The sequence below is a fragment of the Variovorax sp. MHTC-1 genome, from assembly GCF_003984645.1.
In the GTDB taxonomy this organism is placed as follows: Bacteria; Pseudomonadota; Gammaproteobacteria; order Burkholderiales; family Burkholderiaceae_C; genus Variovorax.
In genome coordinates, this window is sequence record NZ_RWKI01000013.1 from 55,926 (window position 1) to 111,215 (window position 55,290).

At 68.3% G+C, this 55,290-nt stretch carries 57 protein-coding genes and 1 tRNA gene (2 of these 58 running past the window's edge); 21 read left to right on the forward strand and 37 right to left on the reverse strand.

Translation table 11 applies throughout. The features are described 5' to 3' along the window. The 6 genes from pepN to EJI01_RS20060 all read left to right on the forward strand — a co-directional run. On the forward strand, positions 1–825 hold the final stretch of the coding sequence (gene pepN / locus EJI01_RS20035) for an aminopeptidase N (RefSeq protein WP_126838885.1). The gene continues 1,884 nt to the left of window position 1, outside the view; 825 of the gene's 2,709 nt are visible here — the last part of the coding sequence; its start codon lies beyond the left edge, outside the window; its stop codon occupies positions 823–825. Between the two features lie 138 nt (positions 826–963). Further along, positions 964–1,971 carry a class 1 fructose-bisphosphatase gene (locus EJI01_RS20040; RefSeq protein WP_126838886.1) on the forward strand — a complete coding sequence of 336 codons (1,008 nt, stop codon included), beginning with the start codon at positions 964–966 and terminating at the stop codon, positions 1,969–1,971. An 11-nt stretch (positions 1,972–1,982) separates the two neighbouring features. Continuing rightward, positions 1,983–2,058, forward strand: a tRNA-Thr gene (locus EJI01_RS20045). A 138-nt stretch (positions 2,059–2,196) separates the two neighbouring features. After that, on the forward strand, positions 2,197–2,901 hold the full coding sequence (locus EJI01_RS20050) for an SGNH/GDSL hydrolase family protein (protein ID WP_126838887.1): 705 nt from the start codon (positions 2,197–2,199) through the stop codon (positions 2,899–2,901). A 136-nt stretch (positions 2,902–3,037) separates the two neighbouring features. After that, the gene (locus EJI01_RS20055; RefSeq protein ID WP_126838888.1) at positions 3,038–3,349 is read left to right on the forward strand and encodes a hypothetical protein; all 312 of its coding nucleotides are present in this window, start codon (positions 3,038–3,040) and stop codon (positions 3,347–3,349) included. Positions 3,350–3,420: 71 nt separating this feature from the next. After that, the gene (locus tag EJI01_RS20060; protein ID WP_126838889.1) at positions 3,421–4,101 is read left to right on the forward strand and encodes a protein-L-isoaspartate(D-aspartate) O-methyltransferase; all 681 of its coding nucleotides are present in this window, start codon (positions 3,421–3,423) and stop codon (positions 4,099–4,101) included. 156 nt (positions 4,102–4,257) lie between these two features. On the opposite strand, the gene EJI01_RS20070 is transcribed toward EJI01_RS20060, so the two are convergent. Next, positions 4,258–5,598, reverse strand: coding sequence for an adenylate/guanylate cyclase domain-containing protein (locus EJI01_RS20070; protein ID WP_126838890.1), 1,341 nt, complete (start codon positions 5,596–5,598; stop codon positions 4,258–4,260). 135 nt (positions 5,599–5,733) lie between these two features. On the opposite strand from EJI01_RS20070, the gene EJI01_RS20075 reads away from it, so the two are divergent. Continuing rightward, entirely contained in the window at positions 5,734–6,186 is a 453-nt protein-coding gene (locus EJI01_RS20075; protein ID WP_185878982.1) for a CDGSH iron-sulfur domain-containing protein, read from the forward strand. An 18-nt stretch (positions 6,187–6,204) separates the two neighbouring features. On the opposite strand, the gene EJI01_RS20080 is transcribed toward EJI01_RS20075, so the two are convergent. From EJI01_RS20080 to EJI01_RS20090, 3 genes are all read right to left on the reverse strand, one after another. Then, a complete protein-coding gene (locus EJI01_RS20080) occupies positions 6,205–6,636 on the reverse strand; it encodes an FHA domain-containing protein (protein WP_126838892.1) in 432 nt (143 codons plus the stop codon). 118 nt (positions 6,637–6,754) lie between these two features. Continuing rightward, positions 6,755–7,549 carry a S9 family peptidase gene (locus EJI01_RS20085; RefSeq protein WP_185878983.1) on the reverse strand — a complete coding sequence of 265 codons (795 nt, stop codon included), beginning with the start codon at positions 7,547–7,549 and terminating at the stop codon, positions 6,755–6,757. After that, positions 7,549–8,721: a DUF3182 family protein gene (locus EJI01_RS20090; RefSeq protein ID WP_260602535.1), complete on the reverse strand. Its 1,173-nt coding sequence runs from the start codon at positions 8,719–8,721 to the stop codon at positions 7,549–7,551. Before EJI01_RS20090 ends, EJI01_RS20085 begins: the two co-directional genes overlap by 1 nt. 151 nt (positions 8,722–8,872) lie before the next feature. On the opposite strand from EJI01_RS20090, the gene EJI01_RS20095 reads away from it, so the two are divergent. Beyond that, positions 8,873–9,052 (forward strand): hypothetical protein, encoded by a 180-nt coding sequence (locus EJI01_RS20095; protein WP_126838893.1) that lies wholly within the window; start codon positions 8,873–8,875, stop codon positions 9,050–9,052. 23 nt (positions 9,053–9,075) lie between these two features. Here the strand turns inward: EJI01_RS20095 and EJI01_RS20100 are convergent, their stop codons facing one another. The 24 genes from EJI01_RS20100 to fliE all read right to left on the reverse strand — a co-directional run bounded on the left by EJI01_RS20100 (position 9,076) and on the right by fliE (position 33,536). After that, positions 9,076–9,810: an RNA polymerase sigma factor FliA gene (locus EJI01_RS20100; protein ID WP_126838894.1), complete on the reverse strand. Its 735-nt coding sequence runs from the start codon at positions 9,808–9,810 to the stop codon at positions 9,076–9,078. A gap of 34 nt (positions 9,811–9,844) precedes the next feature. Further along, entirely contained in the window at positions 9,845–10,684 is an 840-nt protein-coding gene (locus tag EJI01_RS20105) for a flagellar biosynthesis protein FlhG (protein WP_260602537.1), read from the reverse strand. After that, positions 10,681–13,095 (reverse strand): flagellar biosynthesis protein FlhF, encoded by a 2,415-nt coding sequence (gene flhF, locus EJI01_RS20110; RefSeq protein WP_126838895.1) that lies wholly within the window; start codon positions 13,093–13,095, stop codon positions 10,681–10,683. The genes EJI01_RS20105 and flhF overlap by 4 nt, the downstream gene beginning before the upstream one ends. Then, on the reverse strand, positions 13,092–15,188 hold the full coding sequence (gene flhA / locus EJI01_RS20115; protein ID WP_126838896.1) for a flagellar biosynthesis protein FlhA: 2,097 nt from the start codon (positions 15,186–15,188) through the stop codon (positions 13,092–13,094). The genes flhF and flhA overlap by 4 nt, the downstream gene beginning before the upstream one ends. Next, a complete protein-coding gene (gene flhB, locus EJI01_RS20120; protein ID WP_126838897.1) occupies positions 15,185–16,327 on the reverse strand; it encodes a flagellar biosynthesis protein FlhB in 1,143 nt (380 codons plus the stop codon). Before flhB ends, flhA begins: the two co-directional genes overlap by 4 nt. A 111-nt stretch (positions 16,328–16,438) precedes the next feature. Further along, positions 16,439–17,089, reverse strand: coding sequence for a protein phosphatase CheZ (cheZ, locus tag EJI01_RS20125; protein ID WP_126838898.1), 651 nt, complete (start codon positions 17,087–17,089; stop codon positions 16,439–16,441). Between the two features lie 213 nt (positions 17,090–17,302). Further along, a complete protein-coding gene (gene cheY / locus EJI01_RS20135; protein WP_185878986.1) occupies positions 17,303–17,701 on the reverse strand; it encodes a chemotaxis response regulator CheY in 399 nt (132 codons plus the stop codon). A 30-nt stretch (positions 17,702–17,731) separates the two neighbouring features. Continuing rightward, positions 17,732–18,817 carry a chemotaxis response regulator protein-glutamate methylesterase gene (locus EJI01_RS20140; RefSeq protein WP_126838900.1) on the reverse strand — a complete coding sequence of 362 codons (1,086 nt, stop codon included), beginning with the start codon at positions 18,815–18,817 and terminating at the stop codon, positions 17,732–17,734. After that, positions 18,814–19,419: a chemoreceptor glutamine deamidase CheD gene (cheD, locus tag EJI01_RS20145; protein WP_126838901.1), complete on the reverse strand. Its 606-nt coding sequence runs from the start codon at positions 19,417–19,419 to the stop codon at positions 18,814–18,816. Before cheD ends, EJI01_RS20140 begins: the two co-directional genes overlap by 4 nt. A gap of 82 nt (positions 19,420–19,501) precedes the next feature. Beyond that, on the reverse strand, positions 19,502–20,323 hold the full coding sequence (locus EJI01_RS20150) for a CheR family methyltransferase (protein ID WP_126838902.1): 822 nt from the start codon (positions 20,321–20,323) through the stop codon (positions 19,502–19,504). A gap of 99 nt (positions 20,324–20,422) precedes the next feature. Beyond that, positions 20,423–21,751, reverse strand: coding sequence for an EAL and HDOD domain-containing protein (locus EJI01_RS20155; protein WP_126838903.1), 1,329 nt, complete (start codon positions 21,749–21,751; stop codon positions 20,423–20,425). 25 nt (positions 21,752–21,776) lie between these two features. Continuing rightward, entirely contained in the window at positions 21,777–23,819 is a 2,043-nt protein-coding gene (gene cheA, locus EJI01_RS20160) for a chemotaxis protein CheA (protein WP_126838904.1), read from the reverse strand. 27 nt (positions 23,820–23,846) lie between these two features. After that, the gene (motB, locus tag EJI01_RS20165) at positions 23,847–24,782 is read right to left on the reverse strand and encodes a flagellar motor protein MotB (protein WP_126838905.1); all 936 of its coding nucleotides are present in this window, start codon (positions 24,780–24,782) and stop codon (positions 23,847–23,849) included. 28 nt (positions 24,783–24,810) lie between these two features. Next, the gene (motA, locus tag EJI01_RS20170) at positions 24,811–25,671 is read right to left on the reverse strand and encodes a flagellar motor stator protein MotA (protein ID WP_126838906.1); all 861 of its coding nucleotides are present in this window, start codon (positions 25,669–25,671) and stop codon (positions 24,811–24,813) included. Positions 25,672–25,750: 79 nt separating this feature from the next. After that, positions 25,751–26,347, reverse strand: a complete 597-nt coding sequence (gene flhC / locus EJI01_RS20175) for a flagellar transcriptional regulator FlhC (protein WP_126838943.1) — start codon at positions 26,345–26,347, stop codon at positions 25,751–25,753. Positions 26,348–26,522: 175 nt separating this feature from the next. Beyond that, entirely contained in the window at positions 26,523–26,870 is a 348-nt protein-coding gene (gene flhD / locus EJI01_RS20180; protein ID WP_126838907.1) for a flagellar transcriptional regulator FlhD, read from the reverse strand. A gap of 258 nt (positions 26,871–27,128) precedes the next feature. Beyond that, positions 27,129–27,416 (reverse strand): EscU/YscU/HrcU family type III secretion system export apparatus switch protein, encoded by a 288-nt coding sequence (locus EJI01_RS20185; RefSeq protein WP_126838908.1) that lies wholly within the window; start codon positions 27,414–27,416, stop codon positions 27,129–27,131. A gap of 120 nt (positions 27,417–27,536) precedes the next feature. Next, positions 27,537–28,820: a flagellar hook-length control protein FliK gene (locus EJI01_RS20190; RefSeq protein ID WP_126838909.1), complete on the reverse strand. Its 1,284-nt coding sequence runs from the start codon at positions 28,818–28,820 to the stop codon at positions 27,537–27,539. Between the two features lie 22 nt (positions 28,821–28,842). Further along, on the reverse strand, positions 28,843–29,175 hold the full coding sequence (locus EJI01_RS20195) for a flagellar protein FliT (protein WP_126838910.1): 333 nt from the start codon (positions 29,173–29,175) through the stop codon (positions 28,843–28,845). Positions 29,176–29,200: 25 nt separating this feature from the next. After that, positions 29,201–29,623 carry a flagellar export chaperone FliS gene (fliS, locus tag EJI01_RS20200; RefSeq protein WP_126838911.1) on the reverse strand — a complete coding sequence of 141 codons (423 nt, stop codon included), beginning with the start codon at positions 29,621–29,623 and terminating at the stop codon, positions 29,201–29,203. Between the two features lie 11 nt (positions 29,624–29,634). Beyond that, positions 29,635–31,086: a flagellar filament capping protein FliD gene (gene fliD, locus EJI01_RS20205; protein ID WP_126838912.1), complete on the reverse strand. Its 1,452-nt coding sequence runs from the start codon at positions 31,084–31,086 to the stop codon at positions 29,635–29,637. 188 nt (positions 31,087–31,274) lie between these two features. Next, positions 31,275–31,634, reverse strand: coding sequence for a flagellar protein FlaG (locus EJI01_RS20210; RefSeq protein WP_126838913.1), 360 nt, complete (start codon positions 31,632–31,634; stop codon positions 31,275–31,277). Positions 31,635–31,756: 122 nt separating this feature from the next. After that, positions 31,757–33,046, reverse strand: a complete 1,290-nt coding sequence (locus EJI01_RS20215; RefSeq protein WP_126838914.1) for a FliC/FljB family flagellin — start codon at positions 33,044–33,046, stop codon at positions 31,757–31,759. 172 nt (positions 33,047–33,218) lie between these two features. Continuing rightward, entirely contained in the window at positions 33,219–33,536 is a 318-nt protein-coding gene (fliE, locus tag EJI01_RS20220; RefSeq protein WP_126838915.1) for a flagellar hook-basal body complex protein FliE, read from the reverse strand. A 293-nt stretch (positions 33,537–33,829) separates the two neighbouring features. On the opposite strand from fliE, the gene fliF reads away from it, so the two are divergent. The 13 genes from fliF (at position 33,830) to fliR (ending at position 45,591) form a co-directional block, all read left to right on the forward strand. Further along, positions 33,830–35,533: a flagellar basal-body MS-ring/collar protein FliF gene (fliF, locus tag EJI01_RS20225; RefSeq protein WP_126838916.1), complete on the forward strand. Its 1,704-nt coding sequence runs from the start codon at positions 33,830–33,832 to the stop codon at positions 35,531–35,533. A gap of 145 nt (positions 35,534–35,678) precedes the next feature. After that, positions 35,679–36,683, forward strand: a complete 1,005-nt coding sequence (gene fliG, locus EJI01_RS20230; RefSeq protein ID WP_185878984.1) for a flagellar motor switch protein FliG — start codon at positions 35,679–35,681, stop codon at positions 36,681–36,683. Between the two features lie 155 nt (positions 36,684–36,838). Further along, entirely contained in the window at positions 36,839–37,603 is a 765-nt protein-coding gene (gene fliH, locus EJI01_RS20235; protein WP_260602539.1) for a flagellar assembly protein FliH, read from the forward strand. A 216-nt stretch (positions 37,604–37,819) separates the two neighbouring features. Beyond that, positions 37,820–39,178, forward strand: coding sequence for a flagellar protein export ATPase FliI (gene fliI / locus EJI01_RS20240; protein ID WP_260602543.1), 1,359 nt, complete (start codon positions 37,820–37,822; stop codon positions 39,176–39,178). Positions 39,179–39,189: 11 nt separating this feature from the next. Then, positions 39,190–39,645 carry a flagellar export protein FliJ gene (gene fliJ / locus EJI01_RS20245; RefSeq protein WP_126838918.1) on the forward strand — a complete coding sequence of 152 codons (456 nt, stop codon included), beginning with the start codon at positions 39,190–39,192 and terminating at the stop codon, positions 39,643–39,645. Between the two features lie 21 nt (positions 39,646–39,666). Continuing rightward, positions 39,667–40,989 carry a flagellar hook-length control protein FliK gene (locus EJI01_RS20250; RefSeq protein WP_126838919.1) on the forward strand — a complete coding sequence of 441 codons (1,323 nt, stop codon included), beginning with the start codon at positions 39,667–39,669 and terminating at the stop codon, positions 40,987–40,989. A gap of 362 nt (positions 40,990–41,351) precedes the next feature. Continuing rightward, a complete protein-coding gene (fliL, locus tag EJI01_RS20255) occupies positions 41,352–41,834 on the forward strand; it encodes a flagellar basal body-associated protein FliL (protein ID WP_126838920.1) in 483 nt (160 codons plus the stop codon). A gap of 12 nt (positions 41,835–41,846) precedes the next feature. Further along, positions 41,847–42,848 (forward strand): flagellar motor switch protein FliM, encoded by a 1,002-nt coding sequence (gene fliM, locus EJI01_RS20260; protein ID WP_126838921.1) that lies wholly within the window; start codon positions 41,847–41,849, stop codon positions 42,846–42,848. Further along, a complete protein-coding gene (gene fliN, locus EJI01_RS20265) occupies positions 42,841–43,284 on the forward strand; it encodes a flagellar motor switch protein FliN (RefSeq protein ID WP_126838922.1) in 444 nt (147 codons plus the stop codon). Before fliM ends, fliN begins: the two co-directional genes overlap by 8 nt. Further along, positions 43,281–43,763 carry a flagellar biosynthetic protein FliO gene (gene fliO, locus EJI01_RS20270; protein WP_126838923.1) on the forward strand — a complete coding sequence of 161 codons (483 nt, stop codon included), beginning with the start codon at positions 43,281–43,283 and terminating at the stop codon, positions 43,761–43,763. Before fliN ends, fliO begins: the two co-directional genes overlap by 4 nt. Further along, on the forward strand, positions 43,763–44,527 hold the full coding sequence (gene fliP, locus EJI01_RS20275) for a flagellar type III secretion system pore protein FliP (protein WP_126838924.1): 765 nt from the start codon (positions 43,763–43,765) through the stop codon (positions 44,525–44,527). Before fliO ends, fliP begins: the two co-directional genes overlap by 1 nt. Then, the gene (gene fliQ / locus EJI01_RS20280; protein ID WP_126838925.1) at positions 44,524–44,793 is read left to right on the forward strand and encodes a flagellar biosynthesis protein FliQ; all 270 of its coding nucleotides are present in this window, start codon (positions 44,524–44,526) and stop codon (positions 44,791–44,793) included. The genes fliP and fliQ overlap by 4 nt, the downstream gene beginning before the upstream one ends. 3 nt (positions 44,794–44,796) lie before the next feature. Then, positions 44,797–45,591, forward strand: a complete 795-nt coding sequence (gene fliR, locus EJI01_RS20285) for a flagellar biosynthetic protein FliR (protein WP_126838926.1) — start codon at positions 44,797–44,799, stop codon at positions 45,589–45,591. Between the two features lie 9 nt (positions 45,592–45,600). Here fliR and deoA read toward each other — a convergent pair whose 3' ends face one another. The 9 genes from deoA to EJI01_RS20330 all read right to left on the reverse strand — a co-directional run. Further along, the gene (gene deoA, locus EJI01_RS20290; RefSeq protein ID WP_185878985.1) at positions 45,601–46,923 is read right to left on the reverse strand and encodes a thymidine phosphorylase; all 1,323 of its coding nucleotides are present in this window, start codon (positions 46,921–46,923) and stop codon (positions 45,601–45,603) included. After that, positions 46,923–47,681: a deoxyribose-phosphate aldolase gene (deoC, locus tag EJI01_RS20295; protein WP_260602540.1), complete on the reverse strand. Its 759-nt coding sequence runs from the start codon at positions 47,679–47,681 to the stop codon at positions 46,923–46,925. Before deoC ends, deoA begins: the two co-directional genes overlap by 1 nt. Before the next feature lie 106 nt (positions 47,682–47,787). After that, the gene (gene ushA, locus EJI01_RS20300; protein WP_126838927.1) at positions 47,788–49,395 is read right to left on the reverse strand and encodes a bifunctional UDP-sugar hydrolase/5'-nucleotidase UshA; all 1,608 of its coding nucleotides are present in this window, start codon (positions 49,393–49,395) and stop codon (positions 47,788–47,790) included. A 3-nt stretch (positions 49,396–49,398) separates the two neighbouring features. After that, on the reverse strand, positions 49,399–50,205 hold the full coding sequence (locus EJI01_RS20305) for a purine-nucleoside phosphorylase (RefSeq protein WP_260602541.1): 807 nt from the start codon (positions 50,203–50,205) through the stop codon (positions 49,399–49,401). Continuing rightward, a complete protein-coding gene (locus EJI01_RS20310; protein ID WP_221885695.1) occupies positions 50,202–50,621 on the reverse strand; it encodes a cytidine deaminase in 420 nt (139 codons plus the stop codon). Before EJI01_RS20310 ends, EJI01_RS20305 begins: the two co-directional genes overlap by 4 nt. Continuing rightward, entirely contained in the window at positions 50,621–51,589 is a 969-nt protein-coding gene (locus tag EJI01_RS20315) for an ABC transporter permease (RefSeq protein WP_126838928.1), read from the reverse strand. The genes EJI01_RS20310 and EJI01_RS20315 overlap by 1 nt, the downstream gene beginning before the upstream one ends. Further along, entirely contained in the window at positions 51,582–52,715 is a 1,134-nt protein-coding gene (locus EJI01_RS20320; protein WP_126838929.1) for an ABC transporter permease, read from the reverse strand. The genes EJI01_RS20315 and EJI01_RS20320 overlap by 8 nt, the downstream gene beginning before the upstream one ends. A gap of 82 nt (positions 52,716–52,797) precedes the next feature. Then, the gene (locus EJI01_RS20325; RefSeq protein WP_312846070.1) at positions 52,798–54,348 is read right to left on the reverse strand and encodes an ABC transporter ATP-binding protein; all 1,551 of its coding nucleotides are present in this window, start codon (positions 54,346–54,348) and stop codon (positions 52,798–52,800) included. 6 nt (positions 54,349–54,354) lie between these two features. Then, positions 54,355–55,290: the 3' portion of a BMP family protein gene (locus EJI01_RS20330; RefSeq protein ID WP_126838930.1), read on the reverse strand. It continues 36 nt past the right edge of the window; 936 of the gene's 972 nt are visible here — the last part of the coding sequence; its start codon lies off the right edge, out of view; its stop codon occupies positions 54,355–54,357.

A 55,290-nucleotide genomic window follows, 5' to 3' on the forward strand; every position in this document is an offset into this window, starting at 1 on the left:
GACCCGAAACTCGACGCCGCCTTCAAGGAACTGGTGCTCACCCTGCCCTCGGAAACCTACATCGCCGAGCAGCTGGAAGTGGTCGACCCGCAGCGCGTGCATGCCGTGCGCGAAGCCATGCGCGCGCAGCTCGCCGCCGGCCTCTTTGCCGACTGGGAGCAGGCCTACGAGCAGAACCGCGACACCGGCGCCTACCAGCCCGACCCCGTGTCCTCGGGCCGCCGCGCGCTGGCGGGCATCGCCCTCACCCACCTGTGCCTTGCTGCGAGGGCTTCGGGCGACACCGTCTGGCCCGGCAAGACGCTGCAGCGCTTCAAGGACGCTGGCAACATGACCGACCGCTTCAACGCGCTCAACGCCCTGGTCTCCTCGGGCCACGCGCTGGCGGCGCAGGCGCTGGCGCGCTTCCACGCGATCTTCCAGAAAGAGGCGCTGGTCATCGACAAGTGGTTTTCGCTGCAGGCCGGCGCGCCCGACCGCGGCGGCGACATCCTGCCGCTGGTCAAGCAGCTGATGAAGCACCCCGACTTCTCGCTCAAGAACCCGAACCGCGCGCGCAGCGTGATCTTCAGCTACTGCAGCGGCAACCCCGGCGCGCTGCACCGCCCCGATGCGGCCGGCTATGTGTTCTGGAGCGATCGCGTGATCGAGCTCGACGCCATCAACCCGCAGGTCGCGGCCCGCCTCGCGCGCGCGCTCGACCGCTGGAGCAAGCTGGTCGAGCCCTACCGCAGCGCAGCCCGCGAGGCCATCATGCGCGTGGCCGCCAAGCCCGATCTCAGCAAGGACACGCACGAGGTCGTGACCCGCGCGCTGGCGGGCTAAGCTCTCCCCCAGGCTTCGCGCACTTCGTGTCGCGCGCGCCTTCCCCTTCCGGGGGCAACACCAGCGGCCCGGCAAAGCCGGTTCCGCGGTGTTTCACGAACAGACAGGTTGAACCCACTCAGATCCTGGAGTCATTGCATGCCCAAGAACATTTCCCTCACCCGCTACCTGGTCGAACAACAGCGCGCCGACGGCCTGATCCCGGGCCAGCTGCGCCTCTTGCTCGAAGTGGTGGCGCGCGCCTGCAAGACCATCAGCCAGGCCGTCAACAAGGGCGCGCTCGGCGGCGTGCTCGGCACGGCCGAGAGCGAGAACGTGCAGGGCGAGATCCAGAAGAAGCTGGACATCATCGCCAACGAGGTGCTGATCGAGGCCAACGAATGGGGAGGCCATCTCGCCGCCATGGCCAGCGAGGAGATGGACAGCATCCACGTGGTGCCCAACCGCTACCCGCAAGGCGAATACCTGCTGTTGTTCGACCCGCTCGACGGCTCGAGCAACATCGACGTCAACGTCAGCATCGGCACCATCTTCAGCGTGCTGAAGAAGCCCGATGACACCCCCGGCGTGCAGGAGGCCGACTTCCTGCAGGCCGGCAGCAAACAGGTGGCGGCCGGCTACTGCATCTACGGCCCGCAGACGACGCTGGTGCTGACCGTGGGCAACGGCGTCGCGATGTTCACGCTCGACCGCGAGCAAGGTTCCTTCATGCTCACGCAGGAGGACATCCAGATCCCGGCCGACACCAAGGAATTCGCCGTCAACATGAGCAACATGCGCCACTGGGACGCTCCGGTGAAGCGCTATATCGATGAATGCCTGGCCGGCAAGGACGGCCCGCGCGGCAAGGACTTCAACATGCGCTGGATTGCAAGCATGGTGGCCGACGTGCACCGCATCCTGATGCGCGGCGGCGTCTTCATGTACCCCTGGGACAAGCGCGAGCCCGAAAAGGCCGGCAAGCTGCGGCTCATGTACGAGGCCAACCCGATGAGCTGGCTCGTCGAACAGGCCGGCGGCGCCGCCACCAACGGCAAGAAGCGCATCCTCGACCTGGAGCCCACCAAGCTGCACGAGCGCGTGGCTGTCGTGTTGGGATCAAAGAACGAGGTCGAGCGGCTGACGGGGTATCACGAACCGCTATAATCGCGGGCTTAGCCGGTGTAGCTCAGTCGGTAGAGCAGCTCATTCGTAATGAGAAGGTCGGGTGTTCGATTCATCTCTCCGGCACCAAATCCCACAAATAAAGTCTGCTATCGAACAGGTAGCAGACTTTATTTTTTCCAGCTCCTGAAGCACACACCAAGCTCGTTCGACGCGACTTGCGAGCCCCGCTCACCAGCTGGCCGCATCCATCATTTCGATCCAGGCGTGAAATTAGCGATCTCCGCACTACTCTTCATGTCGGTTGCGCTCAGCGCATGCGACGGCAACAAGACAGGATCAGCGGCCCAGGGATCCGTTGCGGGCGCTCTTGCCTTGCAAACCCCCTTCCCGCCGATATCCAAAGAAGCAGCCGACGACTGCTCCTTGGTCCTGTACGGCGATTCGATCCTGAATGGGACCTATGTCCTTGCCGAGCACGCGATGCGGCACCCGCGCAATCCCGTGGCCGAACTCAAGGCGCAGCGGCCCGCTTGGCAGATCGATGACCGCACGCAACCGGGACAGTCTCTCGCGAAGCTGGCCAAGAACTTTGCAAACGATCCGCGGTCGTCGCGCGTCGTCGTGATCGGGAGCGGCATCGCCGAGGGCTGGTCCGGCGGCTCGGTGATGTCCAATCTGCCCTGGATGCTCGAAGCGGTGCGCTACGAGGGCCGAACCCCGGTGCTGACCGGCTACGCGCGCCAGGTACCCAATTCCTTCATCACGCCAGACAAGATGGCCGGGCGCGACCGTGTGGATGCCGAAGCAAAGGCCCTGGCTCGCGAAAGCGATGTCGAATTCGCCGATTTTGGGGCTGCCGGGCCGGTCGGAATTGCCGATGACGTGCATCCGACACAGACATATAGCCTGCGACTCACCGGCCAGCTGATCGAGGCGCTGGATCGCGTGGCGCCGGAATGCAGTCATTGATGAGGCCAAGACGGTCATCGCGGCTTCAGCGCTGATCCCGCCGGTCTGCGCTGCCGTACCCACGGCCGCAGTAGGCAGACTGACAAGAGCCGTCGCCACGCCCATACTGGGGGCCTCCACAAACGGGAGGTCGCACATGGCCCAGCATGCAATTACCGCTGTTCACTACGGAGGCGGGAAGATCGATCTCGTCGCCGTTCACCCTGTTGTGGACAAGGAGTTCGGTTCGACCGAACTGGCGCTTGGCGCGGCGCGGCGCATCAGCGTCGACGAATGCGTCGAGCTCCTGGCCGCCGGCGAGGAGGTCTGCATCGTGCGGCGCACCGAAGACCACGCCTGGGAGATCGTTTGCGACGTCAAGGCCCTGCCGGGCGGCAACGGCATCACCGGCGTCGACGTCGTCGACCGGCCCAACGATGCTTTGCAGAGCCTTCCGAAGTGGGACTAGCGACGGCGCTTGCATTCCCCCTGAAAACGTAGGATTGTCGGAGTCCCAGTCCCCGCCTTCGAGCAGCCACCATGAGCGATCCGGACTTCACGGCCCTGCAGCAACACCTGCTCGCGGAAATCGCCGCGAAGACGATTTTCTCGACCTCCTACCTGGGCAAGGCGGCGCTGGACCCGCGGGTCATGGATGCCATGGCCAAGGTGCCGCGCCATGAGTTCGTGCCGCTCGAGCTGCGCCCTTTTGCGTACATCGACACGCCCTTGCCCATCGGCTACGGCAAGACGATCTCGCAGCCCTTCATCGTCGCCGTGATGACCGATCTGCTCGACGTGCAGCCGACCGACACGGTGCTGGAGATCGGTACCGGGCTCGGCTACCAGTCGGCGATCCTGGCGGAGCTCGCGCGGCAGGTCTACAGCATCGAGCTGATCGAAGAACTGGCCACGCGCGCGATGAACCGGCTGGCGCGGCAGGGCCATCTCAACGTCGACGTCAAGATCGGCAACGGCTGCCATGGCTGGCCCGAGCACGCGCCCTTCGACAAGGTGATCGTGACGGCAGCGCCCGAGCTGATTCCGCCGGCGCTCATTTACCAGTTGAAACCCGGCGGCAAGATGGTGATCCCCGCCGGCCTGCCCGAGGCGCAGCAGCTCATCCTGGCCGAGAAGGACCTCGGCGGTTCGCTCTCGACGAAGGACATCTTTCCGGTGCTGTTCTCTTCGCTCGAGGACGAGGACGCCGAATCCCGCTGAGCGCGCCGTGTCGGCCGCTCTATGGGCGCACGCCGGCGCCGGGAACGCAGAAGGGGTTCGGTGCGCTGATCAAGGCCTGGGCCGAGGCCGGGGCCTTCTGTCCGCGCTCCTGAGCTGTCGGGCGCCAGATTGCATGTAGCCGCGTCGACGCGCCGATCAATTCGCCGCGGCGACGGTGTAGAGATGCCACTCGCCAGGAACGCCTTTCAATACATGGGCGCCGCGATCGCGAAATAAGATTCCCGAACCAGCCACCAGATCCTTGACGGTGCCCGAGACGAGTACTTCCCCCGGCTCCGCCTGGCCCGCAACGCGCGCGCCGATATGCACCGCGATGCCACCGATCTTGGCGCCCATCACCTCGCACTCGCCGGTGTGCACGCCAGCGCGTACCTCCAGCCCCAGCAAGCGGACACTACTTCCGATGGCCGCGGCACAGCGGATCGCCCGCGCCGGTCCGTCGAAGGCGGCAAAGAAGCCGTCGCCTGCGGTATCGATCTCGCGCCCTCTGAAGCGCTCGAGTTGACGGCGCGCGATGCTGTAGAAGCTGTCGAGCAGCTCGTGCCACCGGGAATCGCCGAGCTGTGTGGCCCGTTCGGTGGAACCGGCGATGTCGGCGAACAGGACCGTGGCCAGCACGCGGTCCGACGCGCCTGCATGACGCTCGCCAGTCAGGAACTCCTCGATCTGATCGAGATAGGCGTCGGCGTCGCCGGTGAAGAAGAAGTGATCCGCTCCGGGGACCTCCACATACCTGGCTCCGGCGATATGCCGCGACAGATAGCGTGCGTGTTCGACTGGCACCATCCGGTCTTCGGTCCGGTGCAGGATCAGCGTCGGAACCCGTATCGCGGGCAAGATCGCGCGCGTGTCGATCTCGTAGATCATGCGCATCAAGGCCCCTGCCGCGCCCGGACTGGCGGCCTGCCGCTGAAAGCGCGCCCACCAGTCACGCGCGGCCACGTTCGTGGAGAGCGACTGCGCAAACGCGCTCAGAAGCACCCCCTGTCCCCATCCCTGTTCCATTCGTTCCAGCAGGGCGCGCCACACGTCGGGTTTCGTTCCGAACGCGAAGTCCGGGGCCCAGGCGATGCGCGCGAATGATCCGATGATGACCATGGCCGCGGTGCGGTCAGGATGGGTCGCGGCGAAGAGCAGGTTGAGCGGTCCTCCCTCCGAAACGCCCACAAGCGCAGCGCGCTGCGAACCGGCAGCATCCATGACCGCCCGCACGTCGTCCATGCGTTGCTCGAGCGTCGGCAGCTGCTGAATGGGCACCGGGTCCGACATTCCGGTTCCGCGCTTGTCGAACAGAATGAGGCGCGAGAACGAAGCAAGACGCCGGTAGAAGTGAGCGAACCGCGGCTCGTCCCATGCGTGCTCGAGGTGCGATACGAAACCCGGGATGAAGACCACGTCTAGCGATCCTTCGCCAACGACTTGGTACGCGATATGGCAATCCCCGCTCTTCGCGTAGCGCGTTTCCGGAACGTTCATGCTGCCTCCGGTTCAAGTGGCCTGCTGCTCCCGCAGTTTATTGACGCCACGGCGTGTCCGTTGCGCGTGCTTGTCGCATCATCCCATTCAATACCGACCGCGTGAATGGAGTCGTTGGCCGAAAGGAGTTGCAAGATGAAGCAGGAGCAAAGACCTCGCATCAGGCTGTCGCGCAATGGCCCCTATCTGGTCACCGTCGATGACCTCACGAACTCAAAGGGAGAGCGGCTCCAGGGATGGAACGGCGTCGCGTTGTGTCGCTGCGGCGCGTCGAACAGGAAGCCGTTTTGTGACAGCTCCCATATCCGGATCGGGTTTTCGGACGACCGGCCTCAGAACAGCGCGCCCTGCGCGGTCGCGAACCACCGGGGCGCTGCCCAACCCGGTTCCAGTGACGTGAATGCCCCGAGCATTCGCATCGCACGAAACGGCCCCTATGAGGTTCAGGGCTTCGAGCTCGACACCGACAACTGGAGCGAAGGCGCCTCGCGTGAGCGCTATTTCCTCTGTCGGTGCGGCGGATCGAAGAACAAGCCGTTCTGCGACGGTACGCACCGAAGCATCCAGTTTCGGGACGACAACAACTGACTCGGTGGCTCCTGCCGTTCACCGCAGCCTGGCCGACACGCTGCTTCCACCGCTGCGCCGGAAGAAGGCGGCCCAGTCGCTCTTCGCGCGCGCGGCGTCGATGTCGATCGGGTAGTCGGCCTGGGTCACCAGCCGCAGCGCATCTTCGCTGGGCAGCACCTTCGAGGTGTAGAGAAAGCGCAGCTGGCACTCCCCCATCGTGATCGCGTCGCCGTTCTTCAGCGCATGTTCGAAGATGCGGTGTCGATTGACGAAGGTGCCGTTGAAGCTCGCCATGTCGGTCAGCACGAAGCGGTCGCCGGTCCAGTGGATCGTGGCATGGCGCCGGCTGACGCCGATGCTGTCAATCTGCACATCGCAAAGCGGATCGCGGCCGATGGTCGTGATCGGCCCGGTGATGTTGAACTGCCTGACGCTGCCATGTCGGGCGAGAACGATGAGTCTGGACATTTTCTTTCTGCTCGCTGTTTGAATTGCACCTGCATGACATTTCGGCGTCCGGCGCAATTTCTGAAGTCGCAAGCACTACAAATGCGGTAATTTTTTGCACTTTCCTCTGCCAAGGCGACTAAGGCTCGACCCATGACTCATAGCGCTTCGTCTGCTGCGGTGGTAGGGCTTTTTCTTCGGTCTTCGCGGCCCGCCTCACGTCGGTCATCCAGGCCAGCAGGAGCTGCGTGTACTCCTGTCGCCACGCCTTCTTGGAGAGCGCGTGGTCGGCGCCCATCTGCACGCGGTAGGTCATCGAGCGCACGTGCTTGAAGGCGCCCAGGTAGTTCTCGATGACAGGGTGCGGCACGATGGAGTCGTGCTCCGATTCGACGATCAGCACGTCGCCGATGAAGTCCTCGCAGGCGGCCAGCGCACGGTTCTTCTCGGGTTCGATCGCAGTCTGGCGGTACAGCGTGAGGTCGTCGCCGTTGAGGCGCCGCTTCGGGTGCTCCCAGTTCTCGTCGCGGTAGATGGCCGGCACGCGCAGCGCCAGCCAGCGCACGGGGCGCATCGAGCTCAGCACCGCGGCCAGGTAGCCGCCGTAGCTGGCGCCGACGACGGCGACCGCGCTCGGGTCCACGGCCGGATGGCCGACCAGCACGTCGTAGGCGGCCAGCACGTCGCGCAGGTTGTCTTCGCGCGTGACGGCCTCGCGCTGCGCCAGGTGCCGCGCATGGCCGCGCAGGTCGAAGGTCAGGCAGATGCAGCCCAGCGCCGCGAGCTCGTGGGCGCGCGTGATGTCCTGCTGCTGGCTGCCGTCCCAGCCGTGCACCAGCAGCACGCCCGGCACCACGGTCGATGGTGCGATGAGCGTTCCGGCGATGTGCACGCCGTCGACCGGGATGTCGATGAGGGCATGGCGGGTGGGCATCAGGGCTCGGCCACGGTGTACTTCGTGAGCGGCCCGGCGGTCGCATCGACGCCGCTGAAATACACGGTGGCGTTCGGCGGCGGCACCACGTCCTCGCCGTAGACCTCGAAGCAGGAGGCATTGACCACGGCGCGCTCGGGCTGCTCTTCGAAGATCTCGAGCGCGGCGATCTCGGCGCCGCTCGCCCCGCCGACGCGCCACGACTGCTCGAGCACGCCCGAGCACCACCGGCCGGCACTGTTGGCCCCCTGCGCCACGTCGTAGTTGATGCGCGACGCGAAGAAGCCCGGGAACGTGGCCTCGACGGCGCGATGGAAGATGCGCGCCTGCTCGACGGCCAGCCGGATCTCGGCCGGAAAACTCAACGCCAGCAGCGCACCGAAATCGCCCTGCGCCACCGTGAGGTCGGAACCGCCATAGACCTGGTTGCCCCGGTTGTCGGACGTGAGCCGCTGCCAGCCGTAGTAGCTGGCGATCATCCGGCCCACATGCACCTGGCCGACGCTGAAGGTGACCGGCTGCTGGAGGTTCTCCTCCAGCACCAGGCCATGGGCGGCGATCTCGGCGGCGTCCATGGCGTCGAGGCAGCGCGCGAGTGCGCGCTTGTCGCGCGCGACCTGCTGGCCGCGGCCGCCGGTCGCACGCACCGGCTTGATGCGCACTGCGCCGCGCTCCAGCAGGCACAGGCCGGCGCGATCGGCATCCTCGCGGCTGAATACCGAGAAGCCTTCGAGCACCGCGCTGGCCACCCGATCGGCGAAATCGGGCTTCCAGCCCTCGGGCGCGGTGGCGCCGGCATCGATCAGCGGATGGGCGATCACCTTGGTCAGCACGAAGGGATACGGCACCACGCCGCCGAACAGGCCGTGGTGGCTGGCGATGCCCAGAGCGCCGACCAGCTCGTCGCCCACCAGCGTGTCGCTCGGGACGAAATAGACCGGCGCGGCATAGCTCCGGGACTTGTCGTATTCGCCCTGGAAGCTGGACTTCTTGAGCTGCGCCAGCCGCCACGCGAGCTGCGTGCGGGTCACGCGCTCGTGCTCGCTGGAGTAGGCGTGATGGTCGGCTGTCAGGGCGACCACCGTGCCCTCCAGCCCGGGCTCGGCGAGCACGGCCTGGTCGCCCGGGAGCATCTCGGAATTGCCGGTCAGCGTGCTGATGAGCGCGTCCATGGCTGGCAATGTGAGCGATTGAGCAGCGCAGATCAACCATTGCCATGTTGCTCGCGACGTTTTCCTACACGCGGGGCCGGCGCCGGTCCGGTGAAAGCGCCGATCGCATGGCGCTACATGGGCTCATGTTCATCAGAAGCAAGGAGCCACGATGTCGAATTCGCAGAACGATCGCAAGGGCCACACCGAACACAACAAGAGCGGGCACCAGCCCGTGACGCAGAGGAACGAACCGAAGCGCACGCCCGAAAGCCGGCACGACCGCGAGAGCCAGGTCGGCGGCAGCAACCAGGCGCAGGTGCGCAAGGGCGCGACACCCACCGGGCACTGAGCGCCAGGGCCTGTGAACAAGCGCTAGAGAATCTCTTTCAGCGCCGCCCGCAGCCGGCTGATCGCCTGACTGTGGAGTTGGCACACGCGCGACTGGCTCACTTCGAGGATGGCGCCGATCTCGCGCAGGTTGAGTTCTTCCTCGTAGTAGAGGTTGAGCAGCAGCTGGTCGCGCTCGGGCAGCGTGCCGATGGCCTCCACCAGCTGGTGGCGAAAACCGCTTTCGAGCAGTTGCTCCAGCGGGTCGTCGCTGCCGCCGCGCTCGCTGCGCGCGCCGCGCGCGTTCTGGTCGAGAAAGGGGCTGTCGGATTCGCCCTGCGTGAAGTCCTCGACGTACAGCAGCTGGCAGCCCTGGATTTCCTGCAGCTGGGCCTGGTAGGCATCCAGGCTCATCTTCAGTTCCTTGGCGATCTCGCCTTCGGAAGGGGCGCGGCCGAGCCGGTGCTCGAGCACCTGGATGGCCGCCTCGACCTTGCGCGCCGACTGGCGCAGCCCGCGCGAGCCCCAGTCGTTGGCGCGCAGCTCGTCGAGCATGGCGCCGCGGATGCGCTGGCTGGCAAAGGTCTCGAACTGCGCGCCGCGGTTGTCCTCGTAGCGGCTCGACGCGTCCAAGAGGCCGATCATGCCGGCCTGGATCAAGTCGTCCAGCTCGACGCTGGCGGGCAGCTTGGCGATCATCTGGAGCGCCATGCGGCGCACCATCGGCTGATGCTGCTTCAGCAGATGGGACTTCTCGATGGTTCCCTGTGCGGTGTACACGGCCGTTCTTTTCCTTCTCCAAGTTGCCGCGGCCTCAGGAGGCGGCGGCGATGTTCGAGCCCTGCGTCTCGCGCGCGAGCGGCACCGCGAGGCTGGCGCCCGGGCGCCAGGGCCACTGCCCCATGTCGGCAGCGATGCGCCGGAAATCCACCGCCGCCGGGCTGGCCGGAAAGGCCTCGACCACCGTGCGGGAGAGGCGCCTGGCATCGCGCAGGTGCGGATCGGCACGCACCCATCCGGCCGGCTGCAGCGACACGGCCAGGTAGCGGCTTCCGGTGTGGACCAGGTTGGCCATGATCTGCTGCGCCGCCTCGGGATCGGCGACGCCGTTGACCAGCAGACGCAGCTGCCGGAGCGCATGCGCGTAGTGCAGCCGCTTGATGCCCGAGTACGCGGAGGTGATGGACGCCGCATGGGGCTGGAGCACCAGCACCAGTTCGTCGGCCATCTGCGCCAGGGCCGACAGCCGGCCCTCGCCGTCGAACACGGCGTCGATCAGGATCACGTCGCCCTGCCACAGCCGGCGCGGGTCCACGCTCTGCTCCTGCGCGACGGGCAGCGCCGGCAGCACGCTGACGCCGCAGCTGGCACGCGCAGCGGCGCCTTCGCAGGTCAGCCGCTGCAAGGCCACGTCGGCCAGCGTGCCGAGCGGATCGAGCGACCAGAGGGCGCAGGCGGAGTCGACCGCCATCCCGTGCTCATCGAGCAGCAGCACGTCCTTGCCCTGCAGCACCAGGGCCGCACCCAGGTTCATCGCCGCGGTGGTGGCGCCCAGTTCGCGCTGCATGCCGGCCACGGCGACGACGCGCGTCGGCGTGTGTGCCAGCAGACGCCGCAGGCCATCGGCTTGATCGGCAACCATCTTGTTGCTCACGTGCCCAGGGCCTCCAGCAGCAGGAACAGCTTGCCCACGCCGACGTAGAGCGCGTTGCCGGAGGGCGCGCGGTCGGGCCGTGCCGGCCGTCCGGTCAATTGACTCAGCAGCGCGCGCGTGCGCTCGGCCCAGTCGCCGCGCGCATGCAGCAGGCGCCAGACGGTGGTGGTCACCTGGCCCGCGATCAGCAGCCGCTTCATCATGTGCGGATCGCCGAGCTCGCCCATGCCGCCGACCAGCTGCAGGCCCTGGCGGATCAGCCGGAAGCAGGGCTCGGCCTCTGCGGCCCAGGCCTGCCACTGCGCGAGCTGGCGCACCGTGACCTCGCTGCCGACGTTGGAAAGCGCATAGCTCTGCGCGAGGATCTTGCGGGTCTTCGCATCCGTCACGCGCGTTGCGATGCAGCGCAGCGGCGGCAGCTCGGCGTCGCCGCGCAGCAGCACATCGGCATGCGCCTCGGACTGCAGCGCCGCCTTGCCCTTGAAGCGCACGGGCCGCGTTTCGCCGAACGTCAGCGCCAGGCGCGCGAGGCTCGAGGCCTTGCCCGAGATCGGGTCTGCAATGGCCGTCGAGCCCGGCGCGCGCGCCAGCCAGAGCTGGCCCTGCGCCATGAAGTCGCTGCCCGGCAGCCGGGGCAGCATGTGCACCACCGTCTTGCCGAAATCCTGCTGGCGCAGCCACTGGGCCTGGCGCATGCCGGGCTTGCGCGCGGCGTCCGTGGCGCCGCCGGAGCCCCGCCCCGCCGCGGTCGAGAGCCACTGGTTCGGCGCCGCCAGCGGCAGGCCGCTCCTGTCGGACAAGAGCAGGCTGCTCTGGCACTCGTAGGCATCGCCGCCCTCGTTCGACTTGAGGCCGACCTGGCCGCTGAGCGCGAGCACGTGCGCGTCGCAGCCGGCGGCGATCTCGCTCTTCGCATGCGCCATCAGCGACTGCAGCACCGCCTTGTGGACCACGTCCTCGTCGGCGGCCTGGCGCCAGAGCTCGCGCGCATGTTCGAAGCCCAGCTCGGCGCCGGTGAGCGCTGCCGCCGCGGCCGCCACTTCCTGCGCGTCGTGGGCCATGGCCTGGATCAGCCGCTGGTACTGCATGCGCAGCCGGTCGGTCTCGGCCTGCGCCTGCTCGACTTCGGCCGCAGCGTCCACGCCGGCAGGCTTGTCCTGCAGATCGCTTTCGCCGGGCACGAAGAGCGCACTGTGGCTCTTGGCCTGGAACACGCTGTCCACCAGCTGGGCGCGCTCGGCCGGCATCAGGTTCTCCGGCACCTTCTGGCCGCTGGAGATGTAGTGCACCGGCAGGCGATGCCGGATCACGGTGTCGATCAGTGCGCCGGGATGGGTGGCCTCGTCGACCTTGGTGAAGATGCAGCCGGCCAGCGCGCTGCCGCTGCTGGCGTCGCCGTGGCGATAGGCATGCACCACTTCGTTGAGCGTGTCGCCATGGCTGGCGGCGTTGAGCAGCAGCAGCCGCTTCACCGGCCGGTGGCTGCTGCACAGCATCGCGATCTGGTCGGACACGGCGCGGTCGCGCTGGCTCATGCCCACCGTGTCGATCAGCACCATGTGCTTGTCGCGCAGGTCCTCCAGCACCAGGTGCAGGTCGGCCGCGTCCTTCACCGCATAGACCGGCACGTTGAGGATCTGGCCGTAGATGCGCAGCTGCTCGTAGGCGCCGATCCGGTAGCTGTCGGTGGTCACCAGCGCCAGCTTGTCGGCGCCGAAGCGCATCACGCAGCGCGCTGCGAGCTTGGCGGTGGTGGTGGTCTTGCCGACGCCGGTCGGCCCCATCAGCGCGTAGACGCCGCCCTGCGCCAGGAGCGCGTCCTCGTTCTCGAGAATCGGCAGCGTGCGCATCAGTTCGGAGCGCACGAAGGCCATGCCCTGCGCGTAGCTCTGGTTCGCGGGCAGATGCTCCAGCATCGCCTTCGACAGCCGCGCGCTGAAGCCGGCGCCGAGCAGGGTGCGCAGCAGGCGCCCGCGCATCGGGTCGCGGCGCTGCTTGTCGTTCCAGACCACGCTGGCGAGCTGCTCTTCGATCATGCCGCGCATCGAATGCAATTCGCTCAGCACGCTGTCGGTGGGAGCCGCCGGCGCGGGTGCCGGCTGGGGCGCGGGCACGGGCGCGGCGATCGGGGCTGCGGGCTGCTCGCGCATCGCGGGGATTTCCGGCGCGGCGGGTGCGGCCGGCAGCTCCGGCGCAAACGCTTCGGCAGGCGCCTCGGGCGCGGCCTGCTCCAGCACCTGCTCGACTTCGTCCGGCGCCATGGCGACGATCTCGACGCCGTCGGCCAATACGCGGTTGGTCAGCACCATCGCCTCTGCGCCGAGGGCTTCGCGCGCCAGGCGCAGCGCCTCGCGGCTGGTGTTGGCGATGAACTTGCGTGCGGTCGTCCGCACGTCCGTGATGATGTTCAAACTCTTCCTCCGATGGTGGCGGTGATCTTGATGCGGCGGGAATCAGGGATCTCGGCGTGCGAGAGCACCTTGAGCTGCGGCAGGCTGCGCCGCAGGAAGCGAGAGAGCAGCACGCGCAGCGCGTGCTGCACGACCAGCACCGGCGCCAGGCCCATCTGCTCCTGGCGCACGATGGCGGCCTGGGCCTGCGTCAGCAGGCTGTCGGCCAGGCCCGGCTCGATGCCGCTGTTGCTGGCGAGGGCCTGCTGCAGCACGCCGTCGAGCGTGCCGTCGAGCCCGATCACCTGCATCTCGGAATCGCCCGGGAACAGCTGCTGCACGATCGCGCGGCCCAGCGCCAGGCGCGTCAGCGTGGTGAGCTCGGTGGCATCCTTGACGGTCGGCGCATGCTCGGCCATCACGTCGAGGATGGTGCGCATGTCGCGGATCGGCACCTCTTCCTCCAGCAGGTTCTGCAGCACCTTGTGCAGCGCGCTCAGGCTCAGCACCTTGGGCACCAAATCCTCGGTCAGCTTGGGCGCGGTCTTGCCGACCTGGTCGAGCAGCTGCTGCACTTCCTGGCGGCCCAGCAGCTCGGCGGCATGGGTCTGGATCAGGTGGTTCAGATGCGTGGCCATCACCGTGCAGGCATCGACCACCGTGTAGCCGAAGACCTGCGCCTGCTGGCGCTGGCTGGCGTCGATCCAGACCGCGGGCAGGCCGAAGGCCGGGTCCTGCGTCGGCGCGCCCGGCAGCGTGCCCGTCACCTGGCCCGGGTTGATCGCCATCCACTGGTTGGGGAAGGCTTCGCCGCGGCCGATCTCGACGCCCTTGAGGCTGATGATGTAGGTGTTGGGCTGGATCTCGAGGTTGTCGCGGATGTGCACCACCGGCACCAGGAAGCCGAGCTCCTGCGCGATCTTCTTGCGGATGCTCTTGATGCGGCCCAGCAGCTCGCCGTTCTGCGACTGGTCCACCAGCGGGATCAGGCGGTAGCCGACTTCCATGCCCAGCGGATCGACCAGCGCCACATCGTCCCAGGTGGCTTCTGCGGATTCGGCCGCCGGCATCGCCGCTGCCTGCGCCGCCGCGGCGGCCTGCTCGGAGGCCTTCTGCGGCCCGCGCAGCAGCAGGCGCCGACCGAGCCAGACCAGGCCGCCCGCGATCAGCAGGAAGGCGACGTTCGGCATGCCGGGGATCATCCCCATCAGGCCGATGATGGCCGCCGTCAGGAACATCACCTGCGGGCTGGAGAACAGCTGGCCGGTGAGCTGGCGGCCCACGTCCTCGTCGGTGGTCACGCGCGAGACGATCACGCCGGCCGCAGTCGAGATCACCAGCGCCGGGATCTGCGCCACCAGGCCGTCGCCGATGGCCAGCAGCGTGTAGGTCTTGCCGGCGGTTCCGAAGTCCAGCCCGTGCTGCACCATGCCGACCACCAGGCCGCCGATGATGTTGATCACCATGATGAGCAGGCCGGCCACCGCGTCGCCGCGCACGAACTTGCTGGCGCCGTCCATCGAGCCGTAGAAGTCGGCTTCCTGCGCCACCTCGGTGCGGCGCTTGCGCGCCACGTCTTCGCCGATCAGGCCGGCGTTGAGGTCGGCGTCGATCGCCATCTGCTTGCCGGGCATGGCGTCGAGCATGAAGCGCGCGCCGACCTCGGCGATGCGGCCCGCGCCCTTGGTAATGACCATGAAGTTGATTAGCACCAGGATGATGAAGACCATCACGCCGACCGCGAAGTTGCCCCCGACCAGGAAGTGGCCGAAGGCCTCGATCACCTTGCCCGCCGCGTCCGGCCCGGTGTGGCCGTGCATCAGCACCACGCGCGTCGAGGCCACGTTGAGCGACAGCCGCAGCAGCGTGGAGAACAGCAGCACCGCCGGAAACGCCGCGAAGTCCAGCGCCTTCATCGTGTACATGCTCACCAGCAGCACCATCACCGACATCGCGATGTTGAAGGTGAACAGCAGGTCCAGCAGGAAGGGCGGCAGCGGCAGCACCATCATGCTCAGGATCATGATGATGAGGATCGGGCCGGCCAGTCCCGCGAACTGGCTGCCCGAGAAGAGCTGCGCCGGCTGGCGCATCAGGCTTGCGAGGGCGTTCATGCAGCTTTCACGTTGTATTCGAGGGCCTCGGGAACCGGCAAGTCGGCCGGCGTGCGCGGCGCGTCGCCGCCTTCGCTCTTCCAGCGCTTGAGCTGGTAGACCCAGGCCAGCACCTCGGCCACGGCGGTGTAGAGGCCGGTGGGAATCTCATCCCCCAGCTTGGTGTGCTTGTAGAGCGCGCGCGTGAGCGGCGGCGCCTCGAGGATCGCGACCTTGTTCTCGCGCGCGATCTCGCGGATGCGCTCGGCCACGGCGTCGACGCCCTTGGCCACCACGCGCGGCGCGCGCATGTCGTTGTCCACGTACTTGAGGGCGACGGCGAAGTGCGTCGGGTTGGTGACCACGATGTCGGCCTTGGGCACCTCGGACATCATCCGGCGGCGCGCCATCTGCTGCTGCTGGCGGCGGATCTGCGCCTTGATGTGCGGATCGCCTTCGCTTTCCTTGTGCTCCTGGCGCAGGTCCTCGCGCGACATGCGCAGCTTGCGGTGGTGGCTCCAGAGCTGGAACGGCACGTCGACCAGCGCGATGAGCAGCAGCGCGGCCGTGATCAGCGCGCAGTTGCGCCCCACCAGCACGATCATCTGCGGCAGCGCGGCGCGCTCCGACTGCGCCATCAGCGCATTGACCTCGTCCATGTTGTCCATGATCACGAGCCAGGCCACGCCGCCGATCAGGAGCGACTTGCCCAGCGCCTTCAGCAGCTCGGCCAGCGACTGCGCGGAAAACAGGCGCTTGATGCCGGCGATCGGGTCGAGCTTGTCGAACTTGGGGCCGATGGCCTTGGCCGAGAACAGCCAGCCGCCGAGCATCAGCGGCGCCGCCAGGGCGGCGAGCACGATCATGCCGGCGAGCGGCGCCAGCGCGACCAGCGACTGCATCGCCATCAGCCCGGTCTGGGCCAGCATGTAGGAGGGATCGAAGGCGGCCGCGCGATCGAAGTGCAGGCCGTGGCGCAGCGCGCCGCGCATGGTGTTGCCGAGCGACTCGGCCGTGAGCCAGAGGCCGGCGACGGCGGTGGCGAGCAGCACGAAAGTGACCAGCTCGCGCGAACGGGCCACGTTGCCTTCTTCGCGTGCCTTCTCCAGGCGCCGCGGCGAGGCAGGTTCCGTTTTCTCGAGATCGCTTTCTTCAGCCATTCATGCTCCGAAAGAGCATCGGCGAAGACCTCAGCTCATGGCTGAATTATTGGATTCGACGCCTTGGAACAATCGTTCGATCAAGGCCCGGATTGCCCTCCAACTCGGGGCTTAGAAGCCAAGACTCTCCAGCAGATCGTCGACTTGTGCCTGGTCCGTCACCGCTTCCGGATTGGTGGCGTGGATCTGCGGGCCGTTGAGCAGGTTGCTCTGCGCGCTCGGCGCGGGCTCGTGGCGCTTCTCCATCGGCGAGTTGTCGATCAGCACCTGCAAGAGCTGCGTCTCGACGTCGTTGACCACTTCCATCATCTTCTTGATGACCTGGCCGGTCAGATCCTGGAAATCCTGCGCCATCATGATTTCCATCAGCTGCGTGTTGATCGCGCTCGCCTGCTGCGGCACGTGCTGCAGGTAGCCGCGCGTGTCCATCACGAGCTCGCGCGCATGATCCAGCTCGATCGGGTTCTCGAACCACTGGTCCCAGCGCTTGGTGAGGCCCTTGGCCCGGTCGGCCAGCTCTTCCTGCAGCGGCTGCGCGAGCTCGATCGCATTGAGCGCGCGGTGCGCCGCCCGCTCGGTCATGCTGGCGACGTAGTTGAGTCGATCGCGCGCATCGGGAATGGCTTGCGCGGCGCGCGCGACCTGCTTGTCCAGGCCCAGCTCGCGGAGGCCCTCGCGCAGCTGGCGCGTCAAGTGCCCGATGCGGCCCAGCAGTTCTTCGGTGGTGTTTGCGTGCCCTGCGGCATCCATGCTGTGGCTCATGTCAGTTCGCCTTCTTCGGGAAACACCGCGGAACCGGCTTTGCCGGGCCGCTGGTGTTGCCCCCGGTGAGGGGGTTGGCGTAGCGACACGAAGTGCGCGAAGCCTGGGGGAGAGCAACAAGCCTTCGCGGAACCGGCTTTGCCGGGCCGCTGGTGTTGCCTCCGGCGAGGGGGTTGGCGGACCACACGAAGTGGGGGAGCCTGGGGGTGAGCTTCATGCTGCGGCCTCTTTCTGGAGCTTCTCGAAGATCTTGACGATCTTTTCCTCCAGCGTCGCGGCCGTGAAGGGCTTGACCACGTAGCCGTTGGCGCCGGCCTGCGCGGCCGCGATGATGTTCTCCTTCTTCGCCTCGGCGGTGACCATCAGCACAGGCAGCTTGGCCAGCTCCGGGTCGGCGCGGATGGTCTGCAGCATGGTCAGGCCGTCCATGTTGGGCATGTTCCAGTCCGAGACCACGAAGCCGAAGTTGCCGCCGCGCAGCTTCTCGATGCCGGCCGCGCCGTCCTCGGCCTCGTCGACGTTGAGGAACTCCAGCTCCTTCAACAGGTTGCGCACGATGCGGCGCATGGTCGGGAAGTCGTCCACGACCAAAATTTTGATGCTCTTATCGATCACGATTTCTCCACTGAGAGTCCAAAAAGTTCAAACGCGGTTGGTCCGCTCGCCGAAGGTGCGCAGGTGCGCCAGCACGCGGCGGCAGATCTCGTTCAACGGCGAGACCTCGTCCACCGCGCCGAGCGCGACGGCCTCGCGCGGCATGCCGTAGACCACGCAGCTCGCCTCGTCCTGCGCCAGCGTGTGGGCGCCGGCGCGCTTCATGCGCAGCAGGCCCTCGGCGCCGTCCTTGCCCATACCGGTGAGGATCATTCCGATCGCGTTCTTGCCCGCGTGCCTGGCCACCGAATCGAACAGCACGTCGATCGAGGGCCGGTGCCGGTTCACCGGCGGCTCCTGGTCCAGATGCGCGACGTAGTTGGCGCCGCTGCGGGCGAGCGAGAGGTGATAGCCGCCGGGCGCGATGTAGGCATAGCCCGGCAGCACGCGCTCGCCGTGCTCGGCCTCCTTCACATGGATGCGGCACAAACCGTCCAGCCGCTGGGCGAAGGAGCGCGTGAAGCCGGGCGGCATGTGCTGGGCGATCAGCACCGCCGGCGAGTCGGGCGGCAGCGGCTGCAGCACCTCGCGGATCGCTTCCGTCCCGCCGGTCGAGGCGCCGATGATGATGAGCTTCTCGGTGGACAACAGCGGGCTGCGCAGCAGCGGCTCCTGCGCCTGATCCGCCGCGGGCCGCTGCGCGCTCGCATGCCGGCTCGGCAGCAGGCGCGCGCCGGCCGCGACGCGGATCTTGCCGGCGATGAGCTCGGTGTAGTTGAGCAGGCCGTCGCGCACGCCGAGCCGCGGCTTGGTGACGAAATCGATCGCGCCGAGCTCCAGCGCGCGCAGCGCGATCTCGGAGCCGCGCTCGGTCAGCGAGGACACCATCACCACCGGCATCGGCCGCAGGCGCATGAGCTTCTCGAGGAACTCCAGCCCGTCCATGCGCGGCATCTCGACGTCGAGCGTGAGCACGTCGGGGTTGGTCTGCTTGATGAGGTCGCGCGCCACCAGCGGGTCCGCTGCCGTGCCGACCACGCACATGTCGCTCTGGCTGTTGATGATCTCGGTCATCACGCTGCGGATCAGCGCCGAATCGTCGACGCAGAGCACCTTGATCTTGTTGCCGCTCATACCATCCCTGTGTTCTTGTTGACAGCGGAGAGCCGGCGCAAGAGCTCGCCCTCCTCGCGTTGGATCGACTGCACGTCGACCTGCGTGCGCAGCTTGCGCACCACGGCCTTGCCGCTCTTCGGCAGCAGGCACACCCGGCGCGCATGCTGGCCGCGCAGGTCCTGCGCCGCGACGGAAATGCGCTCCGTCTTCAGGTAGCGCAGCACGAAGTCGGCATTGCGGTCGCCGATGTTGAGCGTGGTCATGTTGGCGAGCACCGCGGCGCCGCCGAAGACCTTGGCCTGCAGCCGGTCGCGCCGCGCGCCGGCGCGCAGCATCTCGCCGATCAGCACCTCCATCGCATAGGCGCCGTAGCGCATCGACTCGACCTGGCCGCGCGTGCCGGGCTCGCCGTCTTCGGGCAGCATGAAGTGGTTCATGCCCGCGACGCCGGCGTCCAGGTCCACGACGCAGGCCGCCACGCAGGAGCCCAGCACCGTGGTCAGCGCGATGTCGTCAGTGGTCACGTAGTACTCGGAAGGCAGCAGCTTGACCGCCTTGCAATCGAGGTCGCGGTCGAAGTAGTGATGGTTCGCCACCGAGCCCGGCACGGTTGCGCTCATGCCAGCCCCCACGCTCGGCACTTCGTGTCCTCGCTGCCCCCCGAGGGGGCGTTCGCTTGCTTGGGGCGGCCCGGCGCGGCGCTCATGAACGCACCTTGGCGAGCTCGTACACCGTCTGGCCCACGGCCTTGAAGCCCGGGCTGACCAGCGAGGCGTTCTCCGAATGGCCGGCGAACAGCAGGCCCTCGGGCTTGAGCAGCGGCGCGAAGCGGTCGAGCACCTTCTTCTGCGTCGGCTTGTCGAAGTAGATCATCACGTTGCGGCAGAAGATCGCATCGACCGGCTCCTTCACCGGCCACGAAGGATCGAGCAGGTTGAGCCGCGAGAACTTGACCATCGCGGCGACCTCGGGCCGAACGCGCACTTTGCCGGCGTTGCTGCCGGTGCCCTTGTTGAAGAAGCGCCGCAGCCGCTCGGTGGACAGGCGATTCACCTGCTCCAGCGTGAAGATGCCGGCCGAGGCCTTGGCCAGCACAGCGGTGTCGATGTCGGTGGCGATCACGCGGGCCGTGCTCGCGCGTTCGCCGAGCGCCTCGATCAGCGTGATGGCGATCGAATAGGGCTCCTCGCCGGTGGAGGCGGCCGCGCACCAGATCGTGACCGGCTGCTTGCTCTTGCGCACGTGCGCGGCGAGCACCGGGAAATGGTGGGCCTCGCGGAAGAAGGACGTGAGGTTGGTGGTCAGCGAGTTGATGAAGGCCTGCCACTCCTCGCCGTCGCGGCTGGCTTCGAGCAGCTCCAGGTAGGTCGAGAACTCGGGCAGCTGCAGCTCGCGCAGTCGACGCGAGAGCCGGCTGTAAACCATCTGCCGCTTCTGCTCGCCCAGGGCGATGCCGGCGCGGCGATGGATCAGCGTCCGGATCCTGGAGAAATCGCTATCGGTAAAGAGGAATTCGGAGTTCACAGTCAGCGCCGGTACATGGGTTTCAATGTACACAGCGCTCACCTTTTCCAATGGCCCGATCAAGGGTGCAAAAGTCCTGCATCTCGGGCCGCGCCTTCTTCAGTACGTCGCTTCGGCCGGGCTCACGTCTTGCGCCCAGACGAGTGCCGAGAGGTGCGCCGCATTCACTTGCTCGGTGCTCATGAACAGCGCCTCCGACAGCTGCGCGGCCCGCACGCCATCCTCGTCGCAGCTCTCGGCCAGCGCGAGAAAGGGGCCGTACATGCCCTCGCGCGAAAGAATGGCCTGCTGCACCGATTCGCTCAGCTGCACCTTGCCCAGCACCTCCTGCATGGTCACGCCCAGCAGCTGGTCGATCATCGAGAACATGCCGACCACGAACAGGTTGTCGGCCTCGCCGGACGGCAGCATGCCTTCGCCCATCAGCTCGACGAAGCGGCCGCGGATAATCGACTTCTTCATCAGGAAGGGCGGGCTGGCCTTCGCGTTGCTGGTGGCCAGCAGCAGCGACAGCCAGCGGAACAGGGGCGAATAGCCGAGCATCGTCACTGCGTGGCGCAGCGAATGGATTTCGACGCCCACGCCGATGGCGGGCGAATTCATGTGGCGCAGCAGCCGGTAGGTCAGCGCGGCGTCGTGCTTGAGAGCGGCCTCGATCTCGCGCAGGTCCTCGTTGCGCTGGATCATCTGCATCAGCCGCACGATCAGCATCGATTCGGGCTGCAGCGTGCGGCCGGCCTGCTCCTTCTCGGCCTGCATGTCGGCCGCGTCGAGGAACACATCGACGCGACGCGCCGCGCAGGCATCGAAGTCCTTCCAGCTGGCGATGCGCGTGGCGATGAGGTGCAGCGGCTGGCCCGGCGGCTCCTCGCGCCGCAGCTGGGCGACCAGGTCCAGATCGCCGGTGCCGACGTCGAAATGGGTGACCAGGCCGCGCAGCTCGGGATCTTCCGGCAGCGCCTGGGCGCCGCACAGCATGAAGCGGAAGCCCTGCTCGCGCAGGAACAGCAGGATGGGCCGCACGTCCGCATCCATGAGCGCGTCCAGCCCCAGGCACAGCACCACGTTGTCCGGCGGCAGCCCCTGCAGCTCGCTGGCCGCCAGCGTCTCGGCCGTCACGTCGAAGAAGAGCACTGTGTGGCCGAGCCGCCATCCGGTCTTGGGCGGGTTGAGGTGCCTTGCCACGCAGCTCACGAGCGCCTTGAACAGCTCGCCCGCGCCCGCGGCGTTCTGCTGCGCCGCCGGGTGCCATGCGAGCCTGTAGCCCGCGACGCGCTTCTGCGTGTCCAGCAGCAACGCGTAGGTCACGTAGCCGTCGACACTGCGCTCCGCCGCGGCCGGAAGCGCCGGTGCGGAGGACTCGTCTTGCGGCGCGTCCCCGGCCAGGGGATTGTCGGCATCGTGACGCCGGAAAAAATCGAAGCGCATGCTCTTGTCTCCGTCTCTGTCTCGCTCAATGGGCGGTGGCCGCGGCATCGATCCGGGAGGCGCCGGCCAGCACGGCGGCGCTCGCCGCCTGCGCACGCTGGATGCGCGGCATGGCGCCGACGTCGATGATGAAAGCCACGCTGCCGTCGCCCAGGATGGTCGCGGCCGAGATGCCGGGCACCTTGCGGTAGTTGGTCTCCAGGTTCTTGACCACCACCTGGTGCTGTCCGAGCAGCTCGTCGACCAGCAGCGCGAAGCGCGCGTCGTCGGCCTGCACGATCACCAGAATGCCCTGCGTCGGCTGGGTCTGCGCGCCGGCGACGTCGAAGACCCGGTGCAGCTCGATCAGCGGCAGGTACTCGCCGCGCACCTTGATGACATGGCCGTCGGCGGTGATCGAATGCAGGTGCTCCGGCAGCGGCTGCAGGGACTCGATCACGTAGCTGAGCGGCAGGATGTAGGCTTCCTCGCCGACCTTGACCGACATGCCGTTCAGGATCGCCAGCGTCAGCGGCAGCAGGATGCGCGTGGTGGTGCCGCGGCCTTCGCGCGAGCTGATCTCCACATGACCGCCCATCTCCTGGATGTTGCGCTTGACCACGTCCATGCCCACGCCGCGGCCGGAGATGTCGGTGACCTGTTCGGCCGTCGAGAAGCCGGGCGCGAAGATCAGCTGCCACACTTCGTCGTCGGGCATCGCCTCGCTCACGGCCAGCCCTTGCTGCATGGCCTTGGCGAGGATCTTCTCGCGGTTGAGGCCGGCGCCGTCGTCGCTGACCTCGATCACGATGTTGCCGCCGTGGTGCTGGGCCGACAGCAAGAGCTGCCCGGTGGCGTCCTTGCCCTTGGCCAGGCGCAGCTCCGGCGTCTCGATGCCGTGGTCCAGGCTGTTGCGAACCAGGTGGGTGAGCGGATCGATGATGCGCTCGATGAGACCCTTGTCGAGCTCGGTCTCCTTGCCGTAGGTGTCGAGCCGGACCTGCTTGCCGAGCTTGGCGCTGACGTCGCGGATCACGCGCGGGAAACGGCTGAATACGTAGTCCATCGGCATCATGCGGATCGACATGACGGACTCCTGCAGATCGCGCGCATTGCGTTCGAGGTGGCCGAGGCCGCTCAGGAAGCGCTCGTAGGCCACCGGGTCGAGCATGGTGGCCGCCTGCGTCAGCATCGACTGCGTGATCACCAGCTCGCCCACCAGGTTGATCAGCTGGTCGACCTTCTCGACGTCGACGCGGATCGAGCTGGACTCCTTGGCGTTCGCCGCCGCAGCCGGTGTTGCCGGCGCCGCGGCCGCGAGCATCGCTTTCGACGCCGCGGCAGCCGGGCTCGCCGCCGCCGCGGGCGCCTCCGGCTCGGCGGCGGCGGACGCATCGTCCGGCTGCGCCGCCTCGCGCGTGATCTCGATCTGCGATTCGTCGATCACGAAGCAGCACACGGCGACGATGTCGTCGGGCGCGCAGGTGGTCTCGAGCATGACGGTCAGCTGGTCGTTGCTGCGCGTGCGCGAGAGCACGCGACCGAGGTTGCCCAGCTCGTCGGCCAGCAGATCGCACTCGCTGTCGGAAAGACGCGCGAAGCGGATGCGCAGCGCGCCCCCCGCGGCGGCAGCGACCGGCGCGACCGCAGCGGCCTCCACCGGAGCCGGGGCCGGCGCGAGTGCAGGCGCGGCATCGACAGCGTCGTTCTCGCGCGCGAGCTGTTGAAGCACCGCGCAGATGTGCGCGACTCTTTCCGATGCAGGCTCTTTGCCGGCCTGGTAGGCAGTGAGTTGTTCTTGCAAGGCGTCCTTCGTTTCCAAAAAGGCATCGATCATCGGAGCGCTCAGGCGCAGCTCGCCATGGCGCGCCCGGTCCAGGAGGTTCTCCAGCAGGTGCGTCGTCTCGGTCAGCGCTGTGAAGCCGAACGTTGCGGCGCCGCCCTTGATCGAATGGGCGGCACGGAAGATGGCGTTGAGCTGCTCGCTGTCCGGGGACTCGACATCGAGTTCGAGAAGCAGTTGCTCCATCTCCGCCAGAAGCTCGATGGCTTCGACGAAAAAGGCTTGTGAAAACTGACTGAGATCCATCGTTGCTCCGAAACCGGATTTCTTTTGCTAGGGGTGTGCGGGTGCCGGCGGCTTGTAGGCCGTCACCTTGACGTTGTCGACCGGGAGAATGCGCACCGGCGGCTTGCCGGCCCGCGCGGGCGCAGCGCCGTCGCCGCTGTTCTCGCGCTCGATCTGCTGCTGCGTGCGATGGTTGAGCACGACGATGCTGATGCGGCGGTTGATCGGATTGCGCGGCTCGGCCTTGTCCAGGTGCTGGCTGTCGGCCAGGCCGACCACGCGCATCACTTTGGCTTCGGCCATCCCGCCCATCACCAGTTCGCGCCGCGAGGCGTTGGCCCGGTCGGCCGACAGCTCCCAGTTGCCGTAGGACCTGTCGCCGTTGGTGTAGACGATCGCATCGGTGTGGCCCGAGAGCGTGAGCTTGTTCGGCAGCTCGTTGAGCGCGGGTCCGATCTCGCGCAGGATGGCGCGCATGTGCGGCACCAGCCGCGCGCTGGCCAGGTCGAACATCGGGCGGTTCTCGTTGTCCACGATCTGCAGGCGCAGCCCTTCGGTCGTGATGTCGATCAGGATCTGCGAGCGGAACTGCTTGAAGACCGGGCTGTTCTCGATCAGCGCGTCGAGCCGCTTCTTCATGCTCTCCAGGCGGTTCGCATCGGCTTCGTCGTCGGCGTCGGCCATGACGCGCCGCATCTCGCCGTCCAGGCTCATGCTCGGATCGGCGCCGCCGCCGGGGATCACGCTCTCGCTGGTGCTGCTCTTCTCGCCGCCGTTCATGGCCACCTTCAGCGGCATGCGGAAGTGCTCCGCGATGCCTTCGCGCTGCTTCGGGCTCGCATTCGAGAGCAGCCACATGACGAGGAAGAAGGCCATCATGGCCGTCATGAAGTCGGCATAGGCGATCTTCCATCCGCCGCCGCCGTGCCCGCCGCCGCCGGCCGCGGCGACGCGCCTGACGACGATGCGCTTGTCTGCGCTCATGTTCCTGCCCTCGCCATCTCAGTGAGCATCACCGGGCCTTGACTTCGCGGACGTGGCTGTCCAGCTCGGTGAAGGAGGGCCGCTCGGTGGAGAACAAGACCTTGCGGCCGAACTCCACGGCCAGCTGCGGCGCGTAGCCATTGAGGCTCGCGAGCAGGGTCACCTTGGCGCACTGGTACAGCTTCATGCCCTCCGACACCTTCTGCTCGATCACCGAGGCCAGCGGCGAGACGAAGCCGTAGGCCAGCAGCACGCCGAGGAAAGTGCCGACCATGGCATGCGCGATCAGCGCGCCCATCTCGGAGGGCGGCAGGTCGGCCGAGCCCAGCGCGTGGACCACGCCCATCACGGCCGCAACGATGCCCAGCGCGGGCAGCGCATCGCTGACCCGCGTCAGGCTGTGCACCGGCATCTCGGCCTCGTGCTTGATGGTCTCGATCTCGTGGTCCATCAGCGCCTCGATCTCGAAGGCGTCGGTGTTGCCGCTGATCGCGAGCCGCAGGTAGTCGCAGAGGAACTCCATGACGCCGGCATCGGCCAGGATGGTGGGATAGCGCGTGAAGATCGGGCTCTGGGCCGGGTCCTCGACGTCGGTCTCCAGCTTCATCATCCCTTCCTTGCGCGCCTTGGCCAGCAGCTCGTAGAGCAGCGCCAGCAGGTCCATGTAGAGCTGGCGGTTGTGCTTGGACGAGCGCAGCAGGAGCGGCAGCTCCTTGAGCGTGGCCTTGATGGTCTTGCCGTTGTTGCCCGCGACGAAGGCGCCCACCGCAGCGCCGCCGATCATCAGCAGCTCCACCGGCTGGAACAGGACGCCGAAGTGGCCGCCCATCAGGGCGTAGCCGCCGAATACGGCCCCCAGGACCACCAGATAACCAACCAGAACGAGCACGCGCTTCCCCTAATGCCGCTTCCGGCGTCGAATCAAAAACCTCGCCTCCCAAACCAAAGCCGGGGAATCAAGGACCCTTTCAGTGCAAACCGCCGGCGTCCAGCGTCGCTTCCACGGCAAAACCAGTGAGCGCTTCGGACGGGTGTTCGCCGGCACGCTTCGCGCTGCGTACCTTGCCGGCGCGCGAAGGCGGCCGGCACAGAACGCAGACGTAGCCGCTCTTGCTGTCGTGCGCGTGCGCCACGAACTTGCCGCCGCACCGGCAGCAAGCGCTCAGTTGCAGCATGTCGCTGTCGAAAAATCGCACCATCGTGTAGGCGCGTGTGAAATCCAGCACAATTTCGCCGCCCTGCGATTCAATTTGCTCCAGATATAGCCGGTAGCTTTTGATCAGTGCCTGCAAGCCGTTCTCGTTTGCGTGCATCAACATGAATTGATACATGTTGTAGAACATCGACGAATGGATATTGGCCAGCCAGGTCATGTACCAATCCGTCGAAAAAGGCAGCAAGCCCTTGGGCGGCGAAACGCCCTTGAGCTCCTTGTAGAGACGGATCAGGCGCTCGCGGCTCAGGCTCACCTCGGCTTCGAGGAACTGCAGGCGTGCGCCCAGCCCGATCAGCTCGATCGCAAGCTGGACCTCGCGCACTTCCCCCAGGACGCTTTTCGCCGTCATTCGGCCACCTCCGCGCTGCGGGCTGCGGTATTCGCCTTGGGAACGGCCCGGCGGCAACTTAAGCAACCTCCGCGCATGCGCGCTGCGGTATTCGCCTTGGGAACGGCCCGGCGGCAAATTGAGCAACCTCCGCGCATGCGCGCTGCGGTATTCGCCTTGGGAACGGCCCGGCGGCTCATGCCGCCTCGAGCATCTGGACCCGCCGTGCCGATACCAGGATCGACATGTGGGCCTGCTGCAGGGTCGTGTCCTTCCCCTCGCCCAACACCGCCGACATCGACGGGTGGTCGTCGAGACGGAAGCTGCACAGCAGGAAGTTCGATGCCGCCAGCTTGAGGATCTGGGCCAGCGACATGCCGGCGAGCATGTCCGCCAGTTCGCGGCTCACACCGAGCCTGAACATGGCGGCCGCGCGGTCTTGCTTGACGAGTTTCTGGGCCAGCAGCATGTAGGCGAGGTTGAGGTCGCCGATTTCCTTGGAAATCTCGCCGCTAGCGGCGTTCTTCACGTTATCCGGTTCCACTTTTGCACTCCGTTCAAATCAAGGCTTCAGTTTATCCAGAGTTGTTTACAACTGTAACTTGCAGAGATATATGTATCTGAAAGTGAGAAATAAATTACGTCCGGTCCCCGCCATCTGCGCGGTATCCAGTTTTTTGTGATTTATTTCGTAACCCAAACTCATTCACTTCAATAACTACCGACCTCGTTTAATTCGGAAGAAAAAAGTACTAATTCATCAAGACGGAAATATGTCAATGAGAATGCATAATAAAAAGTATTAATTTCCATGCGACGCCTCGGCCGCTTCCAGCCGGTGAATCCAGGCCATGACTTCCGCCACCGCCAAGTACAGCTGCGGCGGGATCTGCTGATCGAGGTCGACCTGCATCAGCAACTTGTTCAACGCCGGCGAGGCGTGGACGTAGAGGCCGTTCTCGCGCGCCTCGCGCATGATCGATTCCGCCGTCACGCCGTAGCCCTTGGCCACGACCACGGGCGCGCGGGTCTTGTCCAGATAGGACAGGGCCACCGCGCTCTGGCGTTCATCGGTGCCGCCGGGGTTCATTGGGGAACCTCCGCGCTGCGCGCTGCGGTGCTATTCGACTTGGGAGCGGCCCGGCGTCTCATTGGGGAACCTCCGCGCTACGCGCTGCGGTGCTATTCGACTTGGGAGCGGCCCGGCGTCTCATGGCCTGCCCTCCTTCTCCGCGATCTGCAGTTCCTGCAGCCGCAGGCCCGCCGCTTCGAAACGCTGTACCAGCCGGCCGCTGTCGGCGCGCAGGCGCGCCGCGGTGCCGGCCTCGCTCGCCGCCATTTGCGCCTGGATCTGGGAACCGGTGAGGCAGAGGCGCAAATCCACGGCCCCGAGCCGGGGCAAGCTCAAGGAGACGGTGGTCGTCCAGCTTCGCGCAGCGGGTTCATGAGGCGCGTCGCCCTGCGGCTTTGCATCTTCTTCCTGGATCGACCACGTCATCGGAACCTCGGGCCACGCCTGTCCGCTCCAGCGGAATACCGCCGTCGCCAGCAGGTCGAGCTGCTGGTGGACCACGGTCCCGGCTTGGTGGTGAATCACTTCGCCGGCGGGCAGCGCCTGAACAGATGCGGCGTGGCGCGACGCCGCCTCTTCGGTACGCAGCAGAGGCGCCGCTTCCGGCGCAGCTGACGGTGCCGCCTCGCCCCGGCGGTAGGCCGCCTGCACGCGCGCGGCATCGGCCGCGGGCGTGGAGGGCTCGGCGTGGACCTGCGTTGCAGGCGCACGCGGCAGCGGCAAGCCATCGCTCGCGCCGGCTTCGGCGGACGAGCGCGGCGCGCCGGGTTGCGGCAGCGCTGGGGCGCCGTCGTCCGGATGCGGCACGGCCGCACCGGGCACGGTGGCCGCCGGCGGCGCCGGCCTCAGCGTCTCGGCCGCGATGGCTGCCGCCGTGGCAAGTGGTTGCGCGGCGGCCTCCGGCCCCGCGCTCCTCGCCGGCGCCCAGCGCGCTTGCGGCTCCTGCGCCAGTTGCGCCAGCGTGCGCGTGCCCTCTGCAAACTCGCGCAAATGCGATTCGTAGAACAGGCCGCTCGCGCCCACGGTCTGCGCCAGCGTGCCGGCGAGCGCGGCCGCGGAAGGCTGCTGCGAGGACGGCCACATCGGCGACGCGCCCCGCAGCGGGCCGGCATCGGGAAACTCCGCCAGCAGCGCGCCGATGACGCGCGCCGCCACCGACAGCCGCGCGGCGGACGACGTGGCCGCATCGGGTTGGTCCTGAGCGGACTGGCCCGGCGCTGCCGCCGCACCCGCGGTCGGCGCGTGCCGGACCAGCGCCATCTCGGGCGGCAGGCGGGTGTCGTTGACGACCTTCTGCACCGCCACCACCGGCCCCGCGGCCGCGTCCGTTCCGACCTGGCTCTGGTGCAGTGCGAGCAGCTCCAGCCGCGGCGCGAGCTTGGCGCTCAGAAGCGTGTCGACCAGGCCGGAAAGCTTGTTCATGGCTGCGATGTGCGTTCGCCGCTCAGCGCGCCAGGCCGTAGGCCTTGTCGAGCTCGCCCTGCTTCTGCAGCCGTGCCATCGTGGCCACCAAACGCTCGAGCTGCGGCTTGACCAGCCGGCGCACTTCGTCCTGGTCGGCACGGATGCGCGCCATCAGGCGCTGCGCCTGGTCGAGCTCCGCGGGATCCAGCGGTTCCGTGGCGCGGATCTGCTTCAGGCGCTCGACCACCGTCGCGCACTGCTCTTCCAGGGCAGGAAGCCGGTCCCACTCTTTCGCCCTCGCCTGCGCCGCCATCAGCGACGTGGTCGAGGCGAGTTGGAGGTAGCAATGGACGATTTCACTGCGGGCGGCCATGTCTCTTCTCTCTTCCGAATCGTACTCAGTGGCCGGCGGCCATGCCGTCGATCTCGCGCCATGCCGAAGCGATGTTCTCGAGCAGCGCCTCGGCTTCGTCGAGCGCTTGCGCATCGTTGTGCAGGTTGGCCTGGAGCAGGCGCCGGATGACGTAGTCGTAGAGCGCCGACAGGTTCGCCACCAGGCCTTCGCCGGCGGGCCCGGCCGCCTTGGCGTCGAGGCTGGCCTTGAGGCCGTTGTCGACGATGCCGACGGCCTTGGAGATGGCGTTGCCCTTGGCGGCGACATCGCCGCTCGCCATGTGGTGCCGCGCCATGCCGATCGCGCGGACGGCGCCGTCGAACAGCATGCAGATGAGCTGGTGCGGCGACGCGCTCATCGCCTGCGTTTCCACGCCAACGCGTGCATAGGCGTTGGCGCCGGTCCTGAAAGTGTGAGGTGTGTACATGGGCTGTTCCGTTATTTGTCGCTGCTGCCGCTCATGCTCGCGAACTGCTGCGTGAGGTAGCTGCTGGTGCTGTTCATCCTGCTGACCAGCAGGTCCAGCTGCGTGAACTGCGCGCGGTAGTACTCGACCTTGGCGTCCACGCGCGCCCGCATGTCGGTGTACTGCTCGTCGAGCTGCTTGAGCGAGGTGTTGATGCCCTCGGTCGCCACCTTGAGCATGCCGCCGGTGGAAGTGGCCTTGGTCACCAGCGCGTCGAGCTGCTTGCCGTAGCCCGCGGTGCTGCCGGTCGCGCTCCCGAAGAGCTTGGAGACGCCGTCCAGGTTGGTGGCGAGCGCGCTCTTGAGTTTTTCCGAGTCGACGCTCATGGTGCCGTCCTTCGTGAAGCTCACGCCGATCTGCGACAGCATCGTCAGGTCGCCGCTGCCGCCGGCCTGCGGCGAGGTCAGCGTGTTGCGGATGCTGGTCTGCAGATTGCGCAGCGTCGAGTCGCCGACCAGCGCCGCAGCGGTCTGCTTGTCGGTGTCGAAGGTGGTCAGCGTGCCGGCCATGCTCTGCAAGCCGTTGTAGGCCTTGACGAAATCGTTGATCGCCGTCTCGACCGAGGCGGTGTCGCGCGCCACGCTCAGGGTGCTGGTGCCGGTCTTCAGCACGGTCAGCGTCGTGCCCTGGATCGATTCCTTCACGGTGTTGCTCGCGCTCGTGACCGCGATGCCGTTGACCGTGAGCTCGGCGTTCTGCGCCTGCACGGTCTGCTGCAGGTTCTGCGTGCCGGCCGGATCATGGTTCAGCAGGTTCGCCAGCGCCGCGTCGCCGGCGACGGAGACGCGCATGCTCGAGGCCTTGCCGGTCTCGGTCGATGTCAGCACCAGCCGGTTGGGCGTGCCGCTGCCGTCGTTCACGATGCTCGCCGTCACGCCGGCCTTGGCCGCGTTGACTGCGTCGCGGATGCCCTCGAGCGTGTTGTGCGCCGCATCGATGGTGATCGGCACTGCCGTGCGGCTCGCGTCCGGCGTGAAGCCTGCGCCCGTGTACTTGCCGCTCACCGCGTCGTAGCTGCCGCCGGCGATGGTGCCGAAGTCGATCGTGATGGTGCCGGTGCCGATGGCCGTCTTGGCGCTGGCCTGGCCGGCCGCCACCACCGACTGCGCCTGCGCGAGCTGGGTGACGTTGATGTTGTAGATGCCGGCGGCTGCGGTGTTGCCGGCGCTCGCGGACATCACGTCGGTGGCGCTGGAAGTGGCCTTCACGCCCAGGAAGAAAGCCGGGTCCGACAGCTTCTTGGCCGCCGTCTGCAGCGTGCCGAGCGCGCTCTGCAGCTGGCCGTAGGCCGACAGCTTGCTCGTGTAGCTGATCTGGCGCTGCTGCAGCAGCTTGAGCGGCTGGCTCTCCGCCGTTTCGAGGTTGGTGAGCAGGGTGCTCAGATCGAGGTTCGAGCCGATGCCAAGACTGCTGATCGATGCCATGAATAACTTCCTGTTCCTAATGAGTGCGAAAAACGCATGCCAGTGCCCCACGATGGCCGAACCCGCGGCCGGCGAAGCCAGGCCCCTTTGGGGAGCACCGCGGAACCGGCTTTGCCGGGCCGCTGGTGTTGCCCCCGGTGAGGGGGTTGGAGGCCACACGAAGTGGGCAAGCCTGGGGGTGGTTCATTTCAGGCTGGCTGGTTCACCAGCAGGCCGGGCGCCCTGCCCAGCACCTTGGCGATGCGCACCACTTCCTCGTTCGGGATCTGCCGGATGACTTCGCCGCTGGCCCGGTCGACCACCTTGACGATGAGCTTGTCGGTGTCCTGGTCGACCTCGAACCGCAGGCCGACCGAGCGGCTCTGCAGCGAGGCATTGACTTCGCGTACCGCCTGCTCGACCTGCGGCGGCGTCGCCGCCTCCATGACATCCGCCGTGGTGCTCGCACTCTCCGCCGATGCCGGTGCGCCCGCGCCGGCCGGCCGGCCCGAGAGCATCTGCACCCACCATTGGCCGTTGTCTGCCGCGGGGGCTACGGGGATCGACATGGTCTTCACCTTTGCTTGCTTGCTTCGCTGTCGTCTGCGGCCTGGACGCGCCAGGCCGCAGAGAACAGAGCGCAGGCGCTGCCGGGCTCGCGCCGCGGACGCCTGCGATGCTTCTTCTTCGATCAGCGCAGGAGCGACAGCACGCCTTGCGTGGTCTGGTTGGCCTGGGCCAGCACCGAGGTACCGGCTTGCTGCAGGATCTGCGCGCGGGTCATGTTCGACACTTCGACCGCGTAGTCGGCGTCTTCGATGCGCGAACGCGACGAGGACAGGTTGGTCACCGTGGTGCCGAGGTTGGCGATCGTGGAGTCGAAACGGTTCTGCACCGCACCCAGCGAGCTGCGCAGGTCGTCGACCATCTTCAGCGCCGCGTCGAGCTTCTTCATCGGGTCGATGGAAGCCGCACCCGCGAACTCGGCCGTCTTGCCGGCGCCGCTCAGGACGATGTCCGTGCCGGTGTTGTCGAAGTCGGTCGGCGTTGCGCCACCGTTGGCCAGGGCGCCTGCGCCGACGGCGAAGTTCTTGCCTTGCACCGCCACGTAGGCCGTGGTGGCACCGGCAGCATCCACGCCGACCTTGACCAGCTGGTTGTTCAGCGCCACGGCGGTCGTCACGCCGTTGTCGGTGTCGGTGAACTCGACGTCGGCCACGTTCAACACGACGTCGCCGGTGGCGTCGTCGACCGAGGCGGCGTAGAAGTCGTCACCCGACTTGACCACGAAGTTGGCCGTGGCGGCGCCGGCGGCGTCCTTCACGTTGTGCAGGCTCAGCGAACTGGCGGAGACGCCCAGCGACGTGGCGGCAGAGCTCAGGTCGACAGCGGTCGGCGTCGCAGCCAGGTTGGTCTGCGTGATGGCCTCGCTCACCGGGAGCGCGTTGTTGCTCACCGAGAAGCCGGCCAGGCCGAGCGTGCTCGAGTCGATTTGCTTCAGGTCGATCTTGATCGTTTCGCCGTCGTTGGCGCCGACTTGCACGGTCAGCGGCTTCGCGCCGGCCGACAGCACCTTCACGCCGTTGAAATCGGTCTGTGCCGAGACACGGTCGATTTCGCTCATGCGCTGGGTGATTTCGTCCTGGATCGACTTCAGGTCGCTGGCCGAGTTGCTGCCGTTGGCGGCTTGCACGGCGAGTTCGCGGACGCGCTGCAGGTTGTTGTTCACTTCCTTCAGCGCGCCTTCCGTCGTTTGCGCCAGCGAGATGCCGTCGTTGGCATTGCGCTGGGCTTGCGACAGGCCCTTGATGTTCGCCGTGAAGCGGTTGGCGATGGCCTGGCCGGCCGCGTCGTCCTTCGCACCGTTGATCCGCAGGCCCGAAGACAGGCGCTGGATCGCGGTGTTCAACGACGACTGGGATGCGTTGAGGTTGTTCTGCGTGAGCAGCGAGAGACTATTGGTGTTGATGACTTGCGCCATGTTCGACTCCTGTAGACAAAGGTTGTGGACTTCGGCCAATGGCCGCAACGCTGGACCCGCTTCCCACCGTGAGACTCAAGCCATCGTTGGTTTAGTTATCGGCAGGGCTTTCCAAACATTTAGGCTGGTGCGCTAAAAAGATGCGCGCGGCCTCTTCCACGACCTTCAGGGCTCAAGCGGGCAGGTTCATCACTTCCTGGTAGGCGGCCACCAGCCGGTTGCGCACCTGCAGTCCGGTCTGGAAAGCCAGGTTGGCCTTCTGCAAGTCCACCATGACGTCGTTGAGCGCCACGCCCGGGCGGCCCAGCTCGAAGGCCTCGGCCTGGCCATACGCCTTGGTCTGCGCGCCGCTGATGTTGTCCAGCGAGCGCCGGAGCTCGGCTGCGAAGCCGCCCGGCTGGGCCGCCCCGGCGGCGGGCGGCGTGAAGCCGGACTGAAGTGCGGTGACCCGCATCTGCTGCAGAACGGATTCGATGGCGGCAATCGACATGAGGAAACCTTCTCTCGTCTAGAACTTTGGCATTGACAAAGGAAGCGCCAATGCGCTCCCGCGTGTTTTCAGCGTATCAGCCAAGGCCGCCTGGAGATGGGCCCAACTGACGGCAAAACCCGCGGTTGTTCGACCAATCGAATCCGCATCGGCTGCCGAGAATCGACTGCGAACAAGAAAGCCTGCTGACGACATCAACGGCCCTGCGGCATGACTCCTCCACATCGACGACTCCCTTTCCCCTCCATGAATCCGGAGCGCCCGGCGCGGCCGGCCGCGCCGGAGGCGCGCACATGAGTGCGACGGCGCCCGCGGGCGCCGCGCCGACGGCGCCGGCCCTGCCGCCCCTCATGGAACGGATGCGCGCGCAGCAGAAGCTGCCGCTGATCGTCGGCGCCGCGGCGCTGGTGGCGGCTGCCGCGGCCTTCATGCTCTGGAGCCGCGCGCCCGACTACAAGGTGCTCTACACCAACGTCTCGGACCGCGACGGCGGCGCGATCATCGCGTCGCTCGCGCAGATGAACGTGCCCTACAAGTTCGCAGACGGCGGCAACGCGATCCTGATCGCCGGCGACAAGGTGCCCGAAGTGCGCCTGAAGCTCGCGGCCCAGGGCCTGCCCAAGGGCGGCGGGGTCGGCTTCGAGCTGATGGACAACCAGAAGTTCGGAACCAGCCAGTTCGCCGAGCAGGTCAACTACCAGCGCGGGCTCGAAGGCGAGCTCGCGCGCACCATCGAGTCGATCGGCACGGTCGAGGCGGCGCGCGTGCACCTGGCGCTGCCCAAGCCCTCGCTCTTCGTGCGCGACCAGAAGAAGCCTTCCGCCTCGGTGGTGCTGAGCCTGCACCGCGGCCGCAGCATCGACGAGGGCCAGGTCAGTGCCATCGTCCACATGATCTCCAGCAGCGTGCCCGAGCTCGACGCGAAGAGCGTGACGGTGGTCGACCAGCGCGGCAACCTGCTGTCGGCGGCCAACGCCGGCGCGCGCGGCCTGGACGTGAGCCAGCTCAAGTACGCGCAGGAGATCGAGCAGGGCTACATCCGCCGCATCGAGGCCATCCTGCAGCCCATCGTCGGCACGAGCAATGTGCGCGCCCAGGTCGCGGCCGACATCGACTTCTCGGTGGTCGAGCGCACCGACGAGAAATACAGCCCCAACCAGGATCCGCGCAACGCCGCGATCCGCAGCCAGCAGTCGAGCGAATCGAGCCAGCACGGCGCGACGCCGCCGGGCGGCGTGCCGGGCGCGCTGTCGAACCAGCCGCCGGTCAATCCGAGCGCGCCGATCACCGCGCCGCGGCCGCCCAACGCGCCCGGCACCGCCGCGGCCACGCCGCCCGCGGGCGCATCGACAACGACGACGGCCACCACCACGGCGCCCGGCGCGCCCTCCAGCCTGCGCAAGGACACCACGACCAACTACGAGCTCGACCGCTCGATCCGCCACGTGCAGCAGGGCGCAGGCGCGATCAAGCGCCTGTCGGTGGCGGTGGTGGTGAACAACCGCGAAGGCGCGGACGGCAAGGCCGCCGCGCGGGCGCTGACGCCACCCGAGATCGAACAGATCCGCAACCTGGTCAAGGAAGCGATGGGCTACAGCCAGGAGCGCGGCGACTCGCTCAACGTGGTCAACAGCGCCTTCGCCCGCGAGGGCCAGGAAGAGGAAGCGCGCGACGTGCCGATCTGGCGCGACCCCGCCAACATCGATCTCGCGAAGACCATCGGGCAATACCTGCTCTACGCCGCCCTCGCCCTCTTCGCCTGGTTCGCGGTGTTGCGGCCGCTGCTGCGCAAGCACCTGGCGCCGCCTGCCCCGGCCGTCGCCCCGGCCCCGGCCCAGGCCGCGTCCAGCGATACCGACGATGGCGACCTCAGCCGGCAAAGCGCACGCCAGCGCGAGCTCGAGCGCCAAAAGGCCGACCTCGACTACGCCCACCAGACCGCCGACAGCGACCCCCGGCTGGTGGCCACGCTGATAAAGCATTGGATGAATCCATGAGCGCCGCGCCGGGCCGCCCCAAGCAAGCGAGCGCCCCCTCGGGGGGCAGCGAGGACACGAAGTGTCGAGCGTGGGGGCTGATGACCACCGCGCCGGGCCGCCCCAAGCAAGCTCGCACCGCAGTGCGGAGCACGGAGGTATTTCTATGAGCGCAGTGATGAACGAAGGAACCCGCAAGGCCGCGATCCTGCTGATGTCGCTCGGCGAGGACCGCGCCGCCGCCACGCTGCACCACCTGCCCACCACCGAGGTGCAGGCGCTCGGCGTCGCGATGGCCAAGCTGAGCCAGGTGTCCAAGGAGGAGCTGGCGGGCGTGCTGGCCGAGTTCCGCTTCGAGACCGAGCAGCTCTCCGCCCTGCACCTGGGCTCGGGCAGCTACATCCGCGCGGTGCTGCGCAAGGCGCTGGGCGACGACCGCGCCAGCAACCTGCTCGAAGACATCCTGCAGCCCGACGAGCCGCACGGCGGCATCGAGCGGCTCAACGATCTCGAAGCCTCCGAAGTGGTGGAGCTGATCCGCGACGAGCATCCGCAGATCCTCGCCACGCTCCTGGTGCACCTGGACCGCAAGAAGGCATCGGAAGTGCTGGAGAAGCTGCCGGTGCGCCTGCGCCACGACGTGATCATGCGCGTGGCCACCTTCGGCGGCGTGCAGCCGGCGGCGCTGGCCGAGCTGACCGACGTACTGACCGAGATGCTCTCCGGCGAAGGCCTGAAGCGCAGCCGCCTGGGCGGCGTGCGCACCGCCGCCGAGATCGTCAACCTCATGAACAGCGCGCAGGAAGACGAGGCCATCGCGCACGTGCGCGAGCACGACGAAGCCCTCGCGCAGCGCATCCTCGAGGAGATGTTCGTGTTCGAGAACCTGCTCGATCTCGAGGACCGCTTCATCCAGCGCCTGCTCAAGGACATCGAATCCGACTCGCTCATCGTCGCGCTCAAGGGCTCGGCGCAGGAGCTGCGCGACAAGTTCCTGAAGAACATGTCGCAGCGCGCGGCCGAGACGCTGCGCGAGGACATCGAGCTGCGCGGCCCGGTGCGGGTCTCGCAGGTCGAAGCCGAGCAGAAGGCCATCCTGCAGGTGGTGCGCCGCCTCGCCGATTCGGGCGAGATCACCGTCGCCGCGCCAGGCACCGATGACTTCGTCTAGATGTTGCTCTCCCCCAGGCTTCGCGCACTTCGTGTTGCTACACCAACCCCCTCACCGGGGGCAACACCAGCGGCCCGGCAAAGCCGGTTCCGCGGTGTTCCCCGAACGGGCCTGGCTTCGCCCGCCGCGGCGGGCAGCTGGATGGAGTCATTGAGATGACGGTTTCCAAGAATGCCTTCCTGGGTACGGGCACGCGCCTCGCCGCCGCCTATGCACCCGCACGGCCGGCCACGCCGCCCCAGCCCACCAAGCCGGTGCTGTCTGCCTGGCAACGCTGGGAGATGGGCACGCTGGAGGAAGATGCCACGCCGCCGCAGCGCGAGGTCGAAGCCGCCAACGCGCAGCGCATCGATCCCGCGGCGCTGGCGCGCGAGGCCGAGCTGGAACGCCTGCGCCTCGAAGCACGCGCCGCCGGTCTTGCCGAAGGCCGCCGCGAAGGCTGGGCGCAAGGCCATGCCGAAGGCCGCACCGCCGGCCTGGCCGCGGGCCTGGCCGCCGCCAGCGCGCATGCCGAACAGCTGCGCGCGCTGGCCGCCACGCTGCCGGACGCACTGCGCCGCGCCGAGAACGAACTGGCCGACGCCATCCTCACGCTCGCGCTCGACGTGGCGCGCCAGGTGGTCCACCGCACCCTGCGCGCCGAGCCCGAATGGGTGCTGCCGCTGGTGCAGGACCTGCTGCATGCCGAGCCCGCACTGCAGGGCGAGCCGCGCCTGCTGCTGCATCCCGACGACGCGGCCCTGGTCAAGAACAGCCTGGGCAACGAACTGCAGATCGCCGGCTGGCAGGTGCGTGCCGACGACACGCTGGCGCGCGGCGGCTGCCGCGTCCAGTCCACCAGCGGCGAGATGGATGCCAGCCTGGAGACCCGCTGGAAGAGCGTGACCGCGGCATTGCACCGCGACGTCGACGCGATATGAAGCTCTCCCCCATGCTTGCCCACTTCGTGTGGCCGCACACCCCCTCGCCGGGGGCAACACCAGCGGCCCGGCAAAGCCGGTTCCGCGGTGTTCCCCGAACGGGCCTGGCTTCGCCGGCCGCGGGGTGCATGCGCCGCGAGTTGCACACAGCGCAACGGAGCCAATGAGTTGAGATCAACTGGCGCACCCAACCCCCATCTGCAATCCTGGCGCGGAATGCTCGCCCAGGCGCGCAGCGATGTCAGCCTCTGCACGACCATCACGCAATCGGGCCGCCTGACCCGCGCCGTGGGCCTGGTGCTCGAAGCCGTGGGCCTGCAGCTGCCGGTGGGCAGCGACTGCCTGATCGAACTGCCGCCCGGCTATCCGCAGCGCCACGCCGAAGCGGAGGTGGTGGGCTTTGCCGGCGAGCGCCTGTTCCTGATGCCGCAGAGCGAAGTGGCCGGCCTGCTGCCGGGCGCGCGCGTCTTCGCGCGGCCCGGCTCGGCCGGCGCCGGCGGCGATTCGCACACCAAGCGGCTGCCGGTCGGCGAAGGCATGCTCGGGCGCGTGGTCGACGCGGCGGGCCGTCCGCTCGACGGGCTCGGCCCGCTCGATGTCGCCCGCAAGGTGCCGCTCTCGTCGCCGCCGATCAACCCGCTCTTGCGCGCGCCTATCGACTCGGTGCTCGACGTCGGCGTGCGCGCCATCAACGCCATGCTCACCGTCGGCCGCGGCCAGCGCATGGGCCTGTTCGCCGGCTCCGGCGTCGGCAAGAGCGTGCTGCTCGGAATGATGGCGCGCTACACCAGCGCCGAAGTGATCGTGGTCGGCCTGATCGGCGAACGCGGCCGCGAGGTGAAGGACTTCATCGAGAACACGCTGGGCGAGGAAGGCCTGGCCCGCGCGGTGGTGGTCGCCGCTCCGGCCGACAACTCGCCGCTCTTGCGCCTACAGGGCGCGGCCTATGCGACCTGCCTGGCCGAGCACTTCCGCGACCAGGGCAAGGACGTGCTCCTGATCATGGATTCGCTCACGCGCTACGCGATGGCGCAGCGCGAGATCGCGCTTGCCGTCGGCGAACCGCCGGCCACCAAGGGCTACCCGCCCTCGGTGTTCGCGAAGCTGCCCGCGCTGGTGGAACGCGCCGGCAACGGCGCGCGGGATGCGGAGGGCCGCGGCGGCTCCATCACCGCCTTCTACACCGTGCTGTCCGAGGGCGACGACCAGCAGGACCCGATCGCCGATTCGGCGCGCGCCATCCTCGACGGCCACGTCGTGCTCTCGCGCACGCTGGCCGAGGCCGGCCACTACCCGGCCATCGACATCGAGGCCTCGATCAGCCGCGCGATGACCGCGCTGATCCCGCCCTCGCAGTTCGAGACCGTGCGCCGCTTCAAGCAGATGCTCTCGCGCTACCAGCGCAACCGCGACCTGATCAGCGTCGGCGCCTACGCGGCCGGCCACGACCTGCAGCTGGACCAGGCGATCGCGATGTATCCCAAGATCGAAGCCTTCCTGCAGCAGGCGATGCACGAGCGCGCCGACTACGCGGGCTCGATCGCGCACATCACCGGCTTGTTCGAAAGCAGATAGGACCACGCAACATGTCCAAGAAGCTCCCCCTCGACACCCTGACCGAGCTGGCCCGCACGCAGAAGGAGGAGGCCGCGCGCCGCCTCGGTGCCTTGCAGAGCGCGCAGGTCAGCGCGCACCAGAAGCTCGACCTGCTGCTGCAGTACCGCCAGGACTACAGCCACCAATTGCAGAGGCTGATGGAGAGCGGCCTGCCCGCCTCGCAATGGCGCAACTACCGCAACTTCCTCAGCACGCTCGACGGCGCCATCGAGCAGCAACGCGCCATCGCGGCCCAGGCCAATGTCCGGCTGGACCACGGCCGCGGCGACTGGCAGCACCACGCGCGCCGCCTCAATTCCTTCGACACCCTGGCCGACCGCCTGCGCCGCCAGGAGGCGATGTTGCAGGCCAAGCGCGAGCAGCGCGACAGCGACGAGCGCGCGGCACGCAAGTTCATCGACCGCGCGGCGCATTCGAGCGCCTGATCCCTTCTATCTGGAACTGCCATGACCACCTTCATCGCTCCCTCTGCCGGCCCGGCCGCGACCAGCCAGCCGCTCACGCCCTCCGGCCCGCGCGCCCGCGCGGCCGACGAGCCGCAGGGACAGCGCTTCGGCGAGATGCTCGAGCGCTCGCGTGCCGCCGGGGCGCGGAAGTCCGAGGCATCGCCGGACGCAGCGCCTGCCGAGGCCGCTGCGCTTGCGAAGCCGGAGCGCGGCGAGGACAGGAAGGACGAGCTCGTCTCCGATCTGCTGGCCTTCGCGCTGTTCGCGCCCGCGCCGGCCGCGGTTCGACCGGCGACCGCTTCGACGCCGGCTGCCGGCGTGCCGGGCGAAGCCAAGGCAGCGTTGTCGATGGCAACGGATGTCGCCCAGGACCCCCTGCTTGCACAAACACCGGCGGCCGCCTCGACCGAAGCCGGCACCGAGGCAGCAGCCGGGACGCTCCCCGCTGCGCAGGACGCAGACGCGGATGCGAAAACGCTTCCCGCACAAGCGGCCGCAGCCCAGGCCGACACCGCCAAGGCGGTGCCCGCGGCAACGGACGCGAGCGCTGCCGACGCCGTCGCGCCGGCAGCCGTCGCCGCCATGCCGCTGCCGCCGGCCGCAAGCGCCCTGCCCGCGGCAAAGGCCCCGGCCGCCGGTGCAGCCGCACCGGCATCGGCCGCACCACAGCAGGCCAAGGCAGAGCCCGCACTGCCGGCCGCCGAGGAGACGAAGACCGCGCCGGCGCCGGTTGCCGCGACGAGCGCCGAGCGTGCCGATGCAGCCGCAGCGCAGAACCCGGCATCCCCGGCCTTCGCGCCCCCATCGACCACCTTCATGCCGCAGGCGGTGGAGCGCTCCAGCGCACCCGCAAGCTCCACGCCTGTGCTGAGCGTCGCGCCGCCGGTCGGCAGCGATGAATGGGGCCCGGCCATCGGCCAGCAGATGCTGCGCATGAGCGCCAGCGGCCATCAAGTGGCCGAGCTCAACCTGAACCCGGCCGGTCTCGGCCCGCTCAAGGTCATGCTCAGCCTGGGCGACAACCAGGCGCAGGCCATGTTCGTCTCGGCCCATGAATCCGTTCGCAAGGCCGTCGAGGCCGCGCTGCCGCAGCTGCGCAGCACGCTCGCCGAGCAGGGCATCAGCCTGGGCCAGACCTCGGTCGGCGCCGAGTCGCGGCCCTGGGCCGGACAGGGCGGCGGCTTCGGCCAGCCACAGCAGCAGCACGCTTCGTCCTCGCGGCAGGCGGACTATCCGGGGCGCGCAGACACGGCCGGCGACGCCGTGCCGCCTCGCACGCCCGTCAGCACGCGGCCCACCTCCGGCCTCGACACCTTCGCGTAGGGCCTGTTAGCCCATGAATCACCCCCGCGTGAGGCCCCACAGAGGGCCCAATCTAGGCGCCAAGCGGAACTGGGTTGCACACCCAGTGAGCATTGGCAACGACGAGTGGGCCCTCTGTGGGGCCTCACCCGGAGGGCCGGGGCGGCAAGGGGCGCATGGCGTCGTTGCGGTCCTTGCCCAGGCGGGCAGCCTGGGCTGCGGCCCGCGCCTAGCCCTGCACCCCTTGCCGTCCCGGCGCGGGGGTGATTCATGGGTTAACAGGCCCTCAACGCGAGATCTGAGGCCCTTTCCCCCGCTTGATCGGCGCTTCGTTTGCGCGCACGCCGGCCAAGAATAGACCGAACCGATTTGCAGCTCCCACCATGGCCACCAGTCCCTCACTCACCCAAGTCGCTCCCTCCGCGCCGCGCTCGTCGAAGCGCCTGATCGGGATGCTGATCGCTGTCAGCCTGTGCGCCCTCGGTGGCGGCGGCTACGCCCTGAGCCGCAGCGACCTCTTCGCGCGCGAAGCCGCCGCACCGGCGCCGCAGAAGCCGATCTTCGTCACGCTGGAACCGCTGACCGTCAACGTCCAGTCCGAAGGCCGCGGGCGCTTCCTGCACATCGGCATGGCGCTCAAGGTGCGCGACGAGCAGGCCAAGGCGCAGCTGGTCGAGTTCATGCCCGAGCTGCGCAGCCGGCTCTTGCTGCTGCTGTCGAACCGCCAGCCCGAGTCGCTGCTGTCGACGCAGGACAAGGCCCGCCTGGCCGAGGAGATCCGCACCGAGCTGAACAAGCCGCTCGGGCCCAACCAGCCGGCACAGGACATCTCCAGCGTGTCCTTCAATACCTTCGTGGTGCAGTAAGGGTCTCTTTGCATGGCCTATGAACAGGTGCTCTCGCAGGACGAGGTCGATGCGCTGCTGCAGGGCGTCACCGGCGGAGCCGTCGACCAGATCCGCGCGCCCAACCCGGCCACCGACGGCCTGCCGGCCTACGACCTGGGCGCGCCCGACCGCGTGGTGCGCAGCCGCATGCACACGCTGGAGGTCATCAACGAGCGTTTCGCGCGGCATCTGCGCAGCTCGCTCTTGAATTTCATGCGGCGCAGCGCCGACATCTCGGTCGGCCCGGTGCAGATCCAGCAGTACGGCGAGTTCGTGCGCCACCTGCCGGTGCCGACCAACATCAACATGCTGCACTTCAAGCCGCTGCGCGGCACGGCCCTGATCGTGTTCGATCCGAAGCTGGTGTTCCTGGTGGTGGACAACCTGTTCGGCAGCGACGGCCGCTACCACGTGCGCGTGGAAGGCCGCGACTTCACGCGCACCGAGCAGCGCATCATCAAGCGGCTGCTGAACCTCACGCTGCAGTGCTACGGCGACGCCTGGCAGCCGGTGTTTCCGCTCGCCTTCGATTACGTGCGCGCCGAGATGCACGGCAAGCTCGCCAACATCGTCGCGCCCAACGAAGTGGTGATCACCACCACGCTGCAGGTCGAGTTCGGCCCGGTCGGCGGCTTCGTGCACGTGTGCATTCCCTATTCCATGATCGAGCCGATCCGCGACCTGCTGTCCAACCCGGTGCAGGACGAGATCGAGGTCGACAAGCGCTGGGTCAAGCAGATGTCGCAGCAGATGCAGAGCGCCGATGTGGAACTCAGCGCCGACTTCGTGACCATCCCCTCGACCATCGGCGAGCTGATGAAGCTGCAGGTCGGCGACGTGCTGCCGATCGAGCTGCCGAGCTCCGTGACCGCGCGCGTCGACGGCATTCCGGTGATGGAGTGCGGCTTCGGCGTGTCGAACGAACGCTATGCGCTGCGCGTGCAACAGATGATCTCCCACCAAGACAGCGATCTGAAGAACGACCATGACTGACAACACTCCTTCCAGCAGCGATGCGGACGACTGGGCCAGCGCGCTGGCCGAGCAGACCGCGGCCTCCGCGCCTGCGCCCCTGCAGCCCGCAGCGCCCGCACCCGCGGCGGCGCCGGCCGGCGCACAGGTGTTCCAGCCGATCCAGAACGCGCCGACCGCCCACACCTCGCCGGTCGACATCGAGCGCATCCTCGACGTTCCGGTGCAGCTCACGGCCGAGATCGGCCGCACGCGCATCACCATCAAGAACCTGCTGCAGCTCTCGCAGGGTTCGGTGGTCGAGCTCGATGGCCTGGCCGGCCAGCCGCTGGACGTGCTGATCAACGGCTACCTGATCGCGCAGGGCGAGGTGGTGGTGGTGAACGAGAAGTACGGCATCCGCCTGACCGACATCGTCACGCCCTCCGAGCGCATGCAGAAGCTCAGCCGTTCATGATCTCCTGCAGTCGGCCGCTGCGCGCCGCAGCCTCTTTTTTCGCGTGGACGTGCGCGCTGCCCGCGCTCGCGGCGCTGCCTACGGTTCCGACGCCGGCCGAGGCTGCGCCGGCCGTCGGCGCTTCCGGCCTGCTGCAGGCCGGCTTCGGCATGCTGGTGGTGCTCGGGCTGATCTTTGCGTGCGCCTGGATGGCACGCCGCTTCGGCTTGCAGCGCTTCGGCGGCGGCAACCTGGTGAAGGTGGTGTCGAGCTCCATGGTCGGCCAGCGCGAGCGCGTGGTGGTAGTGGAAGTGGGCGCGACCTGGCTGGTGCTGGGCGTCACCGCCAGCCAGATCAACACGCTGCACACGCTGCCGGCGCAGGCCGTGGCTTCGGCGTCGGCGGCATCGCCGCTGGATGCGAAGACTTCGCAGGCGCTCGGCCTGTTCGCGCAGAAGCTGCGCGAATCGCTGGGCGTCAAGCCGCGGCCGGGCCAGTGATGCAGGGCAACTTTCGCCGTGGCCTGCGCCGCGCGGGCCTGCTGCTGGCGCTCGTGCTGCCTGCGCTGCCGATCACCGCCTGGGCGCAGGGCCTGCCCGGCCTGGTGAGCACGCCCGGCCCGGGCGGCAGCCAGACCTGGTCGCTGAGCGTGCAGACGCTGGTACTCCTGACCTCGCTGTCCTTCCTGCCGGCCTTGCTGCTGTGCATGACCAGCTTCACGCGCATCCTGATCGTGCTGGGCCTCTTGCGCACCGCCATCGGCACGCAGTCATCGCCGCCCAACCAGATCCTGGTGGGCTTGTCGCTGTTCCTGACCTTCTTCGTCATGTCGCCGGTCTTCGACAAGGTCTACAACGAGGCCTACAAGCCCTTCTCCGAGAACAAGATCAGCGCCGAGCGCGCGCTCGAGCGCGGCATCGGCCCCTTCAAGACCTTCATGCTGAAGCAGACGCGCGAGAACGACCTCGCGCTCTTCGCGCGGCTGGCCAAGGTGCCGGCGATGGAAGGGCCTGAAGACGTGCCGCTGCGCATCCTCCTGCCCTCCTTCGTGATCAGCGAGCTGAAGACCGCGTTCCAGATCGGCTTCACCATCTTCATCCCCTTTCTCATCATCGACCTGGTGGTGGCCAGCGTGCTGATGTCGATGGGCATGATGATGGTGCCGCCCGCCTCCATCGCGCTGCCCTTCAAGCTGATGCTGTTCGTCATGGCCGACGGCTGGCAACTGCTGATCGGTGCGCTGGCCGAGAGTTTCTATTTATGACGCCCGAATCGGTCATGGCCATCGGCAGCCAGGCGATCCACGTGTCGCTGCTGCTCGGCGCGCCGCTGCTGCTGGTGGCGCTGGTGGTCGGCCTCGTCATCAGCATCTTCCAGGCCGCGACGCAGATCAACGAGGCCACGCTGTCCTTCATTCCGAAGCTGCTGGCCGTGTTCGCGGTGCTGGTGATCGCCGGACCGTGGATGCTGGGGCAGATCGTGGACTACATGCGGACCTTGTTCTCGAGCATTCCGCAACTGGTCGCGTAGGCCATGCCAGCGGTTTTCTCCGTCACCTCGGGGGAACTCAACGCCTGGATGGTGGCCTTCCTCTGGCCCTTCGTACGCATGCTGGCGCTGGTCAGCACGGCGCCGATCTTCGGCGAGCCGGGCGTGCCGCGGCAGATCAAGGTCGCGATCGCGGCCCTGCTCGCGGTGGCCGTCGCGCCCACCATCGGGCCGATGCCGCAGGTGCCGGTGGTGTCCGCCGGCGGGGTCTGGATCCTGGTGCAGCAGGTGCTCATCGGCGGCGCCATCGGCTTCGCGATGCGGCTGGTGTTCGCCGCCGTGCTGGCGGCCGGCGAGTACATCGGCCTGCAGATGGGCCTGTCTTTCGCGTCCTTCTTCGATCCGATGAGCGGCGGCGCCACCATGGTGGTCGCGCGCCTGCTGCACATGCTGGCGATGCTGATCTTCCTCGCGCTCGACGGCCACCTGCTGCTGGTCGCCGCACTGGCCGAGAGCTTCCAGACCCTGCCGATCGCCGACGCGCCGCTGGCCGCCCGCGGCTGGATGTATCTCGTCGCCGGCGCCGGCCAGATCTTCGCCAACGGGCTGATGCTGGCGCTGCCGCTGGTGACGGCACTGCTCACGCTCAACCTGGCGATGGGCATCCTGAACCGCGCCTCGCCGCAGTTCAGCATCTTCGCGGTGGGCTTTCCGCTCACGCTGCTGGCGGGCATTGGCATGCTGCAGCTGCTGATGCCGCAGATGGGCGCCTTCCTCGCGCCGCGGATCGCAGCGGGCTTGTCGTCGGTGATGGAGTTGACGCAGGCTTTGCGGCCTTGATGGGACGCGCTACGGCGCGCGCGTGATCTCCGCGCAGATCACCGGCGCCGGTTCCTGCGAGTTCTCTTCCTCGATGCGCAAGGCCGCCTGCAGCGCCGCGATCGCCGCTTCGGCATCGGCCTGGCTGGCCGCATGCACGCGCGCCAGCGGCTCGCCCTTCTGCACCCTGCTGCCCAGCGGCAGCACCTGCGTGAGCCCGACGCGTGGATCGATGCGGTCTTCCGCGCGGCGCCGGCCGCCGCCCAGCGCAACGATGGCCAGGCCGATGGCGCGCACGTCCGTTGCCACCAGCACGCCGTCTCGCGGCGCCGGAAGATCGCACAGCACCGGCGCAGCCGGCAGCCCGCGCACCGCTCGCCGAAGGTCGCCCGCGCCGCCGAGGCCCGCCACCATGCGCGCAAAGCGCTCGGCCGCCGCGCCGCTGTCGAGCGCATGCAGGGCCCGCGCCCTGGCCTCGGGCAGGCCGGCCGCGAGGCCGCCGAGGCGCAGCAGCCGCGCCGCGAGCGCCAATGTCGCTTCGAAGAGGCGCGGCTCGCGTTCGTCGCCCGTCAGGAAATCGATGGCTTCGCGCACTTCGAGCGCATTGCCCGCGCTGCGGCCCAGCACCTGGTTCATGTCGGTGATCAGCGCTTCCGCGGGCAAGCCGGCGCCGGCCGCGACCTCGACCAAGCTCGTGGCCAGCGCACGTGCGTCGTCCAAGCGCGGCATGAAGGCGCCGCTGCCGACCTTCACATCGAGCACCAGCGCCTCGAGACCGGCCGCGAGCTTCTTGGAGAGGATGCTGGCGGTGATCAAGGGCAGCGACTCGACCGTGGCCGTCACGTCGCGGATCGCATAGAGCCGCTTGTCGGCGGGCGCCAGCGTGGGGCCGGCGCCGACGATGGCGCAGCCGGCATCGCGCAGCACGGCAAGCAGCGTCTCGCGCGGCGGCCCGACCTTGTAGCCGGCCAGCGATTCGAGCTTGTCCAGCGTGCCGCCGGTATGGCCCAGGCCGCGGCCGGAGATCATCGGCACCACGCCGCCGCAGGCCGCGACGATCGGCGCCAGCATCAGGCTCACCTTGTCGCCAACGCCGCCGGTGGAATGCTTGTCGAGCACCGGGCCCGGCACGTCGGGCCATTGCAGCACTTCGCCCGAGTGCGTCATGCCGCGGGTCAGGGCCACGCATTCGCCCTCGTCCATGCCGTTGAGCAGGATCGCCATGGCCAGCGCGGCGATCTGGCCCTCGCTCCAGCTGCCGTCGGAAAGGCCGCGCACGAAGGCTTCGATCTGCGCCGGCGAGAGCGCATGGCGATCGCGCTTGGCGCGGATGACCTCGGCCGGCAGCAGCATCAATAGTCTCCGTGCGCCGCGGGCTTGCCGGGGCCTTTCTGCAGCAACACCGATTCGATGTCGGCCAGCAAGCCGCTGGCGCCGAAACGCAGCCGATTCGGCCCGATGGCCGGCTCGCCCAGAATCTCGCGCACGAGCGCGATGTAGATCGCGGCATCGGCCACCGTGCGCACGCCGCCCGAGGCCTTGAAGCCGACCTCGTCTTTTCGCGCGTGGCCGGCGATGGTTCGGAGCATCACGCGCGCGGCATCGGGCGTCGCGCCCGTGGACGTCTTGCCGGTGCTGGTCTTGAGAAAGTCGACGCCGGCATCGAGCCCGATCACGCAGGCCTGGCGGATCAGCTCGGATGAACCCAGTTCGCCGGACTCGACGATGAGCTTGAGCGTCTTGCCCGCGCAGGCCGCGCGCACCTGCACGACCAGGGCCGCCGCGCTGTACGCGTCGCCCGCGGCGAGCGCGCGCCATGGCAGGACCAGGTCCACTTCGTCGCCGCCGGCATCGAGGATGGCCTGCGTTTCTCGCAAGGCGCGCGCGGCGTCGAGCGCGCCCTCGGGAAAGTTGGCCACCGCGGCGACGCGGATCGATGCCGGGAGCGCGGCCCGGGCCTGCGCCACGAAGCGCGGCCACACGCACAGCGCCGCCGGCGGGCCCGCCGGTCCTTGCGCCTTGGCGCACAAGGCCTCGATGGCGCCCGCGTCGTCGCGGTCGTCGAGGCTGGTCAGGTCGAGGCAACTGAGCGCCAGACGTGCGGCCCCCACGCTCGGCACTTCGTGTCCTCGCTGCCCCCCGAGGGGGCTCTCGCTTGCTTGGGGCGGCCCGGCACGGCGCTCGCCGCGGCCTGCGTTCTCCTTGGTGCTCACTGCATCATCTCCTTAGCACTTCGTCGCCCGGTGCATAATCCGCGGCCTTGAGCGGGCTGCGGCCGGCGATGAAGGCGCGCAGCACCTCGGCATCCACGAAGCCGGTGTTGACGTAGCCCGGATGCGTCGCCAGCTTGGGATAACCGTCGCCGCCGGTGGCAGTGAAATTGTTGATCGCCAGCCGGTACGCGCGCCGCGTGTCGATGGGCTGGCCGTTGACCTTCGCGTCCTTCAGCTGCCCGCCCTCGATCAGCATCTGCACGCCCGCCGTTTGCGGAAAGGCGCCCGAGCCCGGCGTCATCCTGGCCGCGGCTTCGAGGTAGCTCAGCAGTTCGGCGCCCGTGAGCTGCACCACGGTCACTTGGTTGCCGAAGGGCTGGACCTTGAGCACGTCGCGGTAGGTGATGCGGCCTTCGGGCAGCGAATCGCGCACGCCGCCCGAATTCATGAGTGCGACATCGGCACCGGTCTTGTCGCGCATGGCCAGCGCGATCAGCCGGCCGAGGTTGGTGGCTTGCATGCGCACCCGGGCGCGATCGCCGTCGAACACGCCCATCGTTTCGCCCACCGGCACGGCGAGCTGGGCCTGCCCCTTGTCCTGGAAGGGCTGCAGGAAAGCGCGCACGCCGGCGTCCTCGGGAATGGCCTCGCCGTACGCGACCTTCTTGCCGTCCACCGTGCGCTTGAGATTGACCGGAATCAGCTGGTACTTGATCAGCTCGATGCGGCCTGGACGCACTTCGAAATCGGCCCGGCCCACGTACTTGCCCCATTCGTGGGCCTGCACGATCCAGGTGCCGTTCTGCCGGTCGGGCGCGCAAGGCATGCCGGGCACGTAGGCGTCGTTGCGCAGGTTCTCGGCCAGCATGCACACCGGGTTCTGGCTGTGGCCGCCGACGATCAGGTCGAGCCCGCGGGTGGCGCGCGCCATCTCCACGTCGCCCGGCGCATTGACGCCGCGCCGGCCGTCGCTGTAGTGGCCCATGTGGGTGGCGGCAATCACCATGTCGGCCTTGGCGCGCAGCTCCGGCAGCAGCGCGGCCGCCTCGTCGATGGGCTTGCGGAATTCGATGCCCGCGATGTTGGCGGGCAGCACCATCTTCGCCGTGTCGTCGGTGGTCAGGCCGAGCACCGCGATCCGCAAGCCGCCGCGCTCGAACAGGCGGTAGGGCTCGAACATGCGCCGGCCGTTCTTGTAGATGTTGGCCGAGAGCAGCGGGAAGCCGGCCCACTGGCGCTGCTTGTCCAGCACCGCGGGCGGCTTGTCGAACTCGTGGTTGCCGACCGCGGCGGCGTCGTAGCCGAGCAGCTTCATGCCCTTGAAGTCAGGCTCGGCGTCTTGCGTGTCCGACTCGGGCACGCCGGTGTTGATGTCGCCGCCATCGAGCAGCAGCGTGTAGCCGCCGCTGTCCCGCACCTCGGCACGCACGCGGTCGATGAGCGTCTTGCGCGCGGCCATGCCGTATTCGCCGTCGGCATTGGTCCAGAAACGGCCGTGGTGGTCGTTGGTGTGCAGCACGGTGAGCTTGATCGGCGCGTGCTCGCCCGGCGCGGTGGCGCAGCCGGCCAGAAGGGCCAACGCGGCGGCGGCGACGATGAACGGGATGCGCATGGATCAGATCGCTGCAATGACCGCTGCGAGCAGGCGCGACGCATCCTGGTCGGCGGCGCGCGCATTGCGCAGGGTGTGGGCGTGGCTCAGCGTTTCGCCGGAGAGCCCCGCGGCCATGTTGGTGAGCAGCGAGAAGGCCAGCACCTTCAGGCCCGCGTGGCGGGCCAGGATGGTCTCCGGCACGGTGCTCATGCCCACGGCCTGTGCGCCCAGCAGGCGCAGCATGCGGATCTCGGCCGGGGTCTCGAACTGCGGACCCAGCACCCAGGCATAGACGCCCTCGTGCAGCGCGATGCCGGCCTGCGCGGCCGCGGCGCGGGCCTGCGCGCGCAAGGCGGGATCGTAGGCCTCGCTCATGTCGACGAAGCGCTCCGAGCCGCGCTCGTCGTGCAGCGGCGTGCGCTGCGCCATGTTGAGGTGGTCGGCGATCAGCATCAGCGAGCCCGGACGCATGTTCGCGTCCAGGCTGCCGGCGGCATTGGTCAGCACGAGGGTCCGGCAGCCGGCCGCAGCCAGGCTGCGGATCGGGCCCTTCATCGCCGCCGCGTCGCCGCTTTCGTAGGCGTGCTTGCGGCCGCGCAAGAGCGCGACCGCGCGGCCGGCGATGCGGCCCAGGCGCAGGATGCCGGCATGGCCGGCGACGTTCAGCGCCGGGAAGGCGGGCAGCTCGGGATAGGGGATGTCGGTGGGCGCCTCGACCAGCTCGGCGGCGCGGTCCCAGCCGGAGCCGAGCACGATTGCCAGCTCGGGCGCAAGGCCGCCGGCGCGCATGCGCGCCGTACTCGCGTCGACAGCTTCCTGCAATTTCATGGCGATGGAAGATGCGCCGGACCGAAGCTCGCCGGCAGCAGCTCGCCCAGCGTGTAGCGGCCGCGCACCTCGCGCAGGTCGGCGCACCACACCGGCATGTCGTCGTCGTCCGCGAACTCGCGCAGCTTCTGGCGGCAGCCGCCGCAGGGCGTGACTGGCGCATCGGCGACGCCGACCACCACCGCCGCCAGCACGCGCATGCCGCCGGCCAGCACCAGGTGCGCGAGCGCCGAGGCCTCGGCGCACTGGCCTTGCGGATAGGCGGCGTTCTCGATATTGCAGCCCGCATGGACCCGGCCCTGTTCGTCGAGCAGCGCGGCGCCGACCGCGAACTTCGAATAGGGTGCATAGGCGCGCTCGCGGGCGGCGCGGGCGGCATCGAGCAACTGCGTCATCTGGGTCTGCGAAACGGCCATCATCGCTCCTTCACATACGGGATGCCGAGCGCCTTGGGGGCGCGCGCCTTGCCCACGAAGCCCGCCAGCAGCACCACCGTCATCAGGTAGGGCAAGGCCTGGACCGCCTGCACCGGCACGGCGCCGATCAAGGGCAGCACCGTGCCCTGCAAGCGGATCGACACCGCATCGAGAAAGCCGAACAGCAGGCAGGCGAAAAAGGCGCCGACCGGATGCCACTTGCCGAAGATCATGGCGGCCAGCGCCATGTAGCCGCGGCCGGCCGTCATGTTCGGCATGAATGAAGGATTCTGCGCCAGCACCAGGTAGCTGCCGGCCAGCGAGCACAGCGCGCCGTTGAGCATGAGCGCCCGGTAGCGCAGCGCGGTGACGGAGACGCCCGCCGCGTCGACCATGGCCGGGTTCTCGCCGGTGGCGCGCAGGCGCAAGCCGAAGCGTGTGCGAAACAGCAGCCACCAGACGACCGGCACCAGCGCGATGGCGAGATACACCAGCGCGTTGTGGCCGAACAGGCCCAGCCCCAGCACCGTGCCCAGCCAGGGCAGCGCGCGCAGCGCCTCGCCGGCGCCCGTGAACCATGGCGCGAGGCGCACCGTGTCGGGCAGCGGCGGCGTCTGGCCGCCCTGCTGGAACCAGGCGATACCGAGCACCACCGTCAGGCCGGCAGCCGTCATGGTGATGGCCATGCCCATCACCACCTGGTCGCCGCGATGGGTGACGCAACCGAAGCCCTGCAGCAGCGAGAGCGCCACGCCGACCGCGAGCGACACCGCCAATGCCAGCGCCAAGGAGCCGCTCAGCGCGGCGACGCTGCCGGCGGCGAAGGCGCAAGAGAGCATCTTGCCTTCGAGGCCCAGATCGATCACGCCCGAGCGCTCGGCCAGCGCGCCGGCCAGCGCGCACAGGATCAGCGGCGTCGCCACGCGCAGGGTCGAGGCCAGCAAAGTGCCGAGCGCGACTTCATCCATGGCCCGCGCTCCCTGCCGCCACCGCGCGCGGCGCACGGCGCGTCGCGCGCCACAGCCGCGCCAAGGTCGGCGCCGCCACCTGCGCCAGCGCGCCGGAGAACAGCACGATCAAACCCTGCAGCGTGAACACCATGTCGCGGCTGAAGCCGGGGATCTCGAAGGCCAGTTCGGAGCCGCCCTGGTACAGCGCGCCGAACAGCAGCGCGGCCAGCACGATGCCCACCGGATGGTTGCGTCCGATCAGCGAGACCGCGATGCCGGCGAAGCCGGCGCCCACCACGTACTCGAGCAAGAGCCGCCCGTGCACGCCCGCGATCTCGTTGATGCCCACCAGCCCGGCGAGCGCGCCGGACAGCGCCATCGACACCATGATCTGCGCGCGCGGCCGCATGCCGCCGTAGTGCGCCGCCTCCGGCGCATGGCCGACCGCGCGGATGGCGTAGCCCGGCTGCGAACGCCAGAGCAGCAGGTGCACGGCGATGGCGGCGGCCAGCGCCAGCAGCACGCTCAGGTTGAGCGGCGAGGCCGGCCATTCGATGCCGAGGCCGGCGAGCGCTTCATGCAGGCCGGGCATGCGGGCCGAGGCTGCGAAGGCCCGGCTCTCCACCGTCATGTTGCCGGGCTCCTTGAGCACGTCGACCAGCAGGTAGGCCAAGAGCGCCGACGCGATGAAGTTGAACATGATGGTGGTGATCACCACATGGCTGCCGCGCCAGGCCTGCAGCGCCGCCGGCACCGCGGCCCAGCACATGCCGAACAGCATGGCGGCGCCGATCATCAGCGGCAGCATGGCCCAGCGCGGCAGGTGCTCGCCCAATGCCAGGGCCGCCAGCGCGGTGCCCAGCCCGCCCATCATGGCCTGGCCTTCGCCGCCGATGTTGAACAGGCCCGCATGGAATGCGACCGCCACCGCGAGGCCGGTGAAGACGAAGGTGGTGGCGTAGTACAGCGTGTAGCTCAGGCCCATGCGGCTGCCGAAGGCGCCCTGGACCAGCAGCACGAGCGCCTGCCAGGGGTCGTGGCCGACCACGGCGACGACGACGCCGCAGGCCAGCAGCGCGAGCGCGAGGTTGACGAGCGGCAGGACGCCGAGGTCGATCCAGCGCGGCAGATCGTGGCCCGTCATGTGGCCCCCACGCTCGGCATTTGCATGTCCTCGCTGCCCCCCGAGGGGGCGCGAGCTTGCTCGGGGCGGCCCGTCGCTGCGCTCATGCGTTCGTGACCTCGTCGACCGCGCCGCACATCAGGCGGCCCAGCGTGGTCTCGTCGCATTGGGCGACCGGGCGCTCGCCGACGATGCGTCCGCCCGCCATCACGAGCACCCGGTCGGCCAGCGCCAGGATCTCGTCGAGCTCGGACGATACGACGAGCACCGCGCCGCCCGCGCCCGCCATCGCGCGCAGGCGGCCGTGGATGAACTCGATGGCGCCGATATCGACCCCGCGCGTCGGCTGGCCCACCAGCAGCACGCGCGGCTTCGGCGCGGCTTCGCGGGCCAGCACCAGCTTCTGCTGGTTGCCGCCGGAGAACTTGGCGCTCATGAGGCGCACATTGCGCGGCCGCACGTCGTACTCGTCCATCATCCGCGCGGTGTCGGCCTGCATGGTCGACTGCCTCATCCAGCCGTGCCGGCTGTAGCGCGGGCGCCGCTGATAGCCGAGCACGGCCGACTCCCAGGCCGCGAAGGGCAGCACCAGGCCGCGCCGGTGCCGGTCTTCAGGCACATGGGCGAGGCCGGCTTCGCGCGCGGCTTCGGGGTCGAGCCAGCGCCCGGGCGTGAAGGAACGCGAGCCCAGCGTCAGCGTGCCGGCCTGCGGCGCCAGCATGCCCGAGAGCACCTCCAGCAGCTCGCTCTGGCCGTTGCCCGAGACGCCCGCGATGCCGACGATCTCGCCCGCGCGCAACTGCAGCGACACGTCGACCAGGCGCGGCGTGCCCTGCGCGTCGCGCCAGTCGAGGCCGCGCGCCTCGAGCAGCGGCGTGTCGCTGGCTGCGCGCGCGGCGCTGTCCAGGCGCCCCATCTGCACGCGGCGCCCGACCATGGCCTGCGCGAGCGCGTCGATGCTGGTGCCGGCGGTGGCGCAGTCGAGCACCACTGCGCCTGCGCGCATCACCGTCACAGCGTCGCACAGCGCCATGATCTCCTTCAGCTTGTGCGTGATCAGCAGCACCGTGGTGCCGCGCGCGCGCAGGGCCCGCAGCGTATCGAACAGCTGCTCGGTCTCCTGCGGCGTGAGCACCGCCGTCGGCTCGTCGAGGATCAGGATGCGCGCGCCGCGAAACAGCGCCTTGAGGATCTCGAGCCGCTGGCGCTCGCCCACCGGAAGCTGTTCGACCGCGAGGTCCAGCCGCACCTGCAGGCCGCTCTCGCGCATCAGCGTTTCGAGGCGCGTGCGCACCTGCGCGTGCGCCGTCGGCAGCCGCCAATGCGGCTCGGCGCCGAGCAGGATGTTGTCGAGCGCGGAGAACGGTTCGACCAGCATGAAGTGCTGGTGCACCATGCCGATGCCCAGGGCAATGGCTTCGTGCGCGCTGCGGATCTGCGCCGGCTTGCCTTCGATCTCGATCTCGCCGCTGTCGGCCTGGTAGAAGCCGTACAGGATCGACATCAGCGTGCTCTTGCCAGCGCCGTTCTCGCCCACCACGCCATGCACCGTGCCGGCCGGCACGCTGAGCGTGACTTTGCGGTTGGCGTGGACGGCGCCGAAGTGCTTGTCGATGCGCGTCATGCGCACCGCGGGCGCGCGGTTCCCGGACACGGCGGGCTAGAACTTACACGCGTTGTCGGCCATGTAGTCGGCCACCTTGATCTTGCCGGCGATGATGTCGGCCTTCGCTGCATCGACCTTGGCCTTCATCTCGGCGCTCACCAGCTTGGCGTTGTGCTCGTCCAGCGCGTAGTCGACCCCGCCCTCCTTCAGGCCCAGCGAGGTGACCCCCGGCGTCGGCTTCTTCGCGGCGTTGAGCACCGCAATGTCGACGCGCTTGACCATCGAAGTCAGCATGGTGCCCGGCTGCATGTGGTTCTGGTTGCTGTCGACGCCGATGGCCAGCTTGCCCGCGTCCTTAGCGGCCTGGTAGACGCCCGAGCCGGTACCGCCGGCGGCAGCGAACACCACGTCGACGCCCCTGGCGAACTGCGCCTTGGCCAGCTCGCTGCCGCGCGTCGGGTCGCTCCAAGCGGCGGGCGTGGTGCCTGTCATGACCGAACTCACCTCGACCTTCGGGTTGGCGTACTTGGCACCCTGCTCATAGCCGCACTGGAACTTGCGGATCAGCGGAATGTCCATGCCGCCGATGAAGCCGACCTTGCCGCTCTTGCTGGCCAGGGCCGCCATCATGCCGACCAGGAAGCTGCCCTCGTGCTCCTTGAACACGATCGATTCGACATTGGGCAGCTTGACCACCGCGTCGATGATCGCGAAATTGAGCTTCGGAAATTCCTTGGCCACCTTCTCGAGGCTGCTGCCTTGCGAGAAGCCGATGCCGATCACCGGATTGGCGCCGCGCGCGGCCATGCGGCGCATGGCCTGCTCGCGCTGCGCCTCGTTGGCGATCTCGAAGTCGAGGTAGGGCTTGCCGCTTTCCTTCTTCCACATCTCGGCGCCGCGGTAGGCCGCCTCGTTGAAGGACTTGTCGAACTTGCCGCCCATGTCGTAGACGATGGCCGGCTCGGCAACTGCCGCCAGCGTGGCGCCGGC

Bases quoted from the DNA above. Each gene is read 5' to 3' on its own strand.
- EJI01_RS20040 (WP_126838886.1), top strand. From the start codon at position 964: ATGCCCAAGAACATTTCCCTCACCCGCTACCTGGTCGAACAACAGCGC.
- EJI01_RS20055 (WP_126838888.1), top strand. From the start codon at position 3,038: ATGGCCCAGCATGCAATTACCGCTGTTCACTACGGAGGCGGGAAGATC.
- EJI01_RS20060 (WP_126838889.1), top strand. From the start codon at position 3,421: ATGAGCGATCCGGACTTCACGGCCCTGCAGCAACACCTGCTCGCGGAA.
- EJI01_RS20070 (WP_126838890.1), bottom strand. From the start codon at position 5,598: ATGAACGTTCCGGAAACGCGCTACGCGAAGAGCGGGGATTGCCATATC.
- EJI01_RS20075 (WP_185878982.1), top strand. From the start codon at position 5,734: ATGAAGCAGGAGCAAAGACCTCGCATCAGGCTGTCGCGCAATGGCCCC.
- EJI01_RS20080 (WP_126838892.1), bottom strand. From the start codon at position 6,636: ATGTCCAGACTCATCGTTCTCGCCCGACATGGCAGCGTCAGGCAGTTC.
- EJI01_RS20085 (WP_185878983.1), bottom strand. From the start codon at position 7,549: ATGCCCACCCGCCATGCCCTCATCGACATCCCGGTCGACGGCGTGCAC.
- EJI01_RS20090 (WP_260602535.1), bottom strand. From the start codon at position 8,721: ATGGACGCGCTCATCAGCACGCTGACCGGCAATTCCGAGATGCTCCCG.
- EJI01_RS20095 (WP_126838893.1), top strand. From the start codon at position 8,873: ATGTCGAATTCGCAGAACGATCGCAAGGGCCACACCGAACACAACAAG.
- flhA (WP_126838896.1), bottom strand. From the start codon at position 15,188: ATGAACGCCCTCGCAAGCCTGATGCGCCAGCCGGCGCAGCTCTTCTCG.
- flhB (WP_126838897.1), bottom strand. From the start codon at position 16,327: ATGGCTGAAGAAAGCGATCTCGAGAAAACGGAACCTGCCTCGCCGCGG.
- cheZ (WP_126838898.1), bottom strand. From the start codon at position 17,089: ATGAGCCACAGCATGGATGCCGCAGGGCACGCAAACACCACCGAAGAA.
- EJI01_RS20140 (WP_126838900.1), bottom strand. From the start codon at position 18,817: ATGAGCGGCAACAAGATCAAGGTGCTCTGCGTCGACGATTCGGCGCTG.
- cheD (WP_126838901.1), bottom strand. From the start codon at position 19,419: ATGAGCGCAACCGTGCCGGGCTCGGTGGCGAACCATCACTACTTCGAC.
- EJI01_RS20155 (WP_126838903.1), bottom strand. From the start codon at position 21,751: ATGCGCTTCGATTTTTTCCGGCGTCACGATGCCGACAATCCCCTGGCC.
- cheA (WP_126838904.1), bottom strand. From the start codon at position 23,819: ATGGATCTCAGTCAGTTTTCACAAGCCTTTTTCGTCGAAGCCATCGAG.
- motB (WP_126838905.1), bottom strand. From the start codon at position 24,782: ATGAGCGCAGACAAGCGCATCGTCGTCAGGCGCGTCGCCGCGGCCGGC.
- flhC (WP_126838943.1), bottom strand. From the start codon at position 26,347: ATGACGGCGAAAAGCGTCCTGGGGGAAGTGCGCGAGGTCCAGCTTGCG.
- EJI01_RS20185 (WP_126838908.1), bottom strand. From the start codon at position 27,416: ATGAACCCCGGCGGCACCGATGAACGCCAGAGCGCGGTGGCCCTGTCC.
- EJI01_RS20190 (WP_126838909.1), bottom strand. From the start codon at position 28,820: ATGAACAAGCTTTCCGGCCTGGTCGACACGCTTCTGAGCGCCAAGCTC.
- EJI01_RS20195 (WP_126838910.1), bottom strand. From the start codon at position 29,175: ATGGCCGCCCGCAGTGAAATCGTCCATTGCTACCTCCAACTCGCCTCG.
- fliS (WP_126838911.1), bottom strand. From the start codon at position 29,623: ATGTACACACCTCACACTTTCAGGACCGGCGCCAACGCCTATGCACGC.
- fliD (WP_126838912.1), bottom strand. From the start codon at position 31,086: ATGGCATCGATCAGCAGTCTTGGCATCGGCTCGAACCTCGATCTGAGC.
- EJI01_RS20210 (WP_126838913.1), bottom strand. From the start codon at position 31,634: ATGTCGATCCCCGTAGCCCCCGCGGCAGACAACGGCCAATGGTGGGTG.
- EJI01_RS20215 (WP_126838914.1), bottom strand. From the start codon at position 33,046: ATGGCGCAAGTCATCAACACCAATAGTCTCTCGCTGCTCACGCAGAAC.
- fliE (WP_126838915.1), bottom strand. From the start codon at position 33,536: ATGTCGATTGCCGCCATCGAATCCGTTCTGCAGCAGATGCGGGTCACC.
- fliF (WP_126838916.1), top strand. From the start codon at position 33,830: ATGAGTGCGACGGCGCCCGCGGGCGCCGCGCCGACGGCGCCGGCCCTG.
- fliG (WP_185878984.1), top strand. From the start codon at position 35,679: ATGAGCGCAGTGATGAACGAAGGAACCCGCAAGGCCGCGATCCTGCTG.
- fliH (WP_260602539.1), top strand. From the start codon at position 36,839: ATGACGGTTTCCAAGAATGCCTTCCTGGGTACGGGCACGCGCCTCGCC.
- fliI (WP_260602543.1), top strand. From the start codon at position 37,820: ATGCTCGCCCAGGCGCGCAGCGATGTCAGCCTCTGCACGACCATCACG.
- fliJ (WP_126838918.1), top strand. From the start codon at position 39,190: ATGTCCAAGAAGCTCCCCCTCGACACCCTGACCGAGCTGGCCCGCACG.
- EJI01_RS20250 (WP_126838919.1), top strand. From the start codon at position 39,667: ATGACCACCTTCATCGCTCCCTCTGCCGGCCCGGCCGCGACCAGCCAG.
- fliL (WP_126838920.1), top strand. From the start codon at position 41,352: ATGGCCACCAGTCCCTCACTCACCCAAGTCGCTCCCTCCGCGCCGCGC.
- fliM (WP_126838921.1), top strand. From the start codon at position 41,847: ATGGCCTATGAACAGGTGCTCTCGCAGGACGAGGTCGATGCGCTGCTG.
- fliN (WP_126838922.1), top strand. From the start codon at position 42,841: ATGACTGACAACACTCCTTCCAGCAGCGATGCGGACGACTGGGCCAGC.
- fliO (WP_126838923.1), top strand. From the start codon at position 43,281: ATGATCTCCTGCAGTCGGCCGCTGCGCGCCGCAGCCTCTTTTTTCGCG.
- fliP (WP_126838924.1), top strand. From the start codon at position 43,763: ATGCAGGGCAACTTTCGCCGTGGCCTGCGCCGCGCGGGCCTGCTGCTG.
- fliQ (WP_126838925.1), top strand. From the start codon at position 44,524: ATGACGCCCGAATCGGTCATGGCCATCGGCAGCCAGGCGATCCACGTG.
- fliR (WP_126838926.1), top strand. From the start codon at position 44,797: ATGCCAGCGGTTTTCTCCGTCACCTCGGGGGAACTCAACGCCTGGATG.
- deoA (WP_185878985.1), bottom strand. From the start codon at position 46,923: ATGCTGCTGCCGGCCGAGGTCATCCGCGCCAAGCGCGATCGCCATGCG.
- ushA (WP_126838927.1), bottom strand. From the start codon at position 49,395: ATGCGCATCCCGTTCATCGTCGCCGCCGCCGCGTTGGCCCTTCTGGCC.
- EJI01_RS20305 (WP_260602541.1), bottom strand. From the start codon at position 50,205: ATGAAATTGCAGGAAGCTGTCGACGCGAGTACGGCGCGCATGCGCGCC.
- EJI01_RS20310 (WP_221885695.1), bottom strand. From the start codon at position 50,621: ATGGCCGTTTCGCAGACCCAGATGACGCAGTTGCTCGATGCCGCCCGC.
- EJI01_RS20315 (WP_126838928.1), bottom strand. From the start codon at position 51,589: ATGGATGAAGTCGCGCTCGGCACTTTGCTGGCCTCGACCCTGCGCGTG.
- EJI01_RS20320 (WP_126838929.1), bottom strand. From the start codon at position 52,715: ATGACGGGCCACGATCTGCCGCGCTGGATCGACCTCGGCGTCCTGCCG.